Origin of the sequence: Acidaminococcus massiliensis, assembly GCF_900095825.1 — a bacterium.
Lineage (GTDB): Bacteria > Bacillota > Negativicutes > Acidaminococcales > Acidaminococcaceae > Acidaminococcus > Acidaminococcus massiliensis.
The window spans coordinates 115,343-173,013 of the sequence record NZ_LT608315.1; the positions used below are offsets into that span (position 1 = coordinate 115,343).

At 55.4% G+C, this 57,671-nt stretch carries 46 protein-coding genes and 1 riboswitch (2 of these 47 running past the window's edge); of the genes, 3 read left to right on the forward strand and 43 right to left on the reverse strand.

The features are described from left to right. The 21 genes from BQ2657_RS00750 to BQ2657_RS00850 form a co-directional block, all read right to left on the reverse strand. Positions 1 to 1,846, reverse strand: the 5' portion of a protein-coding gene (locus BQ2657_RS00750; RefSeq protein WP_075578927.1) for a TonB-dependent receptor plug domain-containing protein. It extends 140 nt beyond the left edge of the window; 1,846 of the gene's 1,986 nt are visible here — the first part of the coding sequence; the start codon lies at positions 1,844 to 1,846; its stop codon lies beyond the left edge, outside the window. A 105-nt stretch (positions 1,847 to 1,951) separates the two neighbouring features. Beyond that, positions 1,952 to 2,737 (reverse strand): energy transducer TonB, encoded by a 786-nt coding sequence (locus BQ2657_RS00755; RefSeq protein ID WP_075578928.1) that lies wholly within the window; start codon positions 2,735 to 2,737, stop codon positions 1,952 to 1,954. After that, positions 2,724 to 3,146, reverse strand: a complete 423-nt coding sequence (locus BQ2657_RS00760) for an ExbD/TolR family protein (RefSeq protein WP_083236119.1) — start codon at positions 3,144 to 3,146, stop codon at positions 2,724 to 2,726. Before BQ2657_RS00760 ends, BQ2657_RS00755 begins: the two co-directional genes overlap by 14 nt. After that, on the reverse strand, positions 3,143 to 3,832 hold the full coding sequence (locus tag BQ2657_RS00765) for a MotA/TolQ/ExbB proton channel family protein (protein ID WP_232708977.1): 690 nt from the start codon (positions 3,830 to 3,832) through the stop codon (positions 3,143 to 3,145). The genes BQ2657_RS00760 and BQ2657_RS00765 overlap by 4 nt, the downstream gene beginning before the upstream one ends. Further along, the gene (locus tag BQ2657_RS00770) at positions 3,784 to 5,478 is read right to left on the reverse strand and encodes an ABC transporter ATP-binding protein (RefSeq protein ID WP_232708978.1); all 1,695 of its coding nucleotides are present in this window, start codon (positions 5,476 to 5,478) and stop codon (positions 3,784 to 3,786) included. The genes BQ2657_RS00765 and BQ2657_RS00770 overlap by 49 nt, the downstream gene beginning before the upstream one ends. 38 nt (positions 5,479 to 5,516) lie before the next feature. Continuing rightward, positions 5,517 to 6,296 (reverse strand): ABC transporter ATP-binding protein, encoded by a 780-nt coding sequence (locus tag BQ2657_RS00775; RefSeq protein ID WP_232708979.1) that lies wholly within the window; start codon positions 6,294 to 6,296, stop codon positions 5,517 to 5,519. Further along, positions 6,286 to 7,287: a FecCD family ABC transporter permease gene (locus BQ2657_RS00780; RefSeq protein WP_075578931.1), complete on the reverse strand. Its 1,002-nt coding sequence runs from the start codon at positions 7,285 to 7,287 to the stop codon at positions 6,286 to 6,288. The genes BQ2657_RS00775 and BQ2657_RS00780 overlap by 11 nt, the downstream gene beginning before the upstream one ends. Then, on the reverse strand, positions 7,284 to 8,273 hold the full coding sequence (locus BQ2657_RS00785) for an ABC transporter substrate-binding protein (RefSeq protein ID WP_143224814.1): 990 nt from the start codon (positions 8,271 to 8,273) through the stop codon (positions 7,284 to 7,286). The genes BQ2657_RS00780 and BQ2657_RS00785 overlap by 4 nt, the downstream gene beginning before the upstream one ends. A 208-nt stretch (positions 8,274 to 8,481) precedes the next feature. Next, positions 8,482 to 8,952 (reverse strand): NanQ anomerase/TabA/YiaL family protein, encoded by a 471-nt coding sequence (locus BQ2657_RS00790; protein ID WP_075578932.1) that lies wholly within the window; start codon positions 8,950 to 8,952, stop codon positions 8,482 to 8,484. Beyond that, positions 8,939 to 9,841, reverse strand: a complete 903-nt coding sequence (locus BQ2657_RS00795; RefSeq protein WP_075578933.1) for an amidohydrolase family protein — start codon at positions 9,839 to 9,841, stop codon at positions 8,939 to 8,941. The genes BQ2657_RS00790 and BQ2657_RS00795 overlap by 14 nt, the downstream gene beginning before the upstream one ends. Continuing rightward, positions 9,828 to 11,249, reverse strand: a complete 1,422-nt coding sequence (locus tag BQ2657_RS00800; RefSeq protein ID WP_075578934.1) for a lipase family protein — start codon at positions 11,247 to 11,249, stop codon at positions 9,828 to 9,830. Before BQ2657_RS00800 ends, BQ2657_RS00795 begins: the two co-directional genes overlap by 14 nt. A gap of 1 nt (position 11,250) precedes the next feature. Then, positions 11,251 to 11,871: a hypothetical protein gene (locus tag BQ2657_RS00805; protein WP_075578935.1), complete on the reverse strand. Its 621-nt coding sequence runs from the start codon at positions 11,869 to 11,871 to the stop codon at positions 11,251 to 11,253. Positions 11,872 to 12,192: 321 nt separating this feature from the next. Beyond that, positions 12,193 to 22,488: an ESPR-type extended signal peptide-containing protein gene (locus BQ2657_RS00810; protein WP_075578936.1), complete on the reverse strand. Its 10,296-nt coding sequence runs from the start codon at positions 22,486 to 22,488 to the stop codon at positions 12,193 to 12,195. Positions 22,489 to 22,644: 156 nt separating this feature from the next. Beyond that, positions 22,645 to 23,340, reverse strand: a complete 696-nt coding sequence (gene tsaA, locus BQ2657_RS00815) for a tRNA (N6-threonylcarbamoyladenosine(37)-N6)-methyltransferase TrmO (RefSeq protein WP_075578937.1) — start codon at positions 23,338 to 23,340, stop codon at positions 22,645 to 22,647. Next, positions 23,340 to 23,972, reverse strand: coding sequence for a YSC84-related protein (locus BQ2657_RS00820; protein WP_075578938.1), 633 nt, complete (start codon positions 23,970 to 23,972; stop codon positions 23,340 to 23,342). The genes tsaA and BQ2657_RS00820 overlap by 1 nt, the downstream gene beginning before the upstream one ends. 54 nt (positions 23,973 to 24,026) lie before the next feature. Further along, positions 24,027 to 25,439 carry a hypothetical protein gene (locus tag BQ2657_RS00825; protein ID WP_075578939.1) on the reverse strand — a complete coding sequence of 471 codons (1,413 nt, stop codon included), beginning with the start codon at positions 25,437 to 25,439 and terminating at the stop codon, positions 24,027 to 24,029. 112 nt (positions 25,440 to 25,551) lie between these two features. Continuing rightward, positions 25,552 to 26,337, reverse strand: a complete 786-nt coding sequence (locus tag BQ2657_RS00830; protein WP_075578940.1) for a hypothetical protein — start codon at positions 26,335 to 26,337, stop codon at positions 25,552 to 25,554. A gap of 163 nt (positions 26,338 to 26,500) precedes the next feature. After that, positions 26,501 to 29,599, reverse strand: coding sequence for an ESPR-type extended signal peptide-containing protein (locus tag BQ2657_RS00835; RefSeq protein WP_075578941.1), 3,099 nt, complete (start codon positions 29,597 to 29,599; stop codon positions 26,501 to 26,503). Positions 29,600 to 30,094: 495 nt separating this feature from the next. Then, on the reverse strand, positions 30,095 to 31,432 hold the full coding sequence (locus tag BQ2657_RS00840; RefSeq protein WP_143224891.1) for an AMP-binding protein: 1,338 nt from the start codon (positions 31,430 to 31,432) through the stop codon (positions 30,095 to 30,097). Between the two features lie 19 nt (positions 31,433 to 31,451). Continuing rightward, positions 31,452 to 32,672: a thiolase family protein gene (locus BQ2657_RS00845; protein ID WP_075578942.1), complete on the reverse strand. Its 1,221-nt coding sequence runs from the start codon at positions 32,670 to 32,672 to the stop codon at positions 31,452 to 31,454. After that, positions 32,662 to 33,237 (reverse strand): biotin transporter BioY, encoded by a 576-nt coding sequence (locus BQ2657_RS00850; protein WP_075578943.1) that lies wholly within the window; start codon positions 33,235 to 33,237, stop codon positions 32,662 to 32,664. Before BQ2657_RS00850 ends, BQ2657_RS00845 begins: the two co-directional genes overlap by 11 nt. A gap of 714 nt (positions 33,238 to 33,951) precedes the next feature. Between BQ2657_RS00850 and BQ2657_RS00855 the strand changes: the two genes are divergently transcribed. Then, the gene (locus BQ2657_RS00855) at positions 33,952 to 35,241 is read left to right on the forward strand and encodes a dicarboxylate/amino acid:cation symporter (protein WP_075578944.1); all 1,290 of its coding nucleotides are present in this window, start codon (positions 33,952 to 33,954) and stop codon (positions 35,239 to 35,241) included. Next, entirely contained in the window at positions 35,231 to 36,070 is an 840-nt protein-coding gene (locus tag BQ2657_RS00860) for an alpha/beta hydrolase family protein (protein WP_075578945.1), read from the forward strand. Before BQ2657_RS00855 ends, BQ2657_RS00860 begins: the two co-directional genes overlap by 11 nt. Before the next feature lie 56 nt (positions 36,071 to 36,126). Here the strand turns inward: BQ2657_RS00860 and BQ2657_RS00865 are convergent, their stop codons facing one another. From BQ2657_RS00865 to BQ2657_RS00895, 8 genes are all read right to left on the reverse strand, one after another. Next, a complete protein-coding gene (locus tag BQ2657_RS00865; RefSeq protein ID WP_075578946.1) occupies positions 36,127 to 36,498 on the reverse strand; it encodes a DUF488 domain-containing protein in 372 nt (123 codons plus the stop codon). Positions 36,499 to 36,517: 19 nt separating this feature from the next. Then, positions 36,518 to 36,679 (reverse strand): hypothetical protein, encoded by a 162-nt coding sequence (locus BQ2657_RS12940; protein ID WP_154667098.1) that lies wholly within the window; start codon positions 36,677 to 36,679, stop codon positions 36,518 to 36,520. 3 nt (positions 36,680 to 36,682) lie between these two features. After that, on the reverse strand, positions 36,683 to 38,320 hold the full coding sequence (gene hcp / locus BQ2657_RS00870) for a hydroxylamine reductase (RefSeq protein ID WP_075578947.1): 1,638 nt from the start codon (positions 38,318 to 38,320) through the stop codon (positions 36,683 to 36,685). A 127-nt stretch (positions 38,321 to 38,447) separates the two neighbouring features. Further along, complete coding sequence (locus BQ2657_RS00875; RefSeq protein ID WP_083236120.1) at positions 38,448 to 39,233, reverse strand: ZIP family metal transporter; 786 nt, start codon at positions 39,231 to 39,233, stop codon at positions 38,448 to 38,450. A gap of 13 nt (positions 39,234 to 39,246) precedes the next feature. Next, a complete protein-coding gene (locus BQ2657_RS00880; protein WP_075578948.1) occupies positions 39,247 to 39,861 on the reverse strand; it encodes a hypothetical protein in 615 nt (204 codons plus the stop codon). Continuing rightward, positions 39,858 to 41,081, reverse strand: a complete 1,224-nt coding sequence (locus tag BQ2657_RS00885) for a phosphopentomutase (protein ID WP_075578949.1) — start codon at positions 41,079 to 41,081, stop codon at positions 39,858 to 39,860. Before BQ2657_RS00885 ends, BQ2657_RS00880 begins: the two co-directional genes overlap by 4 nt. Continuing rightward, on the reverse strand, positions 41,078 to 41,878 hold the full coding sequence (udp, locus tag BQ2657_RS00890) for a uridine phosphorylase (RefSeq protein WP_075578950.1): 801 nt from the start codon (positions 41,876 to 41,878) through the stop codon (positions 41,078 to 41,080). The genes BQ2657_RS00885 and udp overlap by 4 nt, the downstream gene beginning before the upstream one ends. A gap of 93 nt (positions 41,879 to 41,971) precedes the next feature. After that, a complete protein-coding gene (locus BQ2657_RS00895; protein ID WP_075578951.1) occupies positions 41,972 to 42,562 on the reverse strand; it encodes a hydrolase in 591 nt (196 codons plus the stop codon). 170 nt (positions 42,563 to 42,732) lie between these two features. Here BQ2657_RS00895 and BQ2657_RS00900 point away from each other — a divergent pair, with 170 nt between their 5' ends. Next, positions 42,733 to 43,293 carry an ECF transporter S component gene (locus BQ2657_RS00900; RefSeq protein ID WP_075578952.1) on the forward strand — a complete coding sequence of 187 codons (561 nt, stop codon included), beginning with the start codon at positions 42,733 to 42,735 and terminating at the stop codon, positions 43,291 to 43,293. 94 nt (positions 43,294 to 43,387) lie between these two features. Here the strand turns inward: BQ2657_RS00900 and rny are convergent, their stop codons facing one another. From rny to BQ2657_RS00970, 14 genes are all read right to left on the reverse strand, one after another. After that, complete coding sequence (rny, locus tag BQ2657_RS00905; RefSeq protein WP_261796359.1) at positions 43,388 to 44,935, reverse strand: ribonuclease Y; 1,548 nt, start codon at positions 44,933 to 44,935, stop codon at positions 43,388 to 43,390. A 204-nt stretch (positions 44,936 to 45,139) separates the two neighbouring features. Then, positions 45,140 to 45,625, reverse strand: a complete 486-nt coding sequence (locus tag BQ2657_RS00910; RefSeq protein ID WP_075578953.1) for a regulatory protein RecX — start codon at positions 45,623 to 45,625, stop codon at positions 45,140 to 45,142. Further along, positions 45,615 to 46,703, reverse strand: coding sequence for a recombinase RecA (gene recA / locus BQ2657_RS00915; RefSeq protein ID WP_075578954.1), 1,089 nt, complete (start codon positions 46,701 to 46,703; stop codon positions 45,615 to 45,617). Before recA ends, BQ2657_RS00910 begins: the two co-directional genes overlap by 11 nt. Before the next feature lie 59 nt (positions 46,704 to 46,762). Then, on the reverse strand, positions 46,763 to 47,623 hold the full coding sequence (gene hslO, locus BQ2657_RS00920; RefSeq protein ID WP_075578955.1) for an Hsp33 family molecular chaperone HslO: 861 nt from the start codon (positions 47,621 to 47,623) through the stop codon (positions 46,763 to 46,765). A gap of 9 nt (positions 47,624 to 47,632) precedes the next feature. Beyond that, positions 47,633 to 48,094 (reverse strand): 6,7-dimethyl-8-ribityllumazine synthase, encoded by a 462-nt coding sequence (ribH, locus tag BQ2657_RS00925; protein ID WP_075578956.1) that lies wholly within the window; start codon positions 48,092 to 48,094, stop codon positions 47,633 to 47,635. Beyond that, positions 48,091 to 49,317 carry a bifunctional 3,4-dihydroxy-2-butanone-4-phosphate synthase/GTP cyclohydrolase II gene (locus BQ2657_RS00930; protein ID WP_075578957.1) on the reverse strand — a complete coding sequence of 409 codons (1,227 nt, stop codon included), beginning with the start codon at positions 49,315 to 49,317 and terminating at the stop codon, positions 48,091 to 48,093. The genes ribH and BQ2657_RS00930 overlap by 4 nt, the downstream gene beginning before the upstream one ends. Before the next feature lie 12 nt (positions 49,318 to 49,329). Continuing rightward, a complete protein-coding gene (locus tag BQ2657_RS00935; RefSeq protein ID WP_075578958.1) occupies positions 49,330 to 49,968 on the reverse strand; it encodes a riboflavin synthase in 639 nt (212 codons plus the stop codon). A gap of 4 nt (positions 49,969 to 49,972) precedes the next feature. After that, the gene (ribD, locus tag BQ2657_RS00940) at positions 49,973 to 51,070 is read right to left on the reverse strand and encodes a bifunctional diaminohydroxyphosphoribosylaminopyrimidine deaminase/5-amino-6-(5-phosphoribosylamino)uracil reductase RibD (protein ID WP_075580931.1); all 1,098 of its coding nucleotides are present in this window, start codon (positions 51,068 to 51,070) and stop codon (positions 49,973 to 49,975) included. Between the two features lie 79 nt (positions 51,071 to 51,149). Beyond that, a riboswitch (FMN riboswitch) is annotated at positions 51,150 to 51,262 on the reverse strand. Positions 51,263 to 51,465: 203 nt separating this feature from the next. Next, complete coding sequence (locus BQ2657_RS00945) at positions 51,466 to 53,361, reverse strand: TonB-dependent receptor plug domain-containing protein (protein ID WP_075578959.1); 1,896 nt, start codon at positions 53,359 to 53,361, stop codon at positions 51,466 to 51,468. Between the two features lie 137 nt (positions 53,362 to 53,498). Continuing rightward, positions 53,499 to 54,236 carry a tRNA pseudouridine(38-40) synthase TruA gene (gene truA, locus BQ2657_RS00950; protein WP_075578960.1) on the reverse strand — a complete coding sequence of 246 codons (738 nt, stop codon included), beginning with the start codon at positions 54,234 to 54,236 and terminating at the stop codon, positions 53,499 to 53,501. Beyond that, entirely contained in the window at positions 54,233 to 55,039 is an 807-nt protein-coding gene (locus BQ2657_RS00955) for an energy-coupling factor transporter transmembrane component T family protein (protein ID WP_075578961.1), read from the reverse strand. The genes truA and BQ2657_RS00955 overlap by 4 nt, the downstream gene beginning before the upstream one ends. Further along, positions 55,033 to 55,896: an energy-coupling factor transporter ATPase gene (locus BQ2657_RS00960; RefSeq protein WP_075578962.1), complete on the reverse strand. Its 864-nt coding sequence runs from the start codon at positions 55,894 to 55,896 to the stop codon at positions 55,033 to 55,035. The genes BQ2657_RS00955 and BQ2657_RS00960 overlap by 7 nt, the downstream gene beginning before the upstream one ends. Further along, a complete protein-coding gene (locus BQ2657_RS00965; protein WP_075578963.1) occupies positions 55,881 to 56,717 on the reverse strand; it encodes an energy-coupling factor transporter ATPase in 837 nt (278 codons plus the stop codon). Before BQ2657_RS00965 ends, BQ2657_RS00960 begins: the two co-directional genes overlap by 16 nt. A 243-nt stretch (positions 56,718 to 56,960) precedes the next feature. Beyond that, positions 56,961 to 57,671: the 3' portion of an AbgT family transporter gene (locus BQ2657_RS00970; RefSeq protein ID WP_075578964.1), read on the reverse strand. 834 nt of this gene lie beyond the right edge of the window; the window shows 711 of its 1,545 coding nt (coding positions 835-1,545); the start codon falls outside the window, past its right edge; the stop codon is at positions 56,961 to 56,963.

Consider the following 57,671-nt stretch of genomic DNA (forward strand, 5'->3'; position numbering starts at 1 on the left):
TGGTCAGGCTGTAGGAATAGGATTTGTTATTGGCGCTGGTGAGATAGTTCTGGTACCACTGGTTATAGAGAGTGGCCGTCCAGGGATCCTTCTTGGCATCGGTCCAAGACAGTTCCACAGTGCCGGTATTGAGAGCCCGGCCGGTAAGCCGCTTGTTGGTGTTCCCATCCCGGGCATCCAGATAGGTATAGTTGGCCCGGGCGCTCCAGTGTTTGTCGAATTTGTATTTGGTTTCCGCTTCCACCCCATCAAAGGTGGCCTTGTCCACATTCCGGTACTTGTACAGGAAGGTCCGGGTTCCGCCGCTGAAGCTTCGGGACACACTTTCCGCATCGATCAGGTTGGAGATCTTATTGTGGAAGTAGGTAAGTTTCCCAGTGGCCTTGCCCTTCTCCCCTTCCAGGCTGATGTCGAAGTTGGTGGATTTCTCCGGTTGCAGGTCCGGATCCCCTTCCACGATTACCCGCATGGAGGCAATGGGAGAATGGATCATCTGGGAATACAGTTCGAAGATGGTGGGAGCCCGGAAAGCTTTGCCGTAATTGATCTTCAGACGGCTGGCCTTGCTGAAACTGTAGGTGAACCCGGCCCGGGGGGACCATTCACTGCCGAAGCTGTTGTGATGGTCGAACCGGATGGAGGGAATGAATAGCAGCTTGTCCCCCAGCTTCATCTCATCTTCCAGATAGAAAGCATAAGAAGTCTGGCTGGCTGAGCCATAGGGACTGGTCATACCCAGATAGCTTTCGATCCGGGTGCCCCCGCCTGGGTTGGCAAACCGGGTACCTCCGGCCTTCTGGTTCTTCACTTCCATGCCGTAGGTCAGGGTGTTGTTCTTGTCCATCTTGTAGGTGTTCTTGGCTTCGTTGACCCAGGTGGAATACCGGGCATGGTTGAAGTCATTCCAGGCGGCAGCGGTCCGGGTGCGGCCCACTTTCCCCAGCCGGCTGTAGTAGGATTGGATTTCCCAGTCGTTTTTCTGATCGAACCCATAATACTTCACATGGTAGTCGGACCGGTTGTTGTCGTAGTAGCTGGTCGTGGTGCCGGCAGTGGTACTGGCTGACAGGCTGGTGAGCTGTTCTTTCATGAAGCTGGCTCCGAAGTCCAGGCCGCTGTGGTCATTGAACCGGTAATTGCCGTTCACGGAAAGATTCCGTCGGGGGCCGTACATGTTGGTGCTGCCGTTGTTGTCTTCCTTCCGGACCTTGGTCAGGTTAAAATCGAAGTTCAGATTCAGCTTGCCCATGTCCCCGGTGGAAAAACCTCCGTAAACAGAAGATTCCAGGCTTCCGGTGCGGGTCCCCGCATAGCCTCCCTGGGGTTTGTTCTTCTTGGTGATGATATTGATGACCCCGCCGGTGGCATCACTGCCCCAGACAGCAGAACCGGAACCCCGGAGGATCTCGATCCGGTCGATCTGATTCACGTTGATCCGGTCCAGTTCATAGGCATTCATGGTGCTGGCGGAATCTTCCCCGGCAATCCGGCGGCCGTCCACCAGGATCAGGGTTTCCGTGGTCCCCATGCCCCGGACGCTTACGTTGTTCCCCACCATGGAGGTGCCATTCCGGGACACGTCGATGCCCGTAGCATTCTTGATGGCATCCCGGACATTATAAGCCCCTTTCTTTTTCATTTCTTCTGCCTTGATCACCTGGACGGCCATGGGGACTTGTTTTTCCTCCAATTTGGTCCGGGTGGCGGTAACCACCGTCTCTCCCAATTCCAGGCTGTCCATTGTATTGTCAGACGCAGCATCGGCACTGCAAAGCTGGGCACCGCCCAGTACGGCTGCCAGACTGATTGCCAGCAGTATCCTTCTCTTCAACCATGCTTGATCCATCGTAACGCTCCTTTACACTATATTTTGCAAGTCATTCCTTTCCGCATTCCACAGATTTCCCCTGGGAAACCGGTCCGCCCAAAGGCCGCGGCCAGTCTCCCTGTTTCAGTTCAGCCGGAAGGTAAACGTTTTCGTCGCATAGCACCGGACCGGGTACCCTTCCTTATACGCTGGTTCGAACTGATATCCATAAGCCGCATCCAGAGCCGCCTGATCCATCTGGCCATAGCCGGATCCAGAAATCACCGAAGTACTTTCCACGGTGCCGTCCTTGCCTACAATCATCCGGACCCGGACGGAGCCCTGGATGCCGTGATTCTGCAGGGCTGAAGGATATTCCGGATCCGGTCCCCCTAGGAAACTAGCGGATACGTCGGACTGGACCGCTTCCGTATCAAAGCCAGGCCCGTCACCCCCTGCCGGTCCCGGAGGTTCTCCCGGACTTCCTGCCGGATTGCCCCCATTGGGAACTCCGTCCGGGCTCCCCCCCTCCGGATCCCCCTGGGCAGCCGTTCCGGGCCGGGCTGCCGCTCCAGCGGCTGCCGAGCTGACAGAGGAGGCTGCTGCCGTCGGACGGTCCTCTGCCACCTGTCCATCGGGGATCACATCCTGAGGGGCTGGCTGCATCACCGGTGCGGGAGCACTTTCCTGGGGGGCCGCCTGCTGCTGGGCTGCTGCAGGTGCCGGGGGATTCCCGTTCCCCAGATGGGCTCCCGGCACGTCCCCATAGCCGTGATAGGGACTGCCGGAAACGATTTCCACCGTGTAGATCGGATCCTGGGCCTGCTGCTTCTGGTAAGCCTGGTAGCCGGCAGCTCCCACCAGCAGGAAGAAAATCAAATGGGCTCCCAGGGACACCAGCAGTCCTTTGCTGCTGTCACAGATTTCCATGGGCATCCGCCTTCTCTGCCGCCAGCCCCACCCGGACGATCCCGGCTGCTTTGCAGTCGTCCAGCAGGCTCAGGATGGTCTGATAGGCAGCTCTGCCATCCCCATAGATGACCAGAGAAAACTGAGGATCTTTGGCAGCCGCCTGTTTGGCCTGGGCCAGCAGCGCCTCCCGGGTAATGGGCTTCGTCCCCAGGTACAGGCTTCCATCTTCCCGGACTGCCACATTGAACCGGCTTTCCTGTTGGGTCTGCGCCTGAGTGGCAGCCGGCAGCTGCACTGGAACGGTCTGTACTTCGCTCATGTTCATGGTGGTGACAATGAAGAACACCAGCAGCAGGAAGCTCATATCGATCATGGGGCTGATCATGATCCCGATTTCATTCTTTTTCCGGTTCTTCAGCTTGATCATGCCCGCCTCCGTTCCGGATGGCAGCACACGCTGCAGGTTTCCTTTTTCCGTACGGCTTCCAAGAGGGTATTGCCCATTTCTTCGATGTTCAAGGTGATGAGCTTCATCCGCCGCTCAAAGTAGCCGTGGAAGACCACTGCCACGATGGAAATACACAAACCGAACACAGTGGTGATCAAGGCTTCGGCCAACCCTGATGTGACCCCCATGGGGTTGGTCATCCGCTGGGTGATGTGGTTGAATGCCCCCATCATCCCGGTCACCGTCCCCAAAAGCCCCAGGACCGGTGCCAAAGTGACGATGATATTCAGATAGGGCAGGTGGTTCTCGAATTTGTCCAGGGCCCGTTCTGCCCGATAGCTGATGAAGTTCTCCAGATATTCATAGTTGTCATGGCGTTCCATGACGATGGTGGCCAGCTTGGCGATTTCTCCCTGGGTCCGGTCCGCCAGTTCCTTGGCCTGGTTCCAGTCGTTGTTTTCCACACACTGGCAGAACTGTTTGGTAAAATGCCGTCCGCTGTCCGCCTTCCGGAAGAACAGCATCCGTTCCACCCCAATGGCCAGGGCAGCAATGGAACAGACAAGGAGAGGCCACATGACCCATCCTCCTTTGATGAAATAATCCACGCCTGCAGTCATCCTTCCCTCTTTCCAGCCGTTGGTATCCCGGCTTCTTTTTTCCATAATGCATAATAAAGGCCCTGCCGCTGCAGCAGTTCTGCTGGAGGGCCTTTTTCCACGATCCGTCCCTGGTCCAGGACCAGGATGGTATCGGCCTGGCTCACTGTGCTGAGCCGATGGGCCACCATCAAGGTAGTCCTGCCCCGGGCCAGTTTTTCCAGTTCCCCTTGGATCTGCCGTTCGGTGATATTGTCCAAGGCGGAAGTGGCTTCATCCAGTACCACAATGGGAGCATCCTTCAGGAAAGCCCGGGCCAGAGCCAGACGCTGACGCTGGCCTCCCGAAAGCCGCACACCCCGTTCCCCGATTTCCGTGGCAAAGGCAGCAGGGAGCTCTTGGATGAAATCCAGGGCCCGGGCCGCTTCTGCCGCTTCCCCAATGGCCTCTGCCGGTTTGCTGAAATCACCGTAAGCGATGTTGTGCCGGATAGAATCGGAAAACAGGAACACGTCCTGGGAAACCAGTCCAATCTGCTTTCTCAGGCTTTCCCGGCTGTACTGGCGGATATCCAATCCGTCCACCAGGATGCAGCCTTCCGTAGGTTCATAGAACCGGAGGAGCAGGCTCACCAGAGTGGTCTTGCCGGCACCGGTGGCCCCTACAAAAGCTGCCTTCGTCCCCGGTTCCAGGATGAAGGAGATGTGCCGGAGGATGGGACTTCCTCCCGGGTATTGGAAGGACACATCCCGGAACTCGATCCGGCCCCGGAGGGGCGGCAGCCCAGGAAGATTCCCCCCGCTTTCCTCTGGTTCTTCCAGGAGCCCATAAAACCGCCGGAACCCAGCCATGCTTTTCTGGTAGGTTTCCACGAACAGGGTCAGTTTCATCACTGGTTTCAGGAACACCCCCACATAGAGGAAAAAAGCCACCAGGTCCCCCAGATCCATGGCTCCCTGACGGATGCGCCAGGCCCCTAGGAGAAGGATCAGCAGGTTGATGGAATTGGTGAAGAGATTGATGCTGGCATTGAAATAAGCCCGGATCTGGAAAGATTTCCGTCTGGCCTGGAAGTATTTTCCTGCAGCCCAGGCAAAAGAACGCCGGTTGTGGGTTTCCGCCGTGAAGGCCTTCACCATCCGGATGCCGTTGAGGTTTTCTTCTCCCAGAGCGGAAAGCCGTCCATACTCTTGCCGCACCGCCTGGAAACTGTCCCGGAGCTTCAGGTTGATCCAAGCAGTATGGATGGCCTTGGCGCCCATCAGAAGGACAACAGCGCTTCCCAGGTAAGTGTCCAAGGTCACTAGTAGGAAAGCCGTCCCCGTCAGGCTGAAGCAGCAGACCAGCAGATCATTGGGGATCCGAGACGCCAGTTCCCCTGCTTCCGCCACATCCCCAGTGAGGGTGGCCAGCAGCTGTCCGGTATGGGCATGGTCGAAAAAAGCAAAAGGCAGCTTCTGGAGATGGGCAAAAAGATCTTTCCGCATATCATTCTCCATACCTGCGCTCAGGATCCCACTGCCCCAAGAAACGGCGAAGAGCAATAGGAAATTCAGGCAGTAAGCCATGCCCAGCCAAAAGCACCAGCGGAGGATCCGGTTCCATTCCCCACTGGGCAGTTCCGTCTGCAGGATATGCCGCACGCCCCAGGGAAACAGCAGTTCCAGCAGAGCTCCCAGGATGGCTCCCAAGGCGAGCAGCCCTGTCAGCATCCGATATCTGCGGTAATACGACAAAAAACAGCGAAGCATCAGCTAATCTCCCGATAGGCCAGGATGGGCCGTTTCCGGCCCGGCAGCCGGACCACATCACAGTCCACCTGGTAGACTTCCCGGAGCATCCGGGAGGTGATCACTGCTTCCGGCGGTCCCTCGGCATATTTCTTCCCGTCTTTGATCACTACCACCCGATCGCTGACTTCCAGAGCCTGCCCCAAATCATGGAGAACCATGATGATGCCCAGTCCATTTTCCCGGTTCAGTTTCTTCACCAGCTGCATCACTTCGTATTGATAGGAAATATCCAGAAAGGTTGTAGGTTCATCCAGGAACAGGAGATCCGGCTGCTGGGCCAGTACCGCTGCGATCCATACCCGCTGGGCCTCGCCCCCGGAGCAGTCGCAGATCCGTTTGTCCCGGAGTTTCTTCACTCCGGTGGCTTCCATGGCCCATTCCACCACTGCATCATCTTCCGGTGAATTTCCGCTGTGCCAGTCTTGATAGGGGACCCGGCCAAAGCTGACCAGCTGCCGTACGGAAAAATCCGGGGGTGCCAGATGCTGTTGAGGCAGGATCCCCACTTTCTGGGCAAAAGCCCGGGAAGCGATCTGGGGGAGGGGCGTCCCATTGCAGAGTACCGTCCCCTGCCGGCAGGGCAAGAGCCGGGTCAGTGTCTTGAGCACCGTGGATTTCCCCGATCCGTTGGGTCCCACAAAGGTGGTGATTTCCCCCTGGCGGATCTCAATGTCAAAATCTTGCAGGACCATCCGTCCTTCATATCCCAGACCCAGTTTCACACCTTTAATTTCCACGGACTTTGCCTCCTTTTCGCAGCATATATAGGAAAAAAGGTCCTCCTGTCATAGCCATGATGACCCCCACTGGGATTTCCATCCCTGGAATCAGGATCCGCCCCATGGTATCTGCTGCCAACAGGATGACACCGCCTAGCAGAGCGGAAATCGGCAGCAGGGACCGGTAATCCGCACCGCCCAGGATCCGGGCCATATGGGGGACCACAAGTCCCACAAAGCCGATCATCCCAGCCACGGCCACTGTAGCCGCCGCCAGGAAGGCCCCCACAGCAGAAATAACGATTCGCAGGAAGTCCACATTGACCCCCAGGCTGGAAGCCATTTCGTCCCCCAGCTGGAGGATATTGGCACTTTTGATGCAGCCGGCGGCTAAGAGTAATCCAACCCCAGCATAAAGAGCCACAGTGGCCACATGTTCCCAACCCCGGCCGGAAAGGCTCCCGTTGAGGAACCCCAGCACATTGGACAGATTGTCCGCATTGAGCAGTTGCAGGAAGGAGGTATAAGCTCCCAGGACGGTGTTGATAGCCACCCCAGAAAGGACGATCCGCACTGGATCCACCCCGTTCTTCCAAGCCATGGCATAGATCAGCACACAGGCCACTAGAGCGCCCCCGAAAGCAAAGAGGGGGACGGAAGAAAGCAGAGTGGGAGCCAGCAGCATGACGGAAGTGGCCGCCGTAGCAGCTCCGGCAGAAACTCCGATGATACCTGGGTCTGCCAGGGGGTTCCGCATGACGGCCTGGAGCAGGGCCCCCGACACTGAAAGAGAGGCCCCTACCAGGATGGCCATAAGGATCCGGGGCAGCCGCAGATTCAGGATCACCACCTGGATGGTCCGATCCTGTTCCCACAATCCCGTAAGGATCCGGGCCGGAGCGAACCAGGCACTGCCCAGCCCCAAGGCGAATAAAGCCAAGATTCCCAGGAAGCAAAATAGCAGGAGACAGATCCCTGCGGTCCGGGAACCGCGAAATGCCCGGTTCATACCTTGCCTTCTTTCAGGCTGTCCAGCCGGCGGATCAAATCCTGGATCTGGTCCAATTCATCCAGGCCCCCGGACACTGCGAACCACTTGGGCAGATAAATGACCTGGCCTTCCCGGATGGCAGCAAAATGATCCCAATAGGAGGCATGATCCCGGAATTCCTGTTCCATGGCTTCCCGCTGCTCATTTTCCCCCGCCATGGCCGAAACACAGACCACCAGATCAGGCTGATAGGAAAGTGCCTTTTCCTGATCCATGGGGACCATGGAGCCCCCCATTTCCGGAGCCACGTTGGTAAAGCCCAGCAGCTGGAGCATGGATCCCACAGTGCCATTTTTGTTCTGGAGATAGAAACGGGGCGGCGCAGCCTGGAGGACCATGACTCTCTTTCCCTGGTTCTGCTGCCGGGCATTTTCCATTTCTTTTTCCACCTGCTGGAACCGTTCCTTGATTTTCATCCCTGCCTCTGACTCTTTTCCGAAAGCATCTACCAGGATCAGTGTCAGTTCTTTGATGGAATCATAGGAAACCGTCGGACCTGCATCCACGTAATAGACCGGGATCTTTTCCCGTTCCAGGATCTTGCCGTAGGTGTCTCGAGCATGGTAGCCCACGATCACCAGATCCGGCTGGAGCGCGATGACTCCTTCCAGATCGATATTGGAGCGCATCCCGGTCTGGAATTCCTTTGCATGCTGCTTCAGATCTTCCGGCCACTGGACGATCTTGGTGGCGGGGATCCCCACCAGGTTCACTCCCAGGGCATGGAGGGTCAGCACCGGTGTATTGGTCAGGGCCACCACCCGTTCCGGTTTTTTGGCCAGGGTTACGCTGCCGGTGATGCCGTATTTTTCCAGGGCTTTGGGATAGGGCAGAGTCACCGCTGTTTTTTCTTTAGGAGCGGTTTCCTGGGCTTGGGGAACGCAGCCGGCCAAAGCCAGCAGCAGGAAACAGGAAAGCATCAGTAGGATCCATCTTTTCACCATGTTATTAGTTTCTCCTAACTTAATTTTGCTGTTTTTCCATGATTTTTTCACGTTATATTCATGTTTAGTTAGTTATATATAACTAGTTTCGTAAAAAAGATAGCATGCTGAAGAAAAATTGTCAACAAAAAACCTGCAACATCTTTGCCACAGATGTTGCAGGTTTGTCATAAAAAAGGCTGCCGCGTAGGCAGCAGCCCACTGCCTATCATTGATCCATCCGTACTTTGACTACGATTTTCTTCACTTTTTCCGTCTTCCCCTCAAATTGACAGTTGGGCCGATGGACTTCCCAAGGAAAGAAAATGGCAAAATCCCCTTTTTCCAGCTGGACAAAGTTCTCCTTCTCCACCTTGTCGTAAAACACTACATCGTTGGTTTCTCTTCGGTCTTCCGTGATTTTTCCGGCATTTTCCATATCCGTATAGCCGATTTTTTCTCTTCCGGCACCTAGGACCTGGATATCGATGTACTGGAAGTGTTTCTCCGGCCGGCGGTCCGCTGCCGGTTCCGTTTCATAGACATTGACGCTGGCAAAGATATCTTCTCCGGCCAGCGGGGTCTTCCCTGCCGGGAGTTCCGTCACATCCCGTTCCGCCAGAAGTTCCAAGGCTTTTTTTACTGGACCGGTGAGCTGACCGGCCAGCCGTTCCAAATGGGCAAGATTACCTGTAATCATAGTTTTCCTCCTTAGGCAGCAGCCCTAGCAGTTTGGTATAGACCCGCAGGGCGTTTCTGTAGAAAAATTCTTCATGGTGTTCTTCCGGCACCACCAGCTTCATGGTATCGATATAACTGTGGATATTGATCAGGGGCCAGTCCGTCCCATAGAGCACCCGGTCATACTGTCCCACATAATCCAGCCACATCCGCAGATACCGGAAATAGTCCCTGTGCTTTTCAAAGAAAATGGAACCATCGAAATTCCCTTCCAGGAGTCCTGACAGGTCCACATATACATTGGGATTCTTGGCCACCACTTCCATGGCATCCAGGATCCACGGATTGCCGCAATGGGCAATGACGAATTTCACCCGGGGGAACTGGCTGGCCACTTCATCGATGGTCAAGGGATGGGCGTATTTCAAAAGGCCGTGGCCTCCTGCCGTATCTCCCGTATGGAACACCACCGGCACCTGACAGGCTTCCGCCAGTTCATACAGAGGAAAATGCCGAGGATCATAAGCATACACCTGATTGTAGCCGGTATAGATCTTGATGCCCACACAGTGGGGATTCCGGACCACCGGTTCAAATTCCTGGGCCGTTTTCTCACAGTTTTCCTGGGTCAATCCATTGCTTTCCAATCCAGCACAAAAAGCGATTTCTGCCGGCTGGTTGTAGGGTTCCAAGGTACAGGGGCCTGCCAGATCCGGCACCCGGGGCACCACGCCTCCAAAGCGGCTGGGGCCCAAAGGCGCATTGCCCATGGCTACTGACAGCACCACGTTGTTCTCCCGGCAAGATTTTAAATAGTTCTCCACGGTATTTTCATGGCCGGCGGCTTTGGCCACCTGGTCAAATCCCTCATACCGGAAAAAATGCATATGGCCGTCAATGATTTTCATTCGGATTCCCCTCTTCTCGTAAAAATATCCATAAAGGTTCCTGCCTCCTGGTTTCGGGCAGGAACTTCTGCAGCTCTTTTTTCTGGTCTTCCCACAGATTCAGCAGGCTCTGGAGTACCCCCTGTTCGAAGCGCACCCGGGTGCTTCCGGCAGCAACTGCATGGATGCCTCCGGTCCGGAGGCCCACCACTTCCTGTCCTAACTGGATGGACCATTTATCTGTCTGTCCCACCCTCTGCCGTTCCACCTGAGCCACTACCAAGGTATCAGCTCCGGCCTGCCGGGCTTTCTGCCGCAGTTCTTCCTGGGGCCAGAGGCCTTCCCGACCAGCCGTATGCCGGTAATCCAGCACCACATACCGGGGCAGCAGGCTCCTGTATTCATCCAGGAGGAACTGGCCCAGATCCGGGGAATAGCGGGTATCAGCCCCGTTGTCCCTGCACAGGAGCACCAAAGCCGTCAGAGGGCCTGTCCCTTCCTGCTGTTCCAAGGGAGCTGCCGGCCAGATCCCATTCTTTACGGCTGCCTGTCTTTCTCGATAATAGTCCCGTACCGCTAGATCCAGATAATAAGAAATGGGATGCTGGTAGTCGGTATATTTTCCAGAAAGGGCATATTCCTTTTTTTCTCCAAACTGTCGGTATCCGGACCGTGTCACCGTCTGGAGGGCTCCCGGCACTGGATCCAAGGAAGTCACCACCCGGAGGAGATGGATCTTCGGGCCATACTGTTCGGCAAAAGCCCGGTTTCCCACGGCCGGTGCCCCAAAGGTGATCACCGGGATCTGGTCTGGAGCTACGCCCCGACCTACCAGTTCCTCACCCAGCAGGGTAGCTCCAGCGCCTCCCAAACTGTGTCCGGTGAGCAGCATCTTTTCCTCTGGATGGGCCTTCAGATAGGAAGCCAAATTTTCTGTCCGGCCGTCCCCATCCACATCCAGGGGCTGGGAAAGAGCTGTCCGGGCATAGCGGAGGAAGCCTTCATGGACAGCCGGCCCCTCCTCCTTTTCCTCTTTGGATCCTCCCGGCCCTGATGGATAAGGGACCGTTTTCATCTTGAAATTCAGCTGCCAGTCCTTTTTGGTGGCACTGCCCCGGAAAGCCAGCACGTTCCATTTTTTTCCCTGGAGCATCCCGGAATTCCGTGCCAAGGTGAAATGGACTTCCGTTCCCCCATCCTTGACGGTATAAGGGGTCAGCTTCCAGCCATAGCTTCCCAGATAGCGGTTTTCCCGGCTGTCTTCCGGGTCATAGCTTCCGGCACAGACAGCGGCCGCCATGGCTGTCAGCGCAGCCTGTTTCACCGGGCCGGCCGCATCAGCCCCCCAACACAAGCGGGGCACTGCCAGACAGAGGAGGGTCATCCCCTGCCACAGCCAACGCCCCCAGTGCTGCTGCACCGTGCCCATCTCAGCTTCTGGGATTCCGGGTATTCAGTTCCCGGAGATCCTGTTGGGTCAGGCGGATGTACGCCGGACCATCCAGCAGCGTCCCCAGTTCCTCGGTCTGGAACAAGATGGAAATGCTGCCATCCTGGTTCAGGAAGAAATCTTCCGGCACCCGGGTCACCTTTTTCTCTGGATGGATCTTCACATCGCTGCTGTTGTAGCACTGGTTGGCCAGATAGCCGTTCAGGTCATCGACGGTGACCCGGACAAAGGCCGACAAAGGAAGCCGCTGACCGCTGGCCAATTCATAGACCACCCCTGCCGTTTTCACCTTGTTGTCGTTTCCCTGAGAACGCAGATCGCTGAGCACCAGGGAAACCAGCTGGGTGTCCTCATATTTTTCTTCGTACCAAGTACGGCCAGCCGTGAATTTCCGATCTACAAAGCCAGCCCGGAAATCATCCATAAAAGATTTGATATCTTTGTTGATCAAAGTATCCGCTTTTTTGTTTTTGGTATGGACCACCGGCCAGGTCATCTCCAGATTTCCCACCTGGGCTTGTTCGCTTTCCACCTCAGCAAAGGCTGGGATGGATAAACTGAGACAAAGGGCCAATGCTGTCAGAATCGCTTTTTTGAACATGGTTCCACGCTCCTTTTTTCCTTAATAGTCCTAGTATAACATAAAAAGATGCGGTTGCATAAACAACCGCATCTGGTCGGAAGTCGGAAGTCTGGAGCCTCAGGATAGAATCCGCCTGGCCAGTCGGATTCTTTTGATTGTGTAGAACCGTAGGGGGCGCAGGCCCGGTGCCCCGCAAACTGCACAAACTACCGGCAAATCGGCGGGCTCCCCGGCGTGGAGCCCCTACAGATCCGATTTACACCTTCAAAAATTTGCCTGCAAATTTATCCTTTGGCTTCCGACTCCAGACTCCCGACTTCTGACTTTTCTATCCGGCCCTTACCCCTTTACTTCCTTCAGTTCTGCCCGGAACTCGCTGGCCATCCGGTTCAGGCTGCCGTCCTGGTTCAGGATGGGGTTAGTGGTGGCTCCGTTCTTCAAAGCGGTGTAAAGGATCTTGGCGAAATCTTTCCGGGTCAGGAGAGGATTCCCTGCCACCTGGAGCCCCGCAAGGCCTTTCAGTGCCCCAGCCTGTTCCAGCTTCAAGGCATAGGCATAGGCCCAGTGGTTTTCCGGTACATCGGTGAACAGGTCGTCCCCGCTCACTTTCGGAGCCTCAGCCGGGGTTGCCTTCTGTTCTGTCAGCTTTTCCAAGATGGCAGTCTGCCGGGCCAAGAGTTCCATCAGTTGGCTGTTGGTGTCTGCCGATTTCACAGATGCTGCCGCAGGCCGCAGGGCAGGTACCGTCCGTACCAATCGGACCGGAACCTCTGCTGCAGGTGTCGCCGGTACTGCAGCCACCGTTTCCACAGGCCGTACGGAAGTCCGTACCACCGCCGGTTTCACCATCGGTGCGGGTTCCTCAGGATGGACAGCTTCCGCCGGAACTGTCACAGGCACCAAAGTCGTTGCTGTCGGAGCCGCCTTCACCGGTACCGGCTGGGAAACAGCTGAAGTCCGCCGGCCCATTTTCCAGGTGATTCCAGCGTTCACCATGTTTTCGCCGCCGCCCATGGCGATTCCCATGGACAGGATGGTCCGGTCATCCGGATGGTAATACATGCCCACAGCAGCTGCCCCGGCTCCCCGGTAGCTGCCCAGGCCGGCAGAAAAGTCCACCTTATCGTTGGGGTCATAGGCTCCCGGATGGAGGGCTGCTAGCGCCGCCGCTCCAGCTCCCACCCGATCGATCCGGGAATCCAGCTTGTCCACATCCCGGCTCAGCTGGCCGATGTTCCGGGTATTCTGTTCAATGCCCTCAGCCAGCTGCTCATCCGCCGCCCGGACCTGACCCACATTGGCCGCATCTGTGTCATCCGTACCAGCCTGGATATTGGTGATCTTCTGGCTGTTGGCATTGATTCCATCGCTGGAAATGTAGGTCTTATCTCCCACGTTGTATTTTTCCGCCGTGACGGTCTTAGCGCTCACAGCTCCGGCATTGCCTTCAATGGTCACATTCTTCAGGTCGATTTTTTCTTTGTTCAGGCTCAGTTTATAATCTGTGCCTCCGGTACCGTTCTTGCTCTGGCTGTCTACCTGGATATTGTCCTCGGCGCTGACAGAGGAGTGCTGGCCGGCCGTGGTATAAATCTGATCCATCCGGGTATCCAGCCCGGTCACCCGGTCATCCAGGTTGTTGATGGCACCGGTGACATTCATGGTCCCGTCGGAATTTTTCAGGGTATCATGGAGCTGGCTCACGTCCCCTACTTCACTGGCTTTGGCCACGTCTTTGATCACCACAGACCCCTGTTTCCTTCCCTGGCCATCGACTACATCCATGGAAACACTGTGAGTATCTGTCCGATCCGTCCCATCCGGATTTTTCCCAATGGTATATTCCCCGGTCTGGATGTGCTGTTCATTGTTCTGGGCCGTAGTGGTCACCTGGGAAATGGCCTGCTGGAGCTGGCTTTCCGTAGCAGCTTTGGTGGAACCGATGTAGCCTCCGGCCGAAGCTTCCTGGTTGGCTTTGGTCGTATCCCATTGGGTATTGCTCAGATTGCTTACCGTGCGCTCTGTACCGCTGCTGCTGATCATAACCCCATTGGTTCCTACAGTAACGCTGTTGTTTTTCAGAGTCACGCCGCCTGCCTGGAGAGATCCATCTGCGCCCAGGTCGATATCCTTGTTCAGTCTGACTTTGATATGCCCATTGGTATCCGCAGTCGTCGTTTCCGCAACAGTCGTGATATTTCCATCCCCTACAACGCCGATGGCTTGGCCCAGTACCTGGGAAACTTCTTTATTTTGATCGTCAGACAACTTGAAGCCGCCGGACTGGGAAGCCAGGGTCACCTGTTGGATGGCGGAAGCCAGCTGGGCTTCCGTAGCCGCCCTGTCCTTCACATAGTTGGACTGGTTCCAGGTAGTGTTGTCCAAACCGGTGATGTAATACCCTTCATCGGTGCCTACCCCGTCTTTCTGTTTGCCGATGACCAGGCTGATGGTATGTCCTTCATCATCCGTTCGCGGAGTAAAGGTAACGGTGTTCATACCAGTCAGATCCGCCTGGAGCCCATAGGTAAAAGAAGCACCGTTCTGGACAAGGGACAGGTTGTTCCCGGCATTGAAGGTTACCGTATCTCCTGCAGAAATCCGTTTATCCGCATCATTGGCCGTCTCATCCGTCTGGCTGCCGCTGCCGGATTTCCCGGAAGCAGCCGTCCAGTAAGTCTGGTTAATGGTTTCTGCCACATTCTTGGCAGTAGCCAAGCCATCCTCTGCAGTATCAACGGCAGATACTTTGCCGTCCGCAGCCGTCAGTGCCTTGGTTTTCAGTCCATAGGACACATTTGCTGCATCAGTTCCGGCCGCTTCCGTCTTGGCGGTCAGATACTGGCTGTCCGTCTTGAAGGATACCTTCTTGCCGGCGCCGATATCCGCCACCTTCTGTCCGTCATTACCGGCAATCTGCCAACCGCTGCCTACCTTGTCATTCACTTCTTTCAGCTGTGCCACATTGACAGCATCGGTATCTGCCGACCCAGCACCAACACCACTGATGACGTTACCACCATTGTTCAGTCCCTTATTAGACAAGATAACAGCTGTCTTGCCGGCTTCTGGAGTCTTGGGCGTCAGGGTAATGCCCTGCCCATTCTGGATATAGGTGTTGCCTGCTGCGTCAGTAGTCGTAACGCCTTCTGCCGTCTGGACCGTGGAGCCTTTCGTCGCATCGGACGTAGTGACTTTGGAAATACTGATTTCTGGATTCAGTCCATAGGTAAAGGTAGTACCATTCTGCACCAAAGTCAGGTTGCCATCCTTGGCAAAATGGATGGCGTCCCCAGCCTTGACTGCCGTTCTGTTTTCCGGTGTATTGTCGGCCACTACGCTGATGGAAGCACTGTTGATGGCATTGGCCACATCCTGGGTCGTTGCCAGGCCATTGGCCGTGGAAGTAACCGTTCCGGCCTTATCGCCGGTACCGGAGCCAAAGGTGCCAGTAGTCACATCCACTTTCACCGTGGCATTTCCGGTAGTGTCATCTTTGGCAACCACAGACTTGGTATAGTTGCCGTTATCATAAGTCACAGCTTTGCCAGCACCGATCTGCGCCGTCACGGCAGTCCCTTCTGCATTGTTCCCGGAAAGGTTCCACCCGCCGCTGACCTGGGTCTGGAGAGCATCCAACTGGCCCTTGTTGACGGCGTCGGTAGAATTTTCACCATTTGCTACGCCGGTAATCTTCTGACTGCCTGCATCAATGCCACTCTTGGTGAACTTCGGACCGCCAGTAATGGTCAGGCCATTGGTATCCAACGTGCTGTTGCCAGCGGTGACGGAATCAAGAGCAATCGCCTTGTTCAGTTTCACTGTCAAAGTAGCATTGCCATCCGCATCCGCCGCAGTCACTACGCCAATATTGTTGTCCGACAGCTTGGTAGAATCAGTTGTACCACCTACCACATTGAGCTGCTTGCCCAATTTCACTTTTTTAGCATCTGCATCATCGCCTTTGACGTTGAAGCCGGTTTCAGTAGTACCGGAAGCAGACGCCTGTACCAGACGTTTGACATCGCTGATATTGGCCGCATTGGTGTCTGTATCGCCACCGCTGGCTACATTGGTAATCTGCTGATTACCCATGCTGAGACCGTTGGTAGTCAGAGAGATGGGCTGTGCCCCTGCCGCAGCCGGAGTAATGGTTAAACCGCTTCCAGAAACCAGTGTCTGATTGCCTGCGGTATCTTTCGCTGTCACACTGGTTAAATCCGTCAGGGCTTCATTTAAACTGTAAACGACTTTCCCATTTTCAACCGCAGCCGTGATATTTTTACCATTGGCAAAATTGATGCCCTCAGCCAGTTTCCGGGTGCCCTTATCTTCCCCATTGGCCTGGAGTTTCAGATCATTGACCTTGACCGTGTAAGTCTTCACATTGTTTACATCGGTAGGCGCATCAATGGAAACGTTGTCACCAGCTGCCACCACTACTGCATTTTTAGCCTGGGCCTTGATGGCATCGTTGGAAACACTGTAAGAAACGGTCCCGTTTTCTGCCACACTGGCTGTGGTATTGGTCCCGTTGGTGAAATTCAGACCATTCTTCAGGGAAACGCCAGTGCCTACTTTAGTACCATTCTGTGATACCCCCAGATTGTCCACATTTACTGTATAAATCTTGTGCTGGTCGGTCGTATCCGTTTCCACTGTTCCCAGGGATGCATTGGCCCCGGCTCTTACTTCCGTAGTGGCTTTGGCAACAGCCGCAGTCATATCTGTGGTGCTGGCCGCCCCGAAGTCACTGAGACTCAACGTCGTTGCCGGAGTGGTACCGTCGTTGCTGGTGAAGGTGACTGTCTTGGCCGCCAAGTCCTTGCTCACTGTCAGATAGGTGTTCTTGATATCCACAGACGCACTATCACCGTCATTGCCAGTAATGGTCAGGGTGGACACATCATTGGTGCCTTTCGTCAACTTTGCTGATTTCAGAGCATTGTGAGTGGCACTGATAGTAAAGGTCTTGAGGGTACCATCCATATTCGTTTCCGGCGTAACCGTTACATTGCTGCCACCCGTTACATTGACAGCCTGTACTGCCTGTTTCCTGATAGCAGCATCGGATACATTATATTTAATGGTGCCATTGTCGCCTACTGTTGCCGTCGTGTTGGTACCATCAGCAAAGACAAGGCCATCTGCCAGATGGACGGACTTCTTCTCACCGGAAGTCGTCTTAACAGCCAGGTCATCCACATTGACGGTATAGATATTCTGGCCGTTATTGCCCGCTGTCTTCGTAACAGACGTCACGTTTGTGCCGTTGGTCACCTCAGAGGTTGCTTTCGCGGCAGCAGTAGCCAGTTCACCCTTAGAAGCACCGTCCAGGTCGCCCAGAGACAAAGTTTCGGTTGTCCCATCATTCCGGGCAAAGGTGACAGTATGGGCCGTACCGTCCTTGGTGACAGTGGTATAGGTATTCTTGAGGCCGGTGGACGTAACCGTATTCCCGTCCGCATCGGTCAGGGTCAAGGTCACGTCATCTTTCGTCCCTGTAGGAGCTGCAGATACCGTACTGAGTCTGTTGTGGGTGGCACTGATGGTCACCGTGCCATCTGCGCCGACGGCTGCTGTCGTATTGGTGCCATTCTGGAAGTTGATGCCTTTGGCCAGTTCTACTGTGGTAGTTCCAGTCCCATTGGCCTTCACTGCCAGATTGTCCACATTCACCGTATAGGTATGGTGTCCATCGGCTTCTGTATCGGCCAGAGTCGTATTGGTGCCCTTGGTCAGAAGAGTACGGGCAGATTGCAACTGCTTAACATTAACCGCATCTGCATCAGCCGTACCTGCCGTCACATTATGGATTTGCTGATTGGCTGCATCGATACCGCTGCTGGTGAATTTCGGACCGTTGGAAATCGTGAGGCCTGTGGTATCCAAGGTAGTCTTTACGGTACCGCTGGAATCAGCTACCGTTACCTTTCCATTGGTCCCATCCAGCTTGATGGTTTCCTTATAGCGGTCCCCGCTGCCGGAACCCAGGGAAGCGGAGTTCAGTTTTTTCAGGTCACTGGCCAGTTTTACGGAAAGGCTGTTGTTGGTGCTGTCGGCAATAACTCCGATGTTGTTGTCCGTAAGTTTGGTGGAATCCACAGTGACCGTAGTTTTGCCGTCAACGGTTGCCGTAGTAACCCCGGCCCCGCCGATGATGCTCAAGGCCTCGCCGGATCCCCGTTTCACCACCTCAGTGTCCCCGTCAGTCGTGTCACCAATAATGGAATTATCCCCGCCGAACCGGAGCTGCCGAGTGAGGGCATAGAGCTGGGAGCCATTCACTGCATCAGTGCTGGAAGCACTCACCAAACCGGCGGCCACGTTCTGGATCCGGCGTTCGGAACCAACAGTACCTACCGTGACAACGCCGGCAGGACTGCTGCCGGCATAGCTATAGCTGGCCCCATCATCATAGGCAGTATCCGTGCTGAGAGACTGCAGGCCGGCCGTGGTACCGCTTTTTTTCATGGCTGCCAGATTGGTGGCATACCGTGCCGCCGCTTTGGCCTTGGCCTGGGCCGCTGCTTTTTCCGTATCCGTCATGCCTGTGGTGTCCAACGCATCCACGGCTGCCTGTTCTGCATCCGTTAATGTAGTGGCATCGGCCACATTGGCATTCTTCGCTGCAGCGCCGGTACCCAGATAAACGGAATTGCCCAAGGTTGCGGTCACATCATTGCCCAGGATCTGGGTATCCGCCAGGGAAGTGGTGGCCGCTGCCTGATTGACTGTATTTTTATAGCCGATGACCGTCGTCCGTGTCAGCTGGTTCCAGGTCTTGCCCATATCATCAGAACCTGCCCCATCACGGCCGGTTACCGCATTGCTGCCACCAATCACAGTGATGTTGGCCGTGGTCCCTGCATTGGCTTCATCACTGCTGGCACCGGTGACACTGTTGCTGTTTCCCAGAATAGAGATATTCTGTACTGTATCGGAATAAGACCCCTGATTGATGGTGTTGCTGTTGCCGGTGATAGAGAGGCTGTCCATACCGTGTTTCGTATTGCCGGACGTATCGGCTACAGGATTCACCGTATTCTTGCTGCCATAAAGCCCACTGTAGGTAACGGCACCCCAGCTGCCATTGACATTGTTTTCACTGCCAACAGCATAAGTATTGCTGCCATTAATGGTATTGCTCTTCCCCACGATGCCGGAAGATGCTCCGTTGGCCGTGCTGGACGTGCCGATGACCACGGAATCAGCTCCCTGGGCATAGGCACTGTGGCCAATGGCAGTAGAACCACTGCTGTACGCCTTGGCGCCGCTGCCGATGGAGGTGGCGGCGCTATTCCGGGTTTCTGATTCGTAACCGATGGCGATGGACTGCTGACCCACTTTCACTGTGGTGTTGGTTGCAGGATCTGTCACGTTGGAAGTATAAACAGAGGCACGGGTACCCAAGGCCACAGAATTGTCCGTCTGGGCAATGGCAGAGGTTCCGATGGCCACACTGTTGGCTCCTTCGGCAGAAGTCACATGGGGATTGGCACTGGTATTGCCGCCTTCTGTGACCGTCGTGCTCGTTGCCGGATTGTCTGCTGTACCGAGAGCAATGCTGCCCTTGCCGCTGGCAGAGACGTTGTTGCCGATGGCTACGGCTTTGGCACTGGTGGCAGTGGCATTGGGACCGATAGCCATGGCGTCGGCAGCGCCAGTAGTGCTTGCCCCATCGTTGTTCACATTGGCCGTCAGGGTATCGCTGGACGAATTGATGGAAAAATATTTGGTCTGAGAAGCGGTGATTTTGCTTTCCACCGTAGAAATCTTGGAATCGATAGCCGACTGGGTATAGGTATCGCTGATTTTCGTATCCGTAGTCTTGATGGTACCTTCCAGATCAGTATAAGCAGCTTTCAACTGGGCTACTGTAACTGCATCCTGATCGGCTGCCCCGTCGGCCACATTGGAAATCCGGCGCAGGACTGTAGTGCCCGTGGCACTGGTAGTGCCGCCTACGGAAATATAGCCGTTAACAGAAGTGCTGCCGGTCAGATACCCTTTATCATAGGATGCAACAGCCGGAGCCTGGGAACCGCTGCCGATGGCAATATTGCCGCCTCCTGCACTGGCTTTATCTCCCAAGGCGATACTGTCCGTATCAGCTGCTGTGGCATTGTACCCCAGGGCCATGGATTTATCTCCCGACGCCGTTGCTCCCGTGCCTAAAGCTGTCGCCTCAGACACCGCATTGGCACTGTGCCCAATGGCAATGGATTCCTTAATATTTTTTGCATTTGCATCAGCACTCTGGTAATTGGCCTCGTAACCGATGGAAATGTTATAACCATCCTGAGGATTGGAATCGGCAGCAGCCGCATAGTTAATGCCGGACCCTGCATTGGACCCGATGGCCACGTTATAGCTGCTCTTGACATTGCTGCCAGCACCGCTGCCCAGGGCCACGTTCTGCATGCCTTTGACATTGCCCCCCGCATTGGTGCCGATGGCGATAAGAGAACCATAACCGCTGGTACGGCCTTCAGTCGTATCTTTTCCTGCCTGATGACCGATGGAAATGGAATCATTGGCATTGGCCTGAGCCCCGTTGCCGATGGCTACCGCATCGGTATTCTGGGACTCTGTTTTCACCGTATTTCCATTGGCATCGGTAGCATAGCCGATAACAATGGACTTGCCTGATACACTGGTACCGCTGCCGATGCTGATGCCCCCTTCCGTGGAAGTGGATGTATTTTCACCGATGGCTATCGCCCCTGCACCGGTAGCACTGGCGTTGTAGCCGATGGCGGTGGTATTGGATGTATTGGCTTTGGCCGTATTGCCGATGGCAACAGCATTGGTGGCGCCGCTGGCAACAGCTGCACTGGTGCCCAAAGCAATAGCGTCCTTGGCAGTCGCTACAGAAGCACTCTTGCCGATGGCCAGGGAATCGTCAGCATTGTTTCCCGTACCTTCGACTTTTGCACCGCTCCCAAAAGCAACAGCATCATTAGCACCAGTAACTATAGCGCCGCTGCCGATAGCTGTACTGCCGGAATTCACCGTTTTGGTCACAGTGGTACCGGACTGGGTGGTGTAGTTGTTGACCTGGGCCCCATTGCCCAGGGACAGGGCCGAATTGCCGCTGGCCTTGGCAGACGTTCCTAAAGCCACACTGTTTTCACCGCCCACAGCGGCCACATTTGCCGTTGCATCACCGACGGTAACTGTTCCCTTATCTTCCCCGGTTACAGCCCCTTTACCGAAGGCGATGCCCCCTGTAGCCGTTTCATTGACCTGGGCACCTGTGCCAACAGCCGTAGCGTTGCTGGCACCATTGACTATGGCTCCGCTGCCGATGGCCGTACTGCCAGCAATGGCTGCTGTAGTCTTGCCATCCTGATCCGTAGTGTTCAGCACCTGGGAATTAAACCCCAGGGCCACCGACTGATTCCCATTGGCCTTGGCACTGTCGCCGATGGCGGCACTGCTGGTGCCTCCGGTAATTGTGGTTGTAGAAGTTCCGGTACTGGTGTCGATTGACTTTTCCCCGGCCTGGGCGCTGGGCCCGACGGCTACGGAGTTGGTGCCGTTGGCAGCGGCATCAGCAGCGTAGGTTTTGGTGCCGTCAGAAGCAGTGGTCACTTCCGGATTCACCTTGAAATATTTGCTCAGCTTGGAGGTATAGGCAGAACTGTCCGTCATATCGATGTCCAGTGCCGCCAATGCCTTGTTCAAGGTAGCGTCCAGGCTGATCAGATTTTGGGCAGTAGTATTGGTGCTGCTGATGTAGTAATAAGTACCGGTGGAAGCCGGGCGCAATTCCGTATACAGAGTCGCCCCGGATACCAGGTTAGTATCGCCGATGGAAATGGTCCCATCATTATTGGCGGAAACGGTGTAAGTAATGGTCCCATCCCCTATTTCCGATCCGGTGGGCGTTACTGTGACCCGATTTCCTGCAGCCACCTTCACGGCCTGTTTGGCCTGTTCTTTGAGGACAGTCTTCCCGGCGTCAGTAATATTGGAAAGATCCTTCAGGCTGGTGATGTCTGAGGTATTTGCGGCAATACTGGTTTTATTGGCATTGATGGCAGTTGTGTTGTCTGTAATATTCGTTTTGTTGGCTGCAATGTTTTGGGTGTTGGTGGAAATATTGGAAGTATTGGCAGTAATAGCAGAGGTGTTTTTGTCAATGGCCGTCTTGTTATCCGCAATGGCGGTTTTATTATCAGAAATATTGGCTGCATTCGTGGCAATATCCGCAGTATTCTTGCCGATAGCTGTCTTGTTTGCAGCAATGGATGTTTTGTTGGTTTCTATATCGGTTTTGTTTGTGGCAATGTCGGCGGTGTTGGTATCCGCTGCCGTTTTATTGGCAGCAATATCCTGGGCATTCTGAGCCACCTGCTTGTCCAGAGCTTGGATATTTTGGGCATCCGTATTCGTATCAGAAATATAAGTGGTATTCCCGCTGTCCGTACTTCCCCCAGTGGAATCCGCCGCATACCCTGGGGATGCGATCATCAAAGCAGCCAGTAAGGAGAGCAGGACTTTGGCCAGGCCTCGGATTCCTCCTTTCCGGGATTCTGACACCGTTTTCCCCTTGTTCCGGGCATATTCCGGCACCACCTGGACCAGCTGCCGGCTTCGGTTGAAAATGACTTTATAGACCCGATTCATACAAACAACCCCTTTACCATTTCTTTACATAAGTCAGCACATGTCTTGACTTTATGGTAGTAAATTATACTCTTTTCCTATGTAATTGCAAGGGTATAAGAAAAAAAGAGCCATTATCTGCCAAAAGCAGACAATAGCTCTTATTTTTGCTTATTTTTAAGCATTTTCTAAAGAGATTACATATACAATTCCTTCTGTAATCCGGAACTTCGCATTCCACTGTCCAAAGGCCATCCCATAGACCCGGTCAGGATCTTTCTGGTAATGGGGCCGAGGATCCTGGGCCAGGATTCCCAACAAAGCACCCCGCTGGTCTTCCGGCAGTTTTGCCAAAAGATCCGGAGGACAATGGACCTCCAGCGTGCCGTCCGCTCCCTGGGCAAATCCGCTCCTGGCTTCCGGCCGGGCATCAGCATAGGGAACGTAGGGCTTGATGTCGTAAATGGGAGTCCCGTCCATCAGGTCTGCCCCTTTCACCCATATTTCCGGGCCCTGGGGCCCATCCCAAGCAATCTTTTCCAATTCCACTAAAGAAAGACCTAGAGGATTGGGACGGAAGGGAGACCGGGTGGCGAAGACTCCCAGCCGGGTATTGCCCCCCAACCGGGGCGGCCGCACTGTGGGAGACCAGGTGTGATTCCGGGAGAACCCCCAAATCAGCCATACATGGGAAAAGCCTTCCAAGCCACGGAAAGCTTCCCGTTCCCGGAATCCTTCTGCCATTTCCACCCGTCCGTTCAGCTCCGGCACCAGGCCGCTCTGCCGGGGCAGACCGAATTTCTCCGGCAGCAGACCCCGGTACCAGGCCACTGGCCGCAGAGTCAGCACTCCGGCTGCTTCTTTGGGTTCCATCAGTCGACCACCGTATCCACGTTCAGATCCTTATCCACATAGAACCGGGTTCCCTTGACAGTCAGGTCTGCAGCCAGGCCCTTGGTGGTCACCTGGTACATCCACATACCTGGAGCCACCTGGAAGGATCCTTCCAGGGCGTCCCCGTTGACCCCATCGCCGGCAGCAGCCACCGCTTCGCCCCCAAAAGTCCAGCCTTTGGTGATGAAAGAATTGAAAGCGTCTTCATTGCCGAACACAAAGATGATATTGGACTGCCGGACCCCCAGGCCCAGGCCCACCTTCATCTCACCCATCTTCATGAACACTTCCCGGCCGCTGTGCTGGTTGATGGCACGGCCCCGGCCGTGGCCGCCCCCCAAAAGTCCCACGCTGTAGCTGGTGTCCACGAACACCGCATAGCCAAAGGCGTTCTGGATGGCCTTCCGGGATTTGGGTTTCTTGTGGTACAAGTCCAGCAGGGCTTTATAGGTCTTGGTCCGCAGTTCCGCTCGTTCCCGGTCCTCTTTGGTCAAAGGGGCCGTCTGGGCCGTTTTTTCACTGGCCGGCTGGGCCGCCCCCGCAGCAAAGCAGGGAGCTGTCAAAGCCAAAGCGGCCAGCAAAGATGCCGTGATTTTTTTCGTGTTTTTCATGATCTGACCCTCTTCACTTTCTACTCTGCATTCTTCGCCCTACACTCTGTACTCTTACTTCTCCGGTTTCAGATAGCCGCCTCCCTGGAGTTCGTAAGTCTTGCCTCCCAGCCAGGTGTTGGCCGTATTGCTGCTGTTGTAATAGATGGTATGGCCGTTGCCTTTCAGGTTGGTCATAGCCGGATTCCCGTCCGTAAAGGCATCCAGATGACAGTCAGCCGTAATGGACCAGCTGGAAGAAGCATCCAGGTTCACATCTGCCTTTTTCGCCGTCTTATCCGTATTGATGGCGCCGGACCAGTGGCTTCCATTCTGGAGATCCAGCAAGATGGTGCTGCTGGCATCCGCGGACACATTGCCGTAGAGCCCTTGGTTGTTGGCCATGAAGGTCAAATCCCCGCCATTGGTCCCTTCATCTCCGAACTGATTGGCTTCCACCCGGATCAGGGTGCCGCCCAGATACTGCATGGTGGTCATTTCCGAATAGATCCGGGCTGCAGTATTGGTCACATAGAACAGGGGCCCTTCCTTCAGGCTGCGGAGGGCAGAACCCTTGGCGGAGAACCGGCCCAATGCCTTGCCGTCGGTGCCGTTGTCCCGGGTCTTGTTCTGGTAGAGCATCACCCCGTGGGTGCCGTTGCCGGACAGGTCCACATATTCCAGATGGATGGAATTATTCCCTTCCACCACGGCGATTTCACTGGCCCCAGCCGTGCCTTTGGCTTCGCTGAGCTTGATGGCTCCCTTGGAATACAGCAGAGGAGACCCTTCCCCAGAAGTATTGATGGTGCTCTTGCTTACGGTGACACTGGCTCCGGAAGGTTCCGTGGCCAGCGCTGCGGACCGGAGGCCGGCAGTTCCGATATTGATGTTGTCCGCAGTGATCTTGCCGCCTTCCGTGGCATCCAGGCCCCGGGAAGAAGCCCCGGTGGTCCGGATGTTGGAATCATGGAGCTTTACGCTGCCCTTAGCTCCGGTGGCGAACACTGCATTGGCTCCGTCCGCTTCCGTACGGATGGTACAGCCGTCCATGGATAGAGCCCCATCCGCTGCCAGGACGGCAGCATTGAGACCATGGAACTTGCTGCCCAGTACGTCCGTAGTGGCTCCGCTCTTGGTGATGGCTCCATGGGATAGGGACACATCCGCTCCATTCTTCACCAGGAGAGCGCTTTCATCCGCTTTCAGGGAAGCATAGCTGTCAGCCAGGGCCGTCTTTTCTCCTGTAACGATCTTGGCAGCTTCATAGGCATCTGCCGGCAGAGGTTCTGCAGCTGCTTCCCCGGTAGCTGCTGGGGTTTCCGTCCCGGCTGCTGCCGTTTCTGTTTTGGCAGGAGCTGCTTTTTCCGTCTGGACAGCTGCTGGCTTTCCTGCCTCCGGTGCCGTTTTCTTATGGGCTGCCCAGGCACAGGGAGTGGACAGTAAAGAGGCCAGGATGGCCAATGTCAAGATTTTGGATTTTTGCATGAGAATCCCTACTTTCCTGTGTAAACTTCTATACGTATAGTATAGCGCAAAAGGGTGCCACCGTAAACGATGGCACTTTTTTGTCACCAACAAAGTCTCTCTTATAGCCCCGTCAACGGTCCCTTTGATTCAGCAGGCAGGAAAGCACCTGACAGGGAATATCGTAGGAAGGCAGACTCACCACATAGGGATTGTCCCTGCCGCTCTTGAAGATCTGGATACCGCCTTCTCCGCTGGTTATGGCATCCAGTTTTGACAAATCGAAGGAAAAATGTTTGCTGCAGCCCAAAAAGCCGATCCTCTGATTGGTGATCCAGAATTTCCCGTCATCTTCTGCGTTCCAATACTCTTGGGTCTCTTTGCCCACTTTCATAGAGCCCACCCGATAATACACCCCTCGGCAGATCCGGAAGCTGTAAACAGGACCGCCATAGCGGACTCTTGTCACTTTCTTCACTTTTTTGACCAGGCTGGCAGGTCCGCAGAAATGGAGGATTTCATCATCCTTGAAGAGCATACGGATCAGGGATTTGTCATAAACCGGAAGCTGCTGCTTATGCCGGATATTGTAAAGGATATTCTGGATCTGGCTTTCGTAAATATAGTTCTGTACCGTCTCTTTGTGCAGCCTTTTGCAGATCAGAAGAAAAGTCAGGAAGCTTTTCCGATGGAAATCATCCATCAGATCCCCCTGACAGAGCTGCTGCCAGACCATGTCCAGTGCCGCCTCCTGGGCCCACTGAAGCTGCTGGATGCTCAGTTTTTTTGCTTTCTGATACTGGTTCAAACGACTGATCAGACCATCATCCAATCTGCATTGCACTGTGGCATCGGCAATCAGATGTGCGTATTCCTGGACGTCAGGATTGTCCTTTCCGATATGCAGGAAGCCAAACAAAACAACCCCCTCCTTTGGGTATTTTCTACTTGTCCGCCGTCCTGACAAGATACGTAAAGAAAGGAACGCTCATCTCTCCAAGTCTTGTCAGATGCAGCATATTGTGTATATTATACCATAAAAGAAGAAGGGGCTGCTGCCTGCGCAACAGCCTCTTCCTGTTTTACTTTTCGTCCCGCTGGATCCGGGATCCATAGACATCCCGATATTCTTTTTTCTCTCTGTTCTCTTTGCTGTTGACCCGGACCCGTTCCACTTTGTGCCGGTCATTGTCCTTCCCGGAAATCCGGTCCACCCGGAACCGTTCGGCTTCTTGGACTTGGGTCAGTTCCGGCTTGAATTCTTCCACGGATCTGGCCATGCCTGCATCCACCGGAGCTCCGTTCTGCAGTGCCCGATAGATGATAGCCGCATATTCGTACCGGGTCATGGTCCGGTCTCCTTTGAATTCTCCATCTGGGTATCCTTGCAGATAGCCCCGTTCCCGGAGGCCTTCCACATACTGGTACGCCCAGTGGGTTTCCGGCACATCGCTGAAGTTCCCCTCCAACGGCTTAACAGCCGGTGTCCCCTGGAGTTTCAGGGTCTGGAGGATCTGGGCATTCTGGTTCTTCAACATTTCCACAGTGGCCCGCAGATCGATGATTTCTTTGGCCATGGCCACTTTGGATCGGGTTACATGGTTGTGCTGGCCCAGTTTGAAGGTGACCCCGGCATTGACCATGTTTTCCCCTCCGCCAAAGCTGCCGCCTACACTGATCAAAGTGTCTTCGGAAGGCCGATAGAAGGCACCGATGGCAGCTGCATGAGCGTCCTTATAATTGCCATATCCGGCAGCAAAATCCCATTTATCATCGGGATCGAAATCCTGAGGGTGGAGGGCCGCCAGGGCAGCTGCGCCTGCGCCTACCCGATTCAGCCGGCTGCCCAGCTTATTCACGGAGCTTCCCAGGTTCCGGATATCCCCGGCATTCTTTTCCACGGCCTGATTGGTCCGATACAGCTGTCCTCCGTTGACGGCTTCCTTGGAACCTTCTGCCACGGACCCGTCTCCCACATTTTTGATGACGGTACTGCTGCCGCCCTGGTTCAAGGTAATGGAGCTGTGGGAAGCGTCATCGTAAGAAACCACATTGGCCGTCACGGCTTTCAGCTGGTCCTCCGTCGCCGCCTGACCGGAAACGATTTGGTCCGGATCCCAGGTGGTATTCTGGAGTCCGCCGATGGTCCCGCTGTTTCCCTGATTCAGCTGGATGCCTCCTACGGAAGCGGTCTGGGCCGTCACCGAATCCACCGTGATGTCCTTTTTCAGGGAAACCTGATAGTTGGCCGCTTCCCCGGCTCCGGCCGTATTCTGGACGGAAATGTTGTCTCCGGCAGAGACAATGGAATGTTTCCCGGCCTCTGCCGTTGCTTGATTCAAGGCTGAATCCAGCTTCCCGATGGCTACGGTCACCGTATCTCCGTTGGTGACCACTTTGCCCTGGGTCCCCGTGCCGCCGGCCACGTAATTCAAATCGCCCACATCACTGGCTTTAGCCACATCGGTGATGATGACTTTTCCAGCCGCATTGCCGGCTTTGTCCACCAAATCCAGAGCCACTCCCTGTACATTGCTGCCGGCCTGGTTTTGGACCGTACCCACCGCATATTCTCCGGCTTTGACATGGATATCTGAATCATTGGCTTCCGCTGCCTGAAGAGCCTGTTTCAGCTGGGCCACGTTCACTGCGTCCGTATCCTGAGTCCCTGCAGCTACACTGGTGATCTGCCGGGTCAGTTCCGTTCCCTTGCCCACTGACACAGCCGCTCCCGTTGCCACCCAAGCGGAAGAGGTATCTGTGGAAGCCTGCCGGGTGGAAGGATCATACCCAGCAAATCCAGCTTCCACCGCAGCCAGGGACTCGCTGCCCAGGGCCACACCTCCGGCCACTGTGGCATTGGCATTGTGTCCCAGGACCACCACATTCTGCTGATCCGTGGTGGTCACGTTGTCTGCGGAGCCGATCACCAGGCTGTTGGTAGCTCCGGAAAGGGTCCGGTTGTCCCCCAGCAGCAGGGCCGTATCCGTATCCTTGACGGTGTTGCCGGATCCGATGACGGACACATGCTGCACATTGGAAGCCGTATTCTTGTACCCGTTCACCATATTGTAGCGGCTGACAGAACCGCTGGTCCCGGTCACTGTGTTATTGACCCCGATGATGGAGGTTTTCTGGGTATAGTCGGCTTTATTGCCTCCCCCAATGGCCAGTGTGGCCCCGCCGCTTTCAGATTTTTTCACACTGGCCATCAAGGTTTTCTGCAATGCCTGGGCAGAATCACCACTGCTTGTCGGTGCTGAAATATCAGTAATAGAATTGGTGATTTCATTGCCGGCCCCGAAAATCAAGGCGCCATTGGAATTGAATTCCCGGTTGGCCGTACCTACGATACTGTTGGCTACACCCGCATAGGAAGAAGAAGCCGTAGCTGATTCAATACTGTTCAGGGCACCGGTTATGGTAGCACCGAAATTTTTTCCTGCAGCAAGCGTATTCGTATTGTAATCAGAAGAAGCAATCGAATACGCCCCTGTAATAGAAGAGAACAATCCGTTTGAAAAACTGTTGGCTCCCAAGGTAGTCGAAAATAGGCTCATATTATACGATTTGGTACTGGCCGTATCGACGGTTATATCCCCCAAAGCCCCTTTATAATTATGGGTCCCCAGCATTACACTACCAGATCGGGCATAAGTATTCTGCCCGATGGCCAGCCCAGTGACCATTTTCGTAGGATCCTTCGGAAGCCCATAGGGTATTCCAAAGATACTGTTGTATCCAGCCTGATTGAAATCAAAAGAACGCTCCAGACCGCCTACCATATTTTCCACAAAGGCATTCATCCCGATGGCGATGCCGCCGCCCTGATCGATATAATTCAGGGTACGGGCCCCTCCGCCGATGGCGATGTCACCGGTAGACGGCTGGCCCACACCTCCCTGATAGCTGATCGTTGCCCCTTTGCCGATGGCCACATTCTCTGCTTTCGGCGCATTGCTCCCTGTACCATATGCTACACCAGTTCCTGCGCCGGTCGCGGTGTCCGCTGCTAAAGAATCTGCTGGAAACGATGCCAGCAGACTCACCGTTAAAACAGCAGAAGCTAACACTTTCGTCCGATTGCCAGAATTATTTTTCACATGGCTCCCGGCCAGTTCCGACACCACCACATAACAGTTCTTTGCGCGGCTCCAAATCACCTTATAGATTTTATTCACAACAAGCTCCTTTCTCCATACTACTATATACTTTTATGTAATTGCAATAAAAAGCAAACAAAAACCCTTGATTCCTTTTCTTCCCGCTCCTTTCCGGCCATTTTTTCATTTTCCCTTTGAAGTCGCCAGTATTATAGTACATGGCTTCTATCATTACAATCTAAATATTTGTAAACATGTTTACATTCAGTATAATCACATATTTTTACTGTTTGGAGGGATTTGATTCCATTTTTCAAAAAAGTCCTGTCTTTTCCGGTCTTTTTTTCAGGAGTCTGTCCATACTTCAATTATTTTTTACAATTCCATAAGAAAAAATTTTGTGAAAGAGTTCACATTTTTACAGCGGGGCGGCTGTGTTTTTTCCTTGCCGGATTTTTCCTGCTGTATTTTCCTTTTGGCTTTTTCCACACAAAAAAAAGGATGCTGACACCTTCCAAAAGATATCTGCATCCTTTTTTCATCGCTGCACTTGTCTGTTCCCAGTTCTATTTATCAGTCTATTTTCCGGCTGGATCTTTCTCTCCGTTCCAGCCAGGTACGGATTTTCCGTCCATCCACCTTCCCTACTCCATTCAAAGGCAGCTGTTCCACCCTGATCCAGCGGCCGGGGATTTCTCCCGGGAGCAGTTCCCGATGGAGGGCCCGGCGCAGTTTCCCCAGTGTCATACCCTGTTCCAGCACCACGGCTGCCCCCAGTTCTTCCCCTCTTTGGGAATCCTGTACCGGGACCACGCTGGCATCCCGGACCCCGGGCACCTGGAGCAGAGCCTGTTCCACCCGGCTGCAGCTGATGGTCAGGCCCCCTTTGTTGACCACCTGTCCCTGGCGTCCCAGGAAGATCAGGTACCCACCCTCGTCAAAATATCCCATGTCTTCCAGGGTACAGGGCCTGGACATACCGGCCACGCTGTAAGGGGTATCGATATAGATCAGCCCTTCCCGGATTTCCACCTTCACCCCAGGACAGGGCTTCCCCACACTCTGGGGATGGGCCAGCAATTCTTCATAGGTGAGCCAGGCAATATAGTCCAATTCGCTGGCTCCGTAATACAGCAGGATCCGGCTGCCCGGGAAATATTCCTTCAGAGCTCCGGCTGTTTCTCCATCCAGCAGCTGGGATCCCGCCAGCACCGTTTTCATCTCCGGATAGGCCCGGTCCAGCACTTGGAGCAGCAGTTTCAATTTCACCGGTACCAGGTACAGCAGGGTCACTGGATACCGGTCCAGCAGGGCTTTCCACCGGGTGCTCCGGAGGGTAGAGGCCAGTACCAGGGTGGCACCGGCATGGAGCAGCTGGGCCCATAGGTTCAGATTTCCGGTAAAGCTCATGCTCCCTTCACAGAAGCCCACCGTATCCCGTTCTACCTGGAATTTCCGGTCCTGTTCCGGAAAGAAACCTCCCCAGCTGGCATAGGTCCGGAACATCAGCTTGGGGAGGCCGGTGGAACCGCTGCTCAGGACTCCCATGCACAGATCCGCAGCCGGTACCGGAGCTTCCTCCCATCCCTGCCGCAGCCGTCCGTCATCGATCCATCCGATTTGGCGCACCCGGACCAACTGGTCCGCCGCTTCTGCTGACAGATCCGGATGGCCCAGCACCGGCACCCAGCCGGCCTGTTCCGCCCCTAAAAAGGCTGTCAGCTGATCTGCGGGTTTCTGTCGGATGATCAGTACCGTCTGCCGGGACATGCCCTGGCTGCGAAGACTCTCTGCATACTGATGCGCCCGCCTTTCCATTTCCCCATAGGAAATGACCTGTCCCTCTTCGATCAGGCAGGCTTTCTCAGGCTGTATCCGGCTCCATTGTTCCAATATCCCGGCATAATCCATCACGGCAAACTTCTTTCTGTCATAAAATTTCCAAGAGTACTCCGGACCCCGTCCCTCCGGCACCGGCAATGGTGCACAGGGCTTTTCCTCCCTCCTGCCCTTCCAGAGCTGCCAGGGCATGGAGCACCAATACTGCTCCGCTGCATCCGTAGGGATGACCGTAAGCCAGGGCGCCCCCCAAAGGAAGATATCGGTCGGTGCAGGTAGGATACTGCCGGGCGAATAGAGCAGAAATCACAGCAAAAGCTTCATTGTATTCAAAGTCATCGATGGCTTCCACCGGCAGCCCGCTTTCTTCCAAGATCTTTTCTCCCACGGCCAGAGCTCCCAGGGGACTGAACCGGGGATCTACACCTGATTCTGTACAGTGGAGGATCCTGGCCAAGGGCCGTACTGATCTTCCCCTCCGGCGCCAAGCGTCCAGCTGCCGTCCGGAAGCCAGTACCAGGAAAGCCGCTCCATCCTGGGTGAGACAAGCGTTGGCCGCCGTTAAGGCAGGAGAACAGTCCCCGGCCAGGTTCCGTTCTTCCGGTGTCAGCAAAGCTTCCGTCTCATCCTGGCTGAACAGGGTGGGCATCCGCCGAGCCAATTTTCCGTTCATCCGGGGCCGGATGCTCTCATCCCGGCTACTGCCGAATAAGGATACCACCCAGGAGGCCAGCCGGCCTTCTTCCGCCGCCTGGGCTGCCTTCCGGTGGCTGCGCACTGCCCAGCTGTCCAATTCCTCCCGGGAAACCCCATAGACCTGAGCCGTCCGTTCTGCTCCTTCCAGCATGGCCCGAGGACTGTTGGTGTCGGGAGAAAACTGGGCGGTCATGGTCCCTTCCGGAGTGTACCGGCTGTCCCAGGGCTGATACACCCGCCGAGGCTGCATAGAAGAAGATTCCACACCCCCGCACAGGACCACATCCAACTGGCCGCTGGCAATCTTTCCCCAAGCCAGAGACAGGGCCTCCAGGGCTGAGGCACACTGCATGTCCAGGGTGATGGCCGGAGTTTCCACCGGGAACCCGGCGATGAGTGCCATGAGCCGGGTCAGGTTCCCTCCGCTGCCCACTGCATTGCCGCCCAAGATCAGCTGAGCTTCCCGGGCTGCCGGGTACCGGATACAAAGCTGCCGGAGAAGGGCAGCGCCCAGTTTCTCCGGCGGTACGTTTTTGAAGATTCCGTTCTGGAGGCCCAGATGGCTACGCAGGCCTCCCACCAGGAATACCTCCTGGACCAGGCGCTCAGAACCCATAGCGCTGGAGCCGGTTGGCCAGGAAAGCAGCCAGGACCACTTTCAGGGTGTCCCCCACTAGAAATGGGAATACTGCCATCACCAAGGTCTTCCAGATGCCCACTTTGGCCACCAGATACATGCTGATGCAGCCTCCCACATAGATGATGGGCATGCCCACACAGATGCCGATGATTACCAGTTTCTTAAAGGACCGGCTGTTCCCCCGGACGGCGCTCATGGCCACAGCTGCCGCCAGGAAACCCAGGTTGAAGCCCCCGGTGGGCCCGATCAGCTTGCCCAGCCCGGAGGTCCCCCCTACGAACACCGGCACTCCCACTGCTCCCAGCAACAGGTAGATCCCCAGGATGATTCCCGCCTGTTTCGGCTTCATGATGAAGGCCACCAGGTTCACCATAATGGTCAGCGCCGTCACCATGGCCGGGGTAAAAGGCAGCGGAAAAGAAATGTACGCCGACACCGCCAGCAGCGCGACACAGACAGCGTTGCCGGTCATGAACCGGATCTGTTCCCGGCTGCCGGTTACGGCCACAGACGGATGCAAATTCTCTCTCGTTTCGCTCATTGATTTTTTCCTCCCTGCAGTAAATCATTTCTCCCCCGTGGACAGGGGATTTGAACAACATATGGATGGTTTCCGGTTCTCCCAGCCAGACAAACAGGCTCTGCCACAGGAGCAGTCCCTGGACCACCGGGCGGCTGTCCAGATGGATGGGGTTGGTATCTCCGGTGCGCCGGGAAAATCCCCTCACTTCTTCCGGAGTGAAAGCCCGCCAGGGCCGGTACCCTTCCGGAGGTCCGGGCTCCCGGTTCAGTAAACCTGCTTTTTCTATATAGTTCACCTTCGGCCCGGTAAAAAGCAGTTCCACCTGAAGTGTCCCCACCCGGCAGTTTCCCGCCCAGGCTTCTGCCTGGAGCAGCTGGCTCCTGGTCCGGTCCCACAGGCACACACATTGGAACCGGCAGTCCGGCCCGGCTTTCCGGATCCGTCCATAATGGATCCGGACGATGAAGCTGTTGTCATAGCGGCTGCCTTGGAATTGGCTCAGGGCTCTGATGTATCCTTCAGTGTATTCTGTCATAATGATTTTAGTGTAGCGAATTTCGGCTGATTGTTCAACCATTTTTATAATATGGTTAACGTAAACTTTCAAAAATAGAAATCCATACATCCTACAGAGACACCTATCTAAGAAACTGACTCTTTCTTGTATTTTGGCAGAGGAAGTTCTATAATTTGTTCATGTCTTTATTTCATACTTAGTTAGGGGGAGTTTTTATGACAACCGCAACCCGGCCGGGGCGCTCCACACTGGCCAACTATCGGGATCCCATTATCCTGATTACCTTCTGCATCCTAGGGGCCATCCTGGGCCTGGTGCTTGGCGACAAAGCCTCGTTCCTGAAGCCCATCGGGCAGATTTTCCTAAACCTGCTGTTCTGTCTCATCGTTCCGCTGATCTTTTTCTCCATTGCCGGCTCCATTGCCAGCACCAAGGATACTGGAAAAGTGGGGAAAATGATCGGGTATACCCTGATCATCTTCATCCTGACAGCCACCATTTCCGGGGGACTGATTCTCCTGGTGACCCATTTCACCGGGGTGCCCACCTCCTTTACAGCGCCGGCGGCGGCAGCAGCCCAGTCAGCAGCCAAACCGGTGACCATTGCAGACCAAATCGTCAATACCCTTACGGTAGGGGACCTGCCTCTCCTGATTTCCCGGTTCCACGTGCTGCCTCTCATCATCCTAACCATTTTTTTCGGCATCTGCGTATCCCTGATCGGAGAGCCGGCCAAACCGGTGGTGGATTGGATGAATGCCATGAGCCTGGTTTGCTATAAGATGGTTGCCATCCTGATGAAAGCGGCTCCCATCGGCCTGGGTGCCTATTTTGCGGATCTCACTGGAACTTATGGGATCGACCTGCTGAAGACCTATGGCAGCGCCATGGTGGTGTTCTACACCGTGGTCTTCGTGTACTTCTTTGTATTCCTGGGCTTCTATGCCTGGCTGGCTGCGGGCACCTGGGGCGTGAAGAACTACTTCCGGGTGATCCTGGCTCCCGCCCTGACGGCTTTGGGTACCCGTTCCTCCGCCGCCACCATCCCGCTCCAAATGGAAGCCTGCGATAAATTGGGTGTTCCCCGGGACATTTCTTCCGTGGTGGTTTCCATGGGAGCTACCTGCCATATGGACGGGGCCTGCATCGCTGTGGTCTATTCGGAAGTACTGGCCACCACGTTGTTTGGCCATCCTCTGGCGGGGTTTGACTTCATCCTGGCTCTGTTCCTGGGCGTGGCCGCTTCCGTGGCTACTTCTTCTGTCCCTGGAGGCGGAGCTGCCGGGGAAACCATGATTGTGTCTGTGTTCCACCTGCCGGAAAGCGCTTTCCCCATCCTGCTCATGGTCATCGAACTGTTCGACCCTGGATGCACCCTGCTGAATTCCTGCGGGGATACGGTGGTGTCCATGCTGATCACCCGGATCTTCCACGGAAAAGACTGGTACAAGAAAAACCTCAACGGAGATGCTGCTGGAAAGGAAGCTCTGCCTTATGGAAATTGATGCCCGCTATGTATTAGAAGAACCGGATTACCAAGATGCTCCCCTGCCGGATTCCCTGGAGCTGGATCTGCCCATCGAGGGAGACCGGGTACTGGGAGAAATCTACCTGCCTTCGGGAATCTATGAAGCGCCCCATCCGGCGGTGATCCTCTGCCATGGGATCCCAGGCACCAACAACAATGACGACCTGGCCCAATGCCTGCGCCGGATGGGCTGTGTAGTGATCCGTCCCTACCACCGGGGAGCCTGGGGCAGCGAAGGGACCTATTCCTTCTCTCACTGCATCGAAGACGCAGTGGCCCTGGCCCGGTGGTCCCGGGAAGAAGTAGCCAAAGCCTATGCCATCGATCCTGCCAATATCTTCCTGGTGGGCCATTCCAACGGAGGGAACACGGTGCTGAACGCCTCCCGGACCCTGCCCTTTCTCCGGGGTACCGTGGCCTTCTGTCCCTACGACCATCAGGGGGGCCTGGAACATATTCCTCACTCTCAGCTAAAGGACCTGTTCGCCCAGGCGGCTTCCGTGCTCCATGTGGGACGGTTCGAAGACCTGTGGCAAGACAGCATCCAACATGCCCGGCAGTGGAGCTTCGTCCAGAACGCCCATCGGTTCCAGGACCGGAACCTGCTGCTGATCGGAGGCAGCCGGGATACAGTGGCCCCTCCGGAATGGATGGTGGAACCTTTGTGGAAGGAACTGGAAGCCCTGCCCGGTACCGGACACCACAAAAAAGTGATCCTTCCCAGCAACCATGCCCTGGACACTGCCCGGCTGGAGCTGGCACGGGTGATTGGGAAGTGGATCGAGGAAATGGTAAAGGAGGGGTGAAGATTCACCCCTCCGGCCGCGGACCGCGACCAAAAGAGGCTGTGAAGAAATGAAATTCATTTCTTCACAGCCTCTTTTTCTATCCACTTTTTCAGCACAATCGCATTGTTATGCTCCTGGTCTTTGGCTCCGTATAATAACGTTACGTTGCCCTGGGCCAGGGCTTTTTTTATTTTTTCCACGAAAGGTCCCGCTTCCGGATTGGCTTCCAGCTCTTGTTCGTAGCCGGTGGCAAATTCCGGGAACCGTTCCGGTTCATGGGCAAAGGACCGGCGCAGCCCATTGGTGGGGGCGATTTCCTTGTCCCAGCCAGTGAGGGCTGCGTTTTCCTTTTTGATGCCCCGGGGCCACAGCCGGTCCACCAGGAACCGGCTGCCGTCCGTTTCAGCGGGGGCTTCGTAAATCCGTTTTACTTGCAGCTTTCCCATGGAAAAGCCTTCTTTCTTCTCAGCGGGCCTGCCGTTTTTCCCGTTGGGCCACCTGTTCACAGGCGGTCAGGGGATATTCCTCCGAATGGTGGTGGAATTCGATGCAGGGCTCACAGTCCTTATAACGAGGGCAGCGGGTATGGCTGCAGGGGCAGGTATCCGGATCGTACAGTTTGATCATATTTCAGGCTCCGAAGAACAGTTTCATGTCGTCTTCCACGTTGGTGATTCCGGCAATACCGAAGTTCTTCACCAGCACGCTGGCCACGTTGGGGGACAGGAAGGCAGGCAGAGTGGGTCCCAGATGGATGTTCTTCACACCCAGGTACAGCAGGGCCAGCAGGACGATGACAGCTTTCTGTTCGTACCAGGCAATGTTGAAGATCAGGGGCAGTTCGTTGACATCTTTCAGACCGAAGACTTCCTTCAGTTTCAGGGCGATCAGAGCCAGGGAGTAGGAGTCGTTGCACTGACCGGCATCCAGTACCCGGGGAATCCCGCCGATGTCACCCAGATTCAGTTTGTTGTATTTGTATTTGGCGCAGCCGGCGGTGAGGATCACCGTATCTTTCGGCAGAGCCTTAGCGAATTCCGCATAGTATTCACGGCTCTTCATCCGGCCGTCGCAGCCAGCCATGACCACGAACTTCTTGATGGCGCCGGATTTCACAGCATCCACTACTTTGTCAGCCAGAGCAAAGACCTGTTCATGGGCGAAGCCGCCTACGATGCTGCCGGTTTCGATTTCGGTGGGAGCCGGGCAGGTCTTGGCCTGAGCGATCAGTTCGCTGAAGTCCTTATGGCCGTTTTCGTCAGCGTCAATGTGACGGCAGCCGGGGAAGCCGGTGGCACCGGTGGTCCACAGACGGCCCTTGTAGCTGTCTTTGGGAGGAACGATGCAGTTGGTGGTCATCAGGATGGGCCCGTTGAAGCTTTCGAATTCTTCCTTCTGTTTCCACCAGGCGTTGCCGTAGTTGCCGGCGAAGTTCTTGTATTTCTTGAAGAACGGATAGTAGTGGGCAGGGAGCATTTCAGAATGGGTGTATACATCCACGCCGGTGCCTTCGGTCTGATCCAGCAGCATTTCCAGGTCTTTCAGGTCATGACCGGAAATCAGGATGCCCGGGTTCTTCCGGACGCCGATGTCCACAGTGGTGATTTCAGGGTTGCCGTAAGCGGTGGTGTTGGCTTTGTCCAGGAGAGCCATGCCCTGTACGCCGTATTTCCCGGTTTCCAGAGTCAGAGCTACCAGGTCGTCCACGCTCTTGCTGTCGTCCAGAGTGGCAGCCAGGGCCCGCTGGATGAAAGCATCCACTTCTTCGTCGTCCTGAGCCAGCACGTTGGCATGCTTGCTGTAGGCGGACAGGCCTTTCAGGCCGTAGGTGATCAGTTCCCGCAGGGACCGGATGTCTTCGTTTTCGGTGGCCAGGACGCCTACGGTTTTGGCTTTGGCGTCGAATTCGCTTTCGTCCCCGTTCCACAGAGCGGCAGCAGGCAGGCTGGAAGTGTCATCCAGCTGGGTCAGCAGATCGGCTTTCACAGCCAGGGTTTCTTTGATCCGGGCAATGATGGATTCCCGGTCGAAGTTGGCGTTGGTGATGGTGGTGAACAGGTTCACGGTCACCAGATGGTTCACGTTCCGGCTGACGGATTTGCCGGCGGCACGCAGGGCGGTGGTCACAGCGGACAGGCCCTTGGTGGCGTAGATCAGCAGATCCTGCATGGCAGCCACTTCCGGCTTCTTGCCGCAGACCCCCACAACGGTGCAGCCTTTGCAGCCGGCAGTTTCCTGACACTGATAACAGAACATCTTGTTTTCCATTGGTATACTCCCCTTTTCTTATAAAAACTCTCGCAGGTTGTTTTCTTCACTCGATGGCTTTATTATAGTCCGGAGCAGGAAAAGAATCCGTTGTTTGAACAACGAACAGGAAATTTTATGGGGTTCACTACCCCAGCGCCACATCCAGTGTCATCATCACCGTGAACCCCAGGGCGAAGGTGAGGACGCCGATGTTGGAATGTTCTCCTTCGGACATTTCCGGGATCATCTCCTCCACCACCACATAGAGCATGGCACCGGCAGCGAAACTGAGGAAATAGGGCAGCAGGTGCCCGATGACACTGGAGGCCAGGATGGTCCCCACCGCTGCAATGGGTTCCACGATGCCGGACAGCACCCCGCCCAGAAACGCCCGGTGCCGATCCATCCCCGCCGCCTTGAGCGGCAGGGAAATGATGGCTCCTTCTGGAAAATTCTGGATGGCGATTCCCAGGGACAGGGCAATGGCACTGCCCAGGGAAATGGACCCGGGATCAGTGAGGAACCCAGCGTAAATCATCCCCACCGCCATCCCTTCCGGGATGTTGTGGAGGGTCACCGCCAGGAGCATCATGGTGGTCCGGGCCAGATGGCTTCGGGGCCCTTCCGGCTCATCGGTGTTCATGTGGAGATGGGGGATCACTACATCCAGCAGCAGCAGGAACAGGATCCCCGCCCAGAACCCCACAACAGCCGGTACAAAGGCGAATTTCCCCAGCCCGGCACTTTCCTCCAGGGCCGGGATCAAAAGGCTCCAGATGGACGCTGCCACCATGACACCGGCGGCAAAGCCGGTGAGCCCCCGCTGGACGTTCCGGTGGAGCTGTTCCTTCATGAAATACACGCAGCCGGCACCTAGACTGGTTCCGGCAAAAGGGATCAGGATCCCTTTCCAGACTTCTTCACTGATCAATCGTCCACCTCCTTCAAATCAGATCCTTCCCCTCCATGGTCATGGCCAGGTTGCTGAGGGCGTACTGGATTTCTTTTTCCGGATGGACCGCCAGAGCCACATCCGTGGTTTCAATTTTCCGAAGCTTTTTCTTCATGTATTTCCCTGTATCTTTCCGGTAGATGTACATATCCGCTCCGGAAATCACTCGCAGGAGCATGTCCGGTCCATCGTCGTCCCAGCCTCCCAAGAACATGGGCTGGATATAGTATTCCTCCATATCCCGGACCACCAGAAGGGACACCACCGTGGCCCCTGTTTTATCGGCGATTTTATCCATGACTTCCTTTTCAATGGGGTACCCATCTCCCCCGAACTGGGTCAGTACCTCATTGGCCCCTTCTGCCGCTTGGGCATCCGGCAGGAAAGCGAACTTGGCCCGGGGATAGGCTTGGCGCACCTGGCGTTTCCACACTTCCTTCATGGAAGGCGTAGCCTCTCCCGTATGGTCATAGACCACAAAAGCAATGGTTTTCCGCGCCAAGGGATCTGCAGCAGGGTTCTGTTCCGCTGCTTCTGCCGGCACCATCAGGAACAGTCCTGTCAGGACGAAACAAAAGGTCAACAACATTTTTCTGATACGTCTCATTTCAGCACCTCCTGCATCTTTCCCCGTTTCAGTTCCAGTCCCAGATGATGGGCCAGGATCTGCCCCGCATCACTGTAGGTATCCATGGGTTCCAGGGGACCGGGTTTCACTTCCGGCCCGAAGAACAGCATAGGAACGTGTTCCCGAGTATGGTCCGAGCCTTTCCAGGTAGGGTCGCACCCGTGGTCCGCCGTCACCAGCACCAGATCTCCCGGCTGGAGCCGTGCGGCCAGCTCTGGCAGGCGCCGGTCGATGGTCATGAGCCCTTCTCCATAGCCCCGGACATCTCTCCGGTGGCCATAGGTGGAATCGAAATCTACGAAGTTGGTGAACACCAAGCTCCTATCTCCAGCAGCATCCATTGCCTCCAGGGTAGCGTCAAAAAGAGCTTCCAATCCGGTGGCATGCCAAGCCTGGGTGATGCCCCTGTGGGCGAAGATATCCGCAATCTTTCCTACTGCATAGACTCCGCCAGCCTTTTCATACACTTCATCCAACAGAGTCTTTTCCAGTGCAGGTACTGCATAGTCATGACGGTTTCCGGTGCGGGTGAATTCTCCAGCCTTCTCCCCTACAAAGGGCCGGGCGATGACCCGGGCAATGTGGTAGGGCTGGACCAGCTTGTAGGCAATCTCACAGAGCTTGTACAGGTTCTCCAGGCCAAAAGTCCGTTCATGGGCAGCGATTTGGAGTACCGAATCCGCAGAAGTATAGACAATGGGCTTCCCAGTGCGCATATGCTCTTCTCCCAGTTCTTGGATGATCACCGTTCCAGAAGCATGTTTTTCCCCCAGCACTCCGGGAAGATTTCCCTCCTGGATCAGCCCGTCGATGATATCCTGGGGGAAACAGTGAGGCGTATTGGGGAAATATCCCCAATTGAACATCACCGGCACTCCCGTCAGCTCCCAGTGGCCGCTGAGGGTATCCTTGCCGCTGCTGATTTCCTTTGCATAGGTATAGGCCCCGGCCAGAGGTTCCGGACTGCCGATGGAATGGGGCAGCTTCTCCCCTGTACTCATCTTATGGGCCCGTTCCAACCCGTACCGTGCCAGATTGGGCAGGATCAGGAAGGACGCTCCCGGTTCTTGTTCCTTCTTCCGGGCAAACCAGCCGGCAATGTGTCCCAGGGTATCCGCCCCAGCATCTCCGAATTTTGCTGCATCAGGGGCTCCCCCGATGCCAAAAGAATCCATCATCAGGATGATGCACCGTTTCATTTCTTTCCCTCCCTTGCCAGTAATTCATTCAATGCCCGGCGGACAATGGTCTGGAACCGGTTCTCCGCCAGCCGGTAGATTTCCGGTGAAGCAATGCTCTCGCTTTCCGTCCGTTTAGCCACCACCCCGCACAGGCTGGCCGCTTTCAGCCCCAGGGCCTGGGAGGTGACAAAGACCGCAGCCGTTTCCATTTCATAATTGGTGACTCCCAGCTGCTGCCATTCCTTCAGGCTGCCCTGGAACCGGCGGAGTACATAGCCGGTAAAGCTGTCGTACCGTTCTTGGCCGGGCCAGAAAGTATCCGAACTGCAGCAGATGCCCACCTGATGGGGCACGTTTTCCACCAGGGCTGCATAGGCCAGCAGCTGGGTCAATTCAAAATCTGCCACCGCCGGGAATTCCAGGGGCGCATAGTGGGAGCTGGTGCCTTCCAGCCGGACGGCGGCCTTGATGATCACCACATCTCCCAATTCCAGGCCTTCCTGGATGGAGCCAGTGGTTCCCACTCGGATCACCCGTCTGATTCCCAGCCGGGCCAATTCCTCCAGGCAAATGGCAGTGGAAGGACCGCCCATGCCGGTGGAGCACACCAGGACAGGTTGGTTCTGGACCTGGGTGAGACAGCTGGTATACTCCCGGTGACTGGTCAGATCCACCGTAGGTCCCATGGCTTCCGCCAAGGACCGGACCCGTCCCGGATCCCCGGGCAGCAGGGCCGTATCCGCTCCCATGAGCAGAGCCCTGGACAGCTGAGTATGATACATGACTTCATGAGGTTCCGCATAATGATGATCCATGGTATCACTTCCTTGGTTGCTGTTCTCTTTCCCTTTATTATACGAAAGAGCAGGACCCCTGTTCAAGGTCCCGCTCCCCCCGTTTTCAGCCCATCAGGCCTTTCCTTCTTCTTTTTCCATGGTTTCCCGTACAGTTTCCTCGCAGGACCGCATGGCCAAGATGCTCTGTTCGAACAGTTTATTCAGATCCCAGCCCAGCATATCCGCTCCCTGCTGGATCACGTCCCGGCTGCACCCGGCGGCAAAGTGTTTATCCTTGAATTTTTTCTTCAAAGACTTCACTTCCATATCCTGGACGCTTTTGCTGGGCCGCATCAGAGCAGCCGCCCCGATGAGGCCGGACAGTTCGTCCACTGCATAGAGGACTTTTTCCATTTCCTCTTGGGGTTCTACATCGCTGCAGCGGGGCCATCCATGGCTGGCCACCGCATGGATCAGACGGTCGTCCCACCCCTTTTCTTTCAGGATTTCCGCTTCCTTCCGGCAGTGCTGTTCCGGATATTTTTCAAAATCCAGGTCGTGGAGCAAGCCCACCATGCCCCAGAAATCTTCTTCATCTCCATAGCCCAGTTCCTGGGCAAAATACCGCAGGCATCCTTCCACCGTCAGACCATGCTGGAGGTGGAAGGGTTCCTGATTATACTCCTTCAGCAGTTCCCAGGCTTCTTCTCTCGTATTTGCCATTTTTTCTCTCTCCTTCCAGCGTCACTAGTCCTAGTATACCACAAGACTTTCCCCTGAGAGAAACAAAAATACAGGATACCGGCACGATTTCCTATAAAAAACGTTCAAACTGTGTATTTTCACAGGTCTTTCCCTTGGCTATAATTTAAAGCTATAAGGAGTTGATCAAATTGCAGGAACACCAAATCAAGAAACTGACCCTGGCAGGAATGTTTGCCGCCCTGGCCTTTGCCTGCTTTTCCTATCTCCGGATCGAGATTCCCATGGGACTGGGACTCACTGGGAAGATCTACGTAGGCCATGCCTTCATCCTGCTGTCCGCTCTGGTACTGGGAGCCAAATATGGAGCCCTTTCCGGGGCCGTCGGGCTGACCCTGGCGGATTTGTTGGCTGGATACACCACTTCGGCTCCGCCTACTTTCCTGGCCAAATTCCTCTTGGGTTGGTCCACCGCCTGGGCCGCCCAGCATCTGTGCCATCTGGACCAGCTGACAGAGGACAGAACCCGTCTGCGGGCCGCAGCCATTGCCTGCATCGTGGGTTCCATCGTAAACGTAATCACCGAGCCCCTGATCCGCTACAGCTTCAAAGTGTCCATCCTGGGCCTCCCCCAGCAGGTGGCCTACGTAAGCGCGGTCAACTGCGCCGTCAGCATGGCCGTCAGCAACGTGGTATCCGTGGTGCTGGCAGTGGTATTGTATCGGGTGATGGAGAAAAGCATAGGGCTGTGAAAGGGAATTTCACAGCCCTATCGCGGGTCACGGCTCGCGACCCGCGACCTCCAAATAAAAAGGACTGTTGCCCATGCAACAGCCCTTTTTATTTCTACTTCGCGTAATCCACTGCCCGGGTTTCCCGCACGATGACCACTTTGATCTGTCCTGGATATTCCATATCCTCTTCGATCTTTTTGGCTACATCGTGAGCCAGGATGGTGGCAGCATCGTCGTCCACCTTTTCCGGTTTCACCATGATGCGGATTTCCCGCCCGGCCTGGACAGCATAGCACTTTTCCACGCCATCGAAGGATTCGGCAATTTCTTCCAATCGTGTCAGTCGTTTCAGATAGGTTTCCAGAGTCTCCCGGCGGGCTCCCGGCCGTGCCGCAGAAATGGCATCGGCAGCAGAGACCAGCACAGCCTGGACGGATGTAGGTTCACAGTCCCCATGGTGGGACATGATGGTGTTGATGACGATATCGGATTCGTGATACCGCTTGGCCACTTCTGCCCCCAGATCCACATGGGACCCTTCTACTTCATGGTCCACGGCTTTGCCGATATCATGGAGCAGCCCGGCCCGTTTGGCCGAGTTCACGTCCACCCCCAGTTCGGCAGCCATCAGGCCTGCTAGATGGGCCACTTCTGTAGAATGTTTCAGCACGTTCTGACCATAGCTGGTCCGGTATTTCAGACGGCCCAGCAGCTTGAGCAGTTCCGGATGGATGCCGTGGACGCCCACTTCGAAAGTAGCTTGTTCCCCAGCTTCCTTGATTTTCTGATCCAGTTCCTTCTGGGCCTTTTCCACCATTTCTTCGATCCGAGCTGGATGGATCCGGCCATCGTTGATCAGCTTCTCCAACGCAATCCGGGCCACTTCCCGGCGCACCGGGTCAAATCCGGAAATGATCACCGCTTCCGGGGTATCATCGATGATCAGATCGATACCCGTCAGAGTTTCCAGTGTCCGGATGTTCCGGCCTTCCCGGCCAATGATCCGGCCCTTCATTTCATCGTTGGGCAGGGGAACCACCGTTACTGTGGTTTCCGCCACCTGATCCGCCGCACAGCGCTGGATGGCCAGGGAAATAATCTCCCGGGCTTTCTGATCCGCCGTATCTTTGGCTTCCTGTTCCATTTCCTTGATCAGCCGTGCCTTGTCGTGTTTGACTTCCTCCCGCACATTGTCCAGGAGTTCCTGTTTGGCTTCTTCACTGGTCAGACCGGAAATCCGTTCCAATTCCACCATTTGCTGGTCGTACAAGGCATCGACTTTGGCCTGGGATTCCCGCAGGCGGTTGCTTTGTTCCAGAAGTTTTTCTTCCTTCTTTTCATAAGCATCCATCTTTTTGTCGACGTTTTCTTCCTTTTGGACCAGACGCCGTTCATTTTTGCTGAGCTCTGCTCTTCTTTCTTTATTTTCCCGTTCCATTTCAGAACGCAGACGATGGATTTCTTCCTTGGCTTCCAGCAGCGCTTCCTTTTTCTTGGCATCCCCCGCTTTCCGGGCATCTTCCAAGATTTGTTTCGCCGTTTCTTCCGCCGAGCCGATTTTACCTTCTGCAACGTTTTTACGAGCCAGATATCCGCCTCCAACGCCTAATAAACAAAGGACTACAGCAATAACTACACTTATGGGATCTATGATGAGCACCTCCTCTTTTACGAATTTTTCATCAAACCCTACTCATACAAGAAATAAGGCAACCAGAGGTCGCCTTAACACCCAATGAACGCGATTGGACAGAAATATTTTATAGTATTTTCACAGACGTGTCAATAAAAAGGGGCTGCTGCCTGGGCAACAGTCCCTTTTCCAGTCTCTAACCATTGGAAGGAACCCTGGCACGGGTTCCTTTTAAAATTCTTCCAATGCAATGGCGATAGGACTGGTTCCAAATCCCCGGCTGGCCAGCATCCGGGCCAGAGCCGCTTTGCCTTTACGGGGGTCTTCCCGGTACTTCCGGCGGATCTTGTCCCCCTGAGCTTGTGCCAGAGCCAGAGCTCGTTCCGTTTCTTCTTCTTCGGTGACTTCCCCCAGCACCTCCCGGACTTCTTCCCCGGAAAGGCACCGGCGGGTGAGCATCAGCCGAAGGTACTGCTTGCCATAGAACTTTTTCCGCCGCCAGGCATCCAGCACAGAACGGGCACAGCGGGCATCATCCACGAAATGATGGTCCGCCAGCTTCTGGAGCACCTGGTCCTGGAGTTCTTCCGGGCAGTCCCGCTCCTTCAGCTTCTGCCGCAGTTCCTGGGTACTATGGTCTCGGAGCGCCAATTTGTCCAGACAGAAATTGTAGGCATCCGCATGGGTGACAAGAGGCTTTTTGGCCTTATTCCACATGATCTCCGTCCGCTTCCGGTGTCATCACCAGTTCTTCCGGTTCCTGAGCCGTTGCCTGGGCCTGGACCGGTTTGCCGTCCGCCGGCAGGCCGGCAGCAGCCCGGATCTTGGCTTCCACATCAGCCGCCATATCCGGATGTTCTTTCAAGAAGGTCTTGGTATTTTCCCGGCCCTGGCCGATCCGCTGGTCTCCGTAAGAATACCAGGCACCGCTCTTGTTCAGGATGTTGTACTGGACTCCCAGGTCCACCAAGCATCCTTCATGGGAAATCCCTTCCCCGTACATGATATCGAATTCCGCCTGTTTGAAAGGAGGGGCTACTTTGTTTTTTACCACTTTCACCCGGGTGTGGTTCCCGATGATGTCATTGCCATTCTTCAGGCTCTCCACCCGGCGCACATCCATCCGGATGGTGGAATAGAATTTCAGGGCACGGCCCCCGGTGGTCACTTCCGGATTCCCGAACATGACCCCCACTTTTTCCCGGATCTGGTTGATGAACACCGTAGCCGTACGGGATTTGGCAATGACCCCAGTGAGCTTCCGCAGAGCCTGGCTCATGAGCCGGGCCTGGAGGCCCACATGGGAATCCCCCATATCCCCTTCGATTTCCGCTTTGGGCACCAGTGCCGCCACGGAGTCGATGACGATGATGTCAATGGCACCGCTGCGCACCAGGGCATCGCAGATTTCCAGGGCTTGTTCCCCGGTATCCGGCTGAGAAATCAGCAGGTTGTCGATATCCACTCCCAAATGCCGGGCATATTCTGGATCCAGGGCGTGTTCCGCATCGATGAAGGCTGCGTAGCCGCCCCGTTTCTGGGCTTCGGCGATCATGTGCAGGGCCACGGTGGTCTTCCCGGAAGATTCCGGTCCATAGATCTCGATGATCCGACCCCGGGGAATCCCTCCCACCCCCAGCGCAATGTCCAGGGACAAAGCTCCGGTGGGAATGGTCTCAATATTCATTTTGGCACTGGCAGCCCCCAGCTTCATGATGGACCCCTTGCCAAAGTCTTTTTCAATCTGCTTCAAAGCCGCATCCAGCGCTTTATTTTTATCCGCATCCAAACTCATGTTGTCATCTCCTTGTACCACAATTGCTCTATTTAGTATATAAACATTTGTTCGTAAAGTCAAGAGTTTCTAGGGAGATCTTTCAGTTCCTGCTGGGTAAAGAGATAGGATTTGTTGCAGTACTGGCAGTGGACCTCGGTCTGGGGGTCCTGGAGGATTTCTTCGAAATCCTTTTTGGGAAGGCCGCAGAGCATGCCGGCCACCTTTTCCCGGCTGCATCCGCAGTGGAAGGAAACTGGGTGGGATTCCAAGATTTCCACCGGCAGCCCTTTGGCCACCTTCTGGATCATCCCTTCTGCATCCAAGCCGGTCTGGAGCAGTTCCGTCACATAGGGCAGTGTCAGGATGTTGTCTTCCAAGGTCTTGATGGTCTCTTCCGAAGCATCGGGCAGCAGCTGGACAAAGTATCCGCCGGAAACGGCCACGGAGCCGTCCTTTTCAATGAGGACACCCAGGGCCACGCTGGACGGTGTCTGTTCCGAAACGGCCAAGTATCGGGTAAGATCTGCGGCGATTTCCCCGCTTTTTAAAGTAGAGACCCCCGTAAAAGGTTCCCCCTGGAGAGGGCAGCGGGTCACGGTGACCATCCCGTAGTGGCCCACGCCGCCTCCTACATCCAGCTTGCCGTTTTTCAGAGGCAGCATCACTTCCGGATGCATCACGAAGCCCCGGACCTGATAATCCCGGGCATCGGCCATGACCTGTCCCAAGGGACCGTCTCCCTTGATCCGGACTGTCACCGCTTCCCCCGCCTTCATGGTAGCCGCCAGCAGGAGAGCCCCGGCAGCAGTACGGCCCAGGGCCGCCGCTGCCAGAGGGCTGCAGTGGTGGATTTCATTCATGTACTGGGTCAGGTGGGTGGTGGTCACGGCATAGATCCGGGCATCCCCGGCCGTGGCCTTGACTAACACATCTTCCATAGGCACCTCTTACAGCTGTTTGGCCAGATTGACCATTTCAATCACAGCCATGGCCGCATCGGATCCCTTGTTCCCGGCTTTGGTGCCAGCCCGTTCCACAGCCTGTTCGATGTTTTCCGTGGTGACCACTCCAAAGGCAGTGGGCACTTCCGTTTCCATGTTCACCAAGGCAATCCCCTTGGACACTTCGTTGCACACATAGTCGTAATGGCTGGTAGCACCCCGGATCACGGCCCCCAAGGCGATGATTCCGTCATACTTGCCGCTTTTGGCCATTTTCTTGGCGATCAGAGGGATTTCGAAAGCCCCGGGTACCCAGGCCACGGTAATGTCATCTTCATTGGCCCCGTGCCGGCGCAGGGTGTCCTCCGCCCCGCTGAGCAGCTTGCTGGTGATGAATTCGTTGAAACGGGACACCACGATCCCGATTTTCAGACCTTCCGCTAACAATTGTCCTTCCAGAATTTTCATTTTGCATCCTCCACATTTTCATGTAATTCATGGCCCATGCGAACCTGTTTGGTCACCATATACCGATGATTGTAGCAGTTGTCTTTCATGATGATGGGCACCGTTTCCGTAATGGTGATCCCATAGCCGGAAAGCCCTGCCCGTTTGGCCGGATTGTTGGTCATCAGCCGGATGCTGGTGAGTCCCAGGTCTGCCAGGATCTGGGCTCCGATGCCGTAATCCCGCATATCCGGTTTGAAGCCCAGCTTCACGTTGGCGTCCACCGTATCCAGCCCCTGATCCTGAAGTTCATAAGCCCGGAGCTTGTTGGCCAGGCCGATGCCCCGGCCTTCCTGCTGCATGTACAGCACTACCCCGCAGCCTTCCTTTTCAATCATCTTCAGGCTGGTGGCCAGCTGGTCCCCACAGTCGCAGCGAAGGGACCCCAGGGCGTCCCCGGTGAGGCATTCGGAATGGACCCGGACCAACACATCCTTCTTGCCGGCCACATCTCCTTTGATGATGGCCACATGGCATTTGTCGTCCAAGTCGTTTTCGTACCCGATGGCCCGGAAGGTACCGTATTTGCTGGGCAGGGCTACGTTGGCGATCCGGTGGACCATCTTTTCCGTCTTCTTCCGGTAGGCGATCAGATCCGCCACGGTGATGAAGGTCAGGTTGAACTTCTTGGCGAATTCCATTAGTTCCGGAGTCCGGGCCATGGTACCGTCATCGCTCATGATCTCGCAGCAGATGCCCACCGGCTTCAGTCCTGCCAGCCTGCACAGGTCCGTAGTGGTTTCCGTATGGCCCGTACGCCGGAGCACCCCGCCTTCCCGGCTGCGGAGGGGGAACACATGGCCCGGCCGCCGGAAGTCTTCCGGTTTGGCGCTTTCATCGGCGCATTTCTTGATGGTGTAGGCCCGTTCCACGGCAGAGATCCCGGTAGTGGTGTCCTTGTGGTCGATGGATACGGTAAAGGCAGTTTCATGGTTGTCCGTGTTGTTGGCCACCATAGGTTCCATCTGGAGCCGGTCCAGGATGGCACCGTCGCAGGGCATGCAGATCAGGCCCTTGGCATGGGTGGCCATGAAGTTGATGTCGTCCGGAGTCACATACTCCGCACTCATGATCAGATCCCCTTCATTTTCCCGGTCGGGATCATCGGTGACCAGGACCATTTTGCCGGCACGGATGTCCGCAATGGCCTGTTCGATGGGATCAAACTGAAATTTTTTATCCATAGTTTTCACTCCTTAAAAAAATCCATTTTCGAAAAGGGTTTCCTTGGTAAGGCCCCCAGTTTTCCTGGTTTCCAACATCCGTTCCACATATTTCCCCAGGATGTCTGTTTCCAGGTTCACCTTGTCCCCGGTCTTTTTAAAGCCCAAGGTGGTGAACTGGACGGTCAGAGGGATCAATGATACGGAGAAGGTGGTATCCGTCACTTCCGTAATGGTCAGGCTGATGCCGTCAATGGCGATGGAGCCCTTGGTGACCATACCCCGGAGCAGGTCCGGGCTGCAGCTGATGGTAGTGACTTTGGCGATTCCTTCGGGACGGATCTTCACAATGGTCCCCACCCCGTCCACATGGCCGCTGACAATGTGGCCGTCCAGGCCGTCCCCTACATGGAGGGTCCGTTCCAGGTTGATCCGGTCCCCCTTCTTCAGGGAACCGATGGTGGTCCGGCGGGCCGTTTCCGGCATCACGTCCACGGTGAACCGCTGGCTGTCGAATTTCGTCACCGTCAGGCAGGCCCCGTTGCAGCAGACGCTTTCTCCGATTTTCAGCAAAGGCGGAATGGTCTGGGCGGCAATGGTCAGCCGGTAAGAATCCTGTTCCCGGCGCAAATCTTCCACCTTGCCCAGTTCCGCAATGAGTCCCGTAAACATGGGATCAGCTCCTTTCCAAAAGGCCGGTGACCATCAGGTCCGTGTCAAAGCTCTCATAGTGAGGTTCCTGGAGGGTCACCCGCAGGTCCATGTTCCGGGCGCCCCGGCCCCCGATGGGGCTCAGGTTCCGTTTGCCCCCGATCAGGCAAGGAGCGATGAAGGCATAGATCCGCTGGGCCAGTTTTCCGTCGAAGAAAGCACCGTGGACCTGGCTGCCTCCTTCCACCAGGATGCTGGTCTTTTCCTGCTGGCCCAGTCTATCCAGCAGGATTCCCAGGTCCAGGGCCCCGTGTTTTTCCGGGATCTGCCACACCGTCACCTGGTCCATGGCCTGGAAGGCCGCTACTTTTTCCCGGTCCGCTTTCAGGGAGGTGACCAGGAGGGTCTTAGCTTCCCCGTCGGTGAACACCTTCCGGTCCATGGGCAGCTGACAGTGGCTGTCCAGGACGATCCGGAGAGGATTTTTCCCTTCCACCAATCGGCAAGTCAGGGAGGGATCATCATTGAGTACCGTATTCTTTCCCACCAGGATGCAGTCGTAGATGCTCCGGAGCCGGTGGGCATAGGTCCGAGACTGTTCGTTGGAGATCCATTTAGAATCCCCGGAAGCCGTGGCGATCTTTCCGTCCAAGGTCATAGCGTATTTCAGGGCCACAAAAGGGCGGCCCGTCTTCATCCAGTGCATGAACACCTCGTTCTGCCGGTTGGCTTTGTCCGCCAGGACCCCCTGTACCACTTCCACCCCTGCTTCCCGGAGCCGGGCGAACCCTCGGCCGGAAACTTTCGGATTGGGGTCATCGGCAGCGGCCACCACCTTTTTGATGCCTGCCTTGATCAGGGCTTCGCAGCAGGGACCGGTGCGGCCATAATGGGAACAGGGTTCCAGGGTCACATAGGCGGTGCAGCCTTCCACCTGGTCTCCGGCGTCCCTCATGGCCATGATTTCCGCATGGGGCTGGCCGGCCTTGTGATGGTATCCCTTCCCTACGATTTTCCCTTCCGGGTTGACGATGACACAGCCGACCATGGGATTGGGACTGGTGCAGCCCCGGGCTTTTTCCGCCAAATCCAGGGCCATCTGCATATATTCTTCGTCTGTCACAGTTTCACCCGCTTTCAAGATTGCGAAATACAAAAGCCGGGCCATCCAGGAGGATAGCACGGCAAATACACTTTCCCAGCGCTGTCTTTTCTCATCCAGACTGTACTGTCGGTATCGGAATTCCACCGATTCGTGCCGAGGCTCGCGGACTTTACCGCCGGTAGGGAATCGCACCCCTCCCCAAAGACAAAACTTATACTGTTATTTCTTGTCCATTATACCATATCTGGAAGGGAATGCAAGAAGGGGGCACAGAGTGGCCCCCTTCAGTCACTAGTCACTAGTCTCTCGTCTCCAGCCAAAGGAAAAAATTTGCAGGCAAATTTCAGCAATGGACCGTTAATTTCTTCCGTCCCGCTCTGTACTCTTCACTCTGCACTCTTCCTTTTTTGTTGTCAGAACGAATATTCCGCCCCGACGATGATCCGACGGCCGGGCATGGGGTAACTGTCCTGACCAGCCACTACGCCGCCCTGTTCTGCGTAGGCTGCGTTGTTCAGATTGTAGAAATTGGCGAAGCCGGTCCAGCTCTGGTCAAATTTATACCGGGCAATGAAATCCATGGTCAGGTACCGGTTTTCTCCATATTTGGTTTTGCTGAGCCCATTGGCCGCCCTTGCCCGGAGGTTCAGGTTCCATTTGGTGTCATGGTACCGGACACCGGCCTGGTAGTAGTTGGGCGCATAGTTTTCATCCCGGACATATCCGGTATCGTTCCGGTCGTTTTCTACCTTCACGTAGGTGTAAGAAGCGTCCACATCCCACAATTTATTCAGCTTATGGGTCACTGTCAAGGATAGGCCCCGCTTCTTCTGCCGATCGATGTTTTCGGCATAGCTGTCATAGTTGGGCATCAATTTCCAATTGATGGCATTGTGGAGATTGCTGTAAAATGCGCTGATCCCCACATCCGTCTTGGGATCCGTCTTGAAATTGTACCCCAGAGTATATACGTTACCCGTTTCTGCCTTCAGGTCCTCATTGCCTACGTATTTGCCCCACATCCCATAATCTACGAAATAATAGAGATCATCGATGGTAGGAGTCCGGAACACCTGGTTCCAGGAGAAGTAGGCATTGCTGTCTTTGCTGAACTTCTTGTTGATGGCAGCACTGCCGGTGGTCCGGTTGCCGCTGCGGCTGTGATCATCATACCGGATCCCAGTATTCAGCTGCCAGGTAGGGGCGAATTTCCACTGGTCCTGGAGGAAAATCGCTTTGTTATTATAGCCTTTTTTGCCCCGGTAACTGGTTTCGTTATGGGCCTTGGCATCCCGGTATTCCAAGCCTCCTACCAGGGTATTGGTATCGGACAAGACGAAGTTCTGCTGGCCTTCGATGCCCCAGTCCGTTTCGTCCATGCCCCCCTGGTTGAAATAGCTGTAATAATTCCGGTAGGCCTGGAGATATCCGCTGTTCCCGGCGTCTCGGTTCCAGTCATAGCGCAGCCCTACATTGTTGGTCTTTTTGTTCAAGTGGGAAGGGAAATAAGAAGTCACGCTGTAGGGATTGTTCCCTTCCATGATGGAATAGTCGTAATTCAGGGTCAGACCATCGCTTGCGGTAAAGTCATGGGTCAGCTTCAGGGAAATGTTGTCCTGGGTATAATTGGACTGTCCCGGCCATTTCTTGGTATCCCCATTGGTATCTTTGTATTTGATGTAGGAAGCTTTGTTCCGGCTGGCCGCCACCTGGATGCCGTTTTTGTCCACTTTGCCCCCTACAGACAGGCCCAGGTCCTGGCTGCCCCAGGAACCGTACCCCACCCGGATCTTTCCTGTGGTCTCCTCGGGAGTCTTGGTGATAATGTTGATCACGCCTCCTACGGCATCGGCGCCGTACAGGGTGGAAGCGCCCCCCTTCACCACTTCGATCCGCTCGATCATGTCCACTGGCGGCAGGGTATGGGCATCAAAAGTAGACTTGGCCATACTGCCCATACTGTTGTTGAACCGGCGGCCGTCCACCATCACCAGCACCCGTTCATCCCCGTTGAGCATGATATGGGATTCATAGGCTCCCACCCCGTTCTGCATCACACGTGCCCCGGGCACATCTTCCAAGGCATCGGTAACGTTCCTGTAGCCCCGGTCAGAGATCTGCTGGCTGGTGATCACCGTTACATCCGCCGGCGTATCGGCCTTGGCATTCTTCAGCCGGTTGGCCGTAATGACGACTTCTTCCGGTTTTCCTTCCGCCACAGGCTCTTCTGCCCAAGCCACTCCGCTGCTTCCCAGTGCCAAGGCAGCCAAAACTGCCCCGGTCAGCTTTTTGTTCCAAAGAGTTTTCATTTCCGTACTTCCTTTCGTTTCATGTCCTAGTACTCTCCTAGTGTACCGTATAAAGAAAAATACCGCAAATAGGCGGAAGCTATGGATTTCTATAGATTAAAGTTATAACAAAAGGAGCTGCTGCAGAGCAGCAACTCCTAATAACTCACGTGCATCAGATACAGCCCCTGGGGCGGGGCAGCCATGCCGGCCTTTTTACGGTTCCTGGCGGCCAGGACCTGGGCGAAATCTGTTTTGTCCCATTGTCCTGTCCCCACCCGGACCAGACAGCCTACGATGTTCCGAACCATACGGTACAGGAATCCGTCTCCGGTGATGGTGAAGGTGTACAGTTCCCCATCCTGGACCCACCGGGCATCTGTCAGGGTCCGCACCGGAGAGGTATCCTGGCTCCCCTGGTTCTTGAAGGAGGTAAAGTCATGCTTTCCCAAAAGCAGGGCCGCCGCCTGGTTCATGGCCTCCACATCCAGTTTCTCCCGGATCTCCCAGGTGGTATTCCGCTGGGTGGGGTCCGGCAGAGGAGAATAATAGATTTTGTACTGGTAGGTCTTATCCACCGCGTCGAACCGGGCGTGGAAGTCATCCCGGACCACTTCCGCCTCCCGGATGGCGATATCCGGCGGCAGATGGGGCTCCAGGGCCCGACGGTAATTTTCCGGAGGGATCCGGGATTCGGTGGCAAAGGAAATCACCTGGCCCAGGGCATGGACCCCCGCATCCGTCCGGCCGGCGGCTTTGATCAGGATGGGCTCCTTCAGCACCTCCGTCAGGGCCTTTTCCAGCACCTGCTGGACCCCCACCCCGTTTTTCTGCCGCTGGAATCCCTGGTAGTTGGTCCCGTCATAGGCTACGGTAGCTTTGATGGTCCGCTTCATGCCGGGAGCCCCCATCTCAGGAAGGCCAGCAGGGCAAAGAGCCCCAGCATCACCAGACCGGTCAAGGCATCCCCCTTGCCGTAGACCAGTTCATGCATCCGGGTCCGGCCTTCTCCGCCCCGGTAGCACCGGGCTTCCATGGCCAGGGCCAGTTCGTCGGCCCGGCGGAAGGAGGAGATGAACAGAGGGATCAGGATGGGCAGCATGTTTTTGGCCCGCTTCATGATGTTCCCGGAAGAAAAGTCCGCACCACGGGACATCTGGGCCTTCATGATCCGGTCCGTCTCTTCCAGCAGGGTGGGGATGAACCGGAGGGCAATGGTCATCATCATGGCCAGTTCATGGGCAGGCACACCGATTTTCTTGAAGGGCCGGAGCAGCGATTCGATGCCGTCGGTGAGCACAATGGGCGAAGTGGTGAAGGTCATCAGGGAAGACACCAGGAGCAGCAGCACCAGGCGCAGGGACATCTTGACCCCCAGCACGATTCCTTCCTTGGTGATGGTGAGGAATTTCCACTGCCACAGCACTTTCCCCGGGTCCGTGACAAAATGGATCACCATGGTCAAAAGGATGATGATCCACAGCGGCTTGATGGACCGGAGCAGGAGTCCGGCCGGCAGTTTGGCCAGGGCCGCCCCCACCACGATGAACCCGATGAGGATCCCGTAGGAAAGGGGCGAATTGGCCAGGAACACCATGACCATGTAGAACAGTACCGCCAGGATCTTGGTCCGGGGATCCAGCCGGTGGATGCAGGAATTCCCGGGATAGTACTGTCCCAGGGTAATGTCTGTCAGCATGCTTTCCACCCCTTTGCTTTGTCAATGGCCCGGATCAGTTCGGCTTTGGTAATGGGCGTCCCTTCAATGGGGAGTCCCTGCTGCCTGAGTTCTTCTGCCAGCTTCACACTTTCCGGCACATCCACGGAAAGGGCTTCCAGTTTTTCCCGTTCATGGGTGAACAGTTCCCGGGCCGGGCCGTCCAGCTGGAGCCGGCTATCGCTCATGACCAGGAGCCGGCTGGCGTACTGGGCTGCTTCTTCCATGCTGTGGGTGATCAGCAGTACCCCCATTTTCCGTTTTTCGAAGATCTTCCGGAGCTGGCCAAAAATGCTGTCCCGACTGATGGGGTCCAGACCGGCGCTGGGTTCGTCCATGATCAAATAATCCGGTTCCATGGCCACCACCCCGGCAATGGCCACTCGGCGCATCTGTCCTCCGGACAGCTGGAAGGGAGACCGCTGGGCAAAATTGTCGAATTCCAGATCCACGAACTCCATGGCACTGCGCACCGCTTCTTCCACTTCCGGTTCCGTCTTCCCTTGGTTCCGGGGACCGAAAGCTATATCTTCATAGATGGTTTCCGCAAACAGCTGGTGTTCCGGATACTGGAATACCATGCCCACCCGGTTCCGGGCGGCTTTGGCTTCCGGCGTCTTGGCGGCCAGGTCCACCCCGTCCACCAGCACTTTCCCGGCCATGGGATGGAGCAGCCCGTTGAGATGTTCCGCCAGGGTGCTCTTGCCGCTGCCAGTGTGGCCGATGAGGGCCACGAATTCCCCCTTTTCCAGGGTGAAAGCCACATCATCCAGGGCCTTCTTTTCCAGGCTGGTGTGGGTCATATAGGTATAGGAGATATGGTCTACTTGGATGGACATAATGCTTCACACAACTCCTTATGGGTAATGATGGGAGGCAGCTGATGGCCCTGTTTGTCCAGGGCATTGGCCACTTCTGCCGCCAGGGGACATTCCAGCCCCAGGCCCCGGATCCGGTCCACCTGGGTGAAGACTTCCTTGGGCGTCCCTTCCAGGACGATTCTTCCTTTTTCCATAGCGATGATCCGGTCCGCCAGGATGGCCTCCTCCATTTTGTGGGTGATGTACACAATGGTGATGTGTTTTTCCTTATTCAGCTTCAGCACCGTGGAGACGATTTCTTTCCGACCCCGGGGATCCAACATGGCAGTGGGCTCATCAAAGACGATGCACCGAGGTTCCAGGGCCAGCACCCCGGCAATGGCCACCCGCTGTTTCTGGCCTCCGGACAGCCTGTGAGGAGCCCGTTTGGCGTAATCCAGCATGTCCACTGCCGCCAGAGCTTTTTCTACCCGGGGACGGATTTCAGGCCCGGGGACCCCAATGTTTTCCAGCCCGAAAGCCACATCTTCCTCCACGATGGCCGCCACAATCTGGTTGTCCGGGTTCTGGAATACCATCCCCACAGTCTGGCGCACCGTCCAAAGGTTTTCTTCTATGGCGGTATCCAGCCCTCCTACCAGGCAATGCCCACTGGTGGGGGTCAGGAGACCGTTGAAATGACGGGCCAGGGTGGACTTGCCGCTGCCGTTGGTCCCGATAATGGCGACAAATTCGCCGGGGGCAATGGACAGGTCGATGCCCTGGAGCGCAGTCATTTCCTGATTTTGCCCATCCACATAGGTATGGGTCAGATTTTTCGTTTCAATGATTGGTTCCATAACTTCCTCCATAAAGTTAAATTATAGCTTTGTTTACTGGATTCAGTCAATAATAAAGGGGGTGTGAAGAAATTCACACCCCCCGTCTCGGGTCGCGAGCTTTGACGTTGCATCCATTTATTCTTTTTTCTATATGACAATAAGACAAAATCGGTGGGAATCTAAAAACCAAATCTTCGGTCTGTACAAACAAGCCCAAGACTCGTGGCCCGAGACCGTGTGTCGCCAAGCGGCACACAAAACTTACAGCACTCCAGCCGGCAGGGCAATGCCCACACCCGGTCCGAAAGGCACACCCAGCATCATCCAGATCACCAGGAAGATGATCCAGGCAATCTGCAGGACCACAGCAACGGGAATCATGTTGGAAATCAGGGTCCCGATGGCGCAGTCCGGCATGTATTTTTCCTGGGCCACACTGAGGATCATCCAGATATAGGGACTCATGGGGGTGAAGCAGTTCCCCGGGGAGTCACCCAGCCGGTACAGCAGCTGGGTAAAGCCGGGATGGTATCCCAGCAGCATGAACATAGGGACGAAGATAGGTGCGAAAATAGCCCACTTGGCGGAGCCGGAAGAAACGAAGATGTTAACGAAAGCGGAAATCAGGATGAAAGCAATGCACATAGGAACCCCAGTGAAGCCCACGCCTTTCAGGAAGTTGGCTCCGCTGATGGCCAGCAATGTCCCCAGCTTGGTCCAGTTGAACAATCCCTGGAACTGCCCGCAGAAGAAACAGAACACCACATAGGCCCCCATGCCGCTCATCTGTTTCACCATGGCGGAGTTGATGCTCTTCACAGTGGTAAACTTTCCGGTAGTCTTCCCATAGACGATGCCAGCAATGCTGAACAGGAAGAACAGCAGCGGGATCAGTTCTTTCAGCATCAGGGAGCCCACCACCGTCACTCCGTCTTTGGAAAGGATCTGGGTCTTGAAGCCGATGATGACGAT

Bases quoted from the DNA above. Each gene is read 5' to 3' on its own strand.
- BQ2657_RS00765 (WP_232708977.1), bottom strand. From the start codon at position 3,832: ATGGAAAAAAGAAGCCGGGATACCAACGGCTGGAAAGAGGGAAGGATG.
- BQ2657_RS00930 (WP_075578957.1), bottom strand. From the start codon at position 49,317: ATGGATAAAAAATTTCAGTTTGATCCCATCGAACAGGCCATTGCGGAC.
- BQ2657_RS00850 (WP_075578943.1), bottom strand. From the start codon at position 33,237: ATGAGCGAAACGAGAGAGAATTTGCATCCGTCTGTGGCCGTAACCGGC.
- BQ2657_RS00805 (WP_075578935.1), bottom strand. From the start codon at position 11,871: ATGTTCAAAAAAGCGATTCTGACAGCATTGGCCCTTTGTCTCAGTTTA.
- BQ2657_RS00795 (WP_075578933.1), bottom strand. From the start codon at position 9,841: ATGAAAATCATTGACGGCCATATGCATTTTTTCCGGTATGAGGGATTT.
- BQ2657_RS00845 (WP_075578942.1), bottom strand. From the start codon at position 32,672: ATGGGTTCTGAGCGCCTGGTCCAGGAGGTATTCCTGGTGGGAGGCCTG.
- truA (WP_075578960.1), bottom strand. From the start codon at position 54,236: ATGAAGCGGACCATCAAAGCTACCGTAGCCTATGACGGGACCAACTAC.
- BQ2657_RS00840 (WP_143224891.1), bottom strand. From the start codon at position 31,432: ATGGATTATGCCGGGATATTGGAACAATGGAGCCGGATACAGCCTGAG.
- BQ2657_RS00780 (WP_075578931.1), bottom strand. From the start codon at position 7,287: ATGAACCGGGCATTTCGCGGTTCCCGGACCGCAGGGATCTGTCTCCTG.
- BQ2657_RS00945 (WP_075578959.1), bottom strand. From the start codon at position 53,361: ATGAAAACTCTTTGGAACAAAAAGCTGACCGGGGCAGTTTTGGCTGCC.
- BQ2657_RS12940 (WP_154667098.1), bottom strand. From the start codon at position 36,679: ATGATCAAACTGTACGATCCGGATACCTGCCCCTGCAGCCATACCCGC.
- BQ2657_RS00880 (WP_075578948.1), bottom strand. From the start codon at position 39,861: ATGAGACGTATCAGAAAAATGTTGTTGACCTTTTGTTTCGTCCTGACA.
- BQ2657_RS00960 (WP_075578962.1), bottom strand. From the start codon at position 55,896: ATGTCCATCCAAGTAGACCATATCTCCTATACCTATATGACCCACACC.
- BQ2657_RS00855 (WP_075578944.1), top strand. From the start codon at position 33,952: ATGACAACCGCAACCCGGCCGGGGCGCTCCACACTGGCCAACTATCGG.
- udp (WP_075578950.1), bottom strand. From the start codon at position 41,878: ATGGATCATCATTATGCGGAACCTCATGAAGTCATGTATCATACTCAG.
- BQ2657_RS00910 (WP_075578953.1), bottom strand. From the start codon at position 45,625: ATGTGGAATAAGGCCAAAAAGCCTCTTGTCACCCATGCGGATGCCTAC.
- BQ2657_RS00895 (WP_075578951.1), bottom strand. From the start codon at position 42,562: ATGGCAAATACGAGAGAAGAAGCCTGGGAACTGCTGAAGGAGTATAAT.
- BQ2657_RS00885 (WP_075578949.1), bottom strand. From the start codon at position 41,081: ATGAAACGGTGCATCATCCTGATGATGGATTCTTTTGGCATCGGGGGA.
- BQ2657_RS00820 (WP_075578938.1), bottom strand. From the start codon at position 23,972: ATGAAAAACACGAAAAAAATCACGGCATCTTTGCTGGCCGCTTTGGCT.
- BQ2657_RS00825 (WP_075578939.1), bottom strand. From the start codon at position 25,439: ATGCAAAAATCCAAAATCTTGACATTGGCCATCCTGGCCTCTTTACTG.
- hslO (WP_075578955.1), bottom strand. From the start codon at position 47,623: ATGGAAGATGTGTTAGTCAAGGCCACGGCCGGGGATGCCCGGATCTAT.
- BQ2657_RS00865 (WP_075578946.1), bottom strand. From the start codon at position 36,498: ATGGGAAAGCTGCAAGTAAAACGGATTTACGAAGCCCCCGCTGAAACG.
- BQ2657_RS00955 (WP_075578961.1), bottom strand. From the start codon at position 55,039: ATGCTGACAGACATTACCCTGGGACAGTACTATCCCGGGAATTCCTGC.
- BQ2657_RS00810 (WP_075578936.1), bottom strand. From the start codon at position 22,488: ATGAATCGGGTCTATAAAGTCATTTTCAACCGAAGCCGGCAGCTGGTC.
- recA (WP_075578954.1), bottom strand. From the start codon at position 46,703: ATGAGTTTGGATGCGGATAAAAATAAAGCGCTGGATGCGGCTTTGAAG.
- tsaA (WP_075578937.1), bottom strand. From the start codon at position 23,340: ATGGAACCCAAAGAAGCAGCCGGAGTGCTGACTCTGCGGCCAGTGGCC.
- BQ2657_RS00760 (WP_083236119.1), bottom strand. From the start codon at position 3,146: ATGATCAAGCTGAAGAACCGGAAAAAGAATGAAATCGGGATCATGATC.
- ribH (WP_075578956.1), bottom strand. From the start codon at position 48,094: ATGAAAATTCTGGAAGGACAATTGTTAGCGGAAGGTCTGAAAATCGGG.
- BQ2657_RS00935 (WP_075578958.1), bottom strand. From the start codon at position 49,968: ATGTTTACGGGACTCATTGCGGAACTGGGCAAGGTGGAAGATTTGCGC.
- hcp (WP_075578947.1), bottom strand. From the start codon at position 38,320: ATGGAAAACAAGATGTTCTGTTATCAGTGTCAGGAAACTGCCGGCTGC.
- BQ2657_RS00785 (WP_143224814.1), bottom strand. From the start codon at position 8,273: ATGGTGAAAAGATGGATCCTACTGATGCTTTCCTGTTTCCTGCTGCTG.
- BQ2657_RS00965 (WP_075578963.1), bottom strand. From the start codon at position 56,717: ATGGAACCAATCATTGAAACGAAAAATCTGACCCATACCTATGTGGAT.
- BQ2657_RS00800 (WP_075578934.1), bottom strand. From the start codon at position 11,249: ATGGGCACGGTGCAGCAGCACTGGGGGCGTTGGCTGTGGCAGGGGATG.
- BQ2657_RS00790 (WP_075578932.1), bottom strand. From the start codon at position 8,952: ATGATTACAGGTAATCTTGCCCATTTGGAACGGCTGGCCGGTCAGCTC.
- BQ2657_RS00755 (WP_075578928.1), bottom strand. From the start codon at position 2,737: ATGGAAATCTGTGACAGCAGCAAAGGACTGCTGGTGTCCCTGGGAGCC.
- BQ2657_RS00770 (WP_232708978.1), bottom strand. From the start codon at position 5,478: ATGCTGACAGGGCTGCTCGCCTTGGGAGCCATCCTGGGAGCTCTGCTG.
- BQ2657_RS00860 (WP_075578945.1), top strand. From the start codon at position 35,231: ATGGAAATTGATGCCCGCTATGTATTAGAAGAACCGGATTACCAAGAT.